This window comes from Flavobacterium sp., assembly GCF_965657075.1.
Classification (GTDB): domain Bacteria; phylum Bacteroidota; class Bacteroidia; order Flavobacteriales; family Flavobacteriaceae; genus Flavobacterium.
Genome location: NZ_CBFHMV010000020.1, coordinates 1 through 44,425, shown reverse-complemented (window position 1 = coordinate 44,425; position 44,425 = coordinate 1). Strand labels below are relative to the sequence as shown.

The window sequence follows — 44,425 nt, the reverse complement described above, 5'->3', positions numbered from 1 at the left end:
ATCGTAACAGAATTAATTCTGTTACGATTTAACTATATTTGAATTATTAACGAGTCAACCTTTTTTAGGACAACTCAAAACTTTAATTATATTTGCTATATGAATGATAATTTAGATCCAACAAACAATAAGTATAATCCTGAGGAAATTGATCTTGATAAAAAATTGAGACCTCTTTCATTCAGTGATTTTACCGGTCAAGAACAAGTTCTAGAGAATCTTCAAATATTTGTAAAAGCCGCAAATTTAAGAGGGGAAGCTTTAGATCATACTTTATTTCATGGACCACCTGGTTTAGGAAAAACAACTCTTGCAAATATTTTAGCTAACGAACTTGAAGTTGGAATAAAAATTACATCTGGACCAGTTTTAGATAAACCAGGGGATTTAGCGGGTTTACTAACTAATCTTGAAGAAAGAGACGTACTATTTATTGATGAGATTCATCGTTTGAGTCCTATTGTTGAAGAATACTTGTATTCTGCTATGGAAGACTTTAAAATTGATATTATGATTGAATCTGGCCCCAATGCTAGAACTGTTCAGTTAAATCTTAATCCGTTTACTTTAGTTGGTGCTACAACTCGTTCTGGACTATTAACAGCTCCAATGCGTGCTCGTTTTGGTATTCAAAGTCGTTTACAATATTATAATACGGAACTTTTAACGACAATTGTTCAACGAAGTTCTGCTATCCTAAATATGCCAATCACTATGGAAGCAGCAATTGAGATTGCAGGTAGAAGTAGAGGAACACCACGTATTGCTAATGCTTTACTTCGTAGAGTAAGAGATTTTGCACAAATTAAAGGTAACGGAAGTATTGATATTGAAATTGCTCGTTTCGCTTTAAAAGCATTGCATGTTGATGCTCATGGTTTGGATGAAATGGATAATAAAATATTAATAACTATTATTGAAAAATTCAAAGGAGGACCAGTAGGTTTATCCACTCTAGCGACCGCAGTGTCAGAAAGTAGTGAAACCATAGAGGAAGTTTATGAACCTTTCTTGATTCAAGAAGGATTTATAATGCGAACTCCTAGAGGAAGAGAAGTAACGGACAAAGCCTATAAGCACTTAGGTAAAATTAGAAATAACATTCAAGGAGGTTTGTTTTAATGTACAAACAAACAACAAAATATACTATGAGTTTATCAAACAAAATTCCTGAAGTTTCTTTTTTTAGGTTTCTTAATCATGCCAACAACATCTTAAAAAACCCGCTTCCTTTTCACGCGAAAAACTTCAAGAATTTAGGAGATATCTTCAGATTAAATATTGGTTTTGGAAAGTCTGTTTTGTTTTGCAGAGATGCTGGTTTGTTGCAACATGCTCTTAAGAAAAATCAAAAAAACTATACTAAATCCTATATTCAAACCAAAGATTTAGCAAAGTATATCGGTAAAGGATTGCTTACTGCCGAAGGTGAACATTGGCAAAGACAACGCAAATTAATCCAACCTGCATTTCATAAAAGTCAACTTTTACTTTTATTAGAAACTATTCATAAAACAATCTTAGAGGAATTAAAGAATATCAAAACGGGTAAGCCAATTGAAGTTTTTCCAGTTTTTAACGATTTAGCTTTTCAAACCGTTGTCATGTCTATCTTCAATATTGACATCTCAGAATCCGATATAAATTCATTACAACATGCTACTGAAGCAACGCAGCAAATGTTAGTGCAAGAGTTGAGACAACCTTTTTTAGTTTGGTGGTTCAATCTATCTGGGAAAACAAAACGTCATCTAGATTTAACTCAAAATTCAAGAGCAATTCTTAAAAGACTGGTTGAGGAGAGAAGGCAAAGCAATAAAAAACATGATGATTTATTAGACATGTTGTTAAATGCAAAATATGAAGATGGCTCTAACATGGATGAGAATCAGTTGGTTGATGAAATTCTGATTTTATTCGCTGCTGGACATGAAACTACTTCAAATGCTTTGACTTTTACTTGTGAATTATTAGCCAGAAATCCTGAAGCTCAAGTGAAAATTTTGGAAGAAATTAAAAGAGTCAAATCTGAATCCGATGATATTATGCATTGGATAAAAAACGCTAATTATACCCAATTAGTAATTGAAGAATCTATGCGATTATATCCACCAGCTTATTTTATTGATAGAGTAAATAAAGAAGAAGATAATTTTAACGGTCTACTTTTGCCTAAAGGTTCTAATTTGTTGTTTTCTGTTTATGAAATTCATCGTCATCCAGATTTGTGGAAAAATCCTGAAGCATTTATGCCTGAACGTTTCTTAGATGAAAGTATAAAATTTTCAAAGATTTATTATCCTTTCGGTGCAGGTCCAAGAATGTGTATCGGAAATAATTTTGCCATGTATGAAATGATTTTAGCCATTGTATCTTTAGTAGAACAATTTGAAATCATTGAAAAGAAAACTCCAATTCAAATAAAACCTTTAATCACTTTAAAACCCTTTGAAGCTATTTTAGAATTTAAAAGTAGATGATAAACCCTAAAGAGAAATATACTAAGCTCATAAAAGATGAAGCCAAACGTCTTGGGTTTTTGTCTTGTGGTATTTCTAAAGCAGGTTTTTTAGAAGAAGAAGCTCCAAGGTTAGAAAGTTGGCTAAATAAAAACCGTCACGGTCAAATGTCCTACATGGAAAACCATTTCGACAAAAGATTAAATCCAACTTTACTAGTTGATGATGCTAAAAGCGTGGTTTCTTTATTGTTGAATTATTATCCTTCGGAATTTCAAAATACAAACTCCTATAAAATCTCAAAATATGCTTACGGTGAAGATTATCATTTTGTAATTAAAGATAAATTAAAAGAACTTTTACATTTTATTCAAGCTGAAATTGGCGAAGTAACTGGAAGAGCATTTGTGGATTCTGCACCTGTTTTAGATAAAGCTTGGGCTGCCAAAAGCGGATTAGGTTGGATAGGAAAAAACACCAATTTAATCACTCAAAAAGTAGGTTCTTTTTATTTTATTGCAGAATTAATTATCGATTTAGAATTAGAATACGATTATGCTACGACAGACCATTGTGGTTCATGCACAGCTTGTATAGATGCTTGTCCAACAGAAGCCATTGTCGCTCCATATGAAGTCGATGGTAGTAAGTGTATTTCCTATTTTACCATCGAATTAAAAGATAATTTGCCTCCAGAAATGAAGGGAAAATTTGATGATTGGATGTTTGGGTGTGATGTTTGTCAAGATGTCTGTCCTTGGAATCGATTTTCTAAAGCTCATAATGAACCACTTTTTCAAGCAAATTCAAATATTTTAAATTTTTCAAAATCGGATTGGGAAGAAATTACTTTGGATACTTTTCAAAAAGTGTTTAAGAATTCTGCAATAAAACGTACTAAATATGAAGGTTTACTTCGTAATATTGATTTTCTAAAGAAATAATTTGAATAACCTTTTTTAATTAAAAAGTTTCCTATCAAAAAACTTTAGCGTAGTTTTGAGATTGTTAAAGAAGAAAATAAAATTTAAAATAAGAAATATATGGCATCTGGATTTTTTGCAATATTAGACGATATCGCTGCATTGATGGACGATGTAGCCATGACAAGTAAATTGGCAACTAAAAAGACAGCGGGAATTTTAGGAGATGATTTGGCAGTAAATGCTGAAAAAGCTACAGGATTTTTAGCTTCAAGAGAAATTCCGGTTTTGTGGGCGATTACAAAAGGATCTTTTATAAATAAATTGATTATTCTGCCAGTAGTTTTTGTTTTGAATTGGTTATATCCACCAGCCATTAAAGCTGCATTAATCATTGGTGGAGTTTATTTGGCTTATGAGGGTGTAGAGAAAATTATAGAGTATCTTTTTCATCGTGCTAAAAAAAGTGAAGAAGTAATAACAGAAAGTAAATTAGAGAAAAATGACGAACACTCTGAAAAAGCAAAAGTAAGTTCGGCTATTAAAACCGATTTTATTCTTTCGCTTGAAATTGTCATCATCGCTTTAGGAACAGCAATGGAAAAAGAACATCCGCTAATCACCCAAACTTTAAGTGTAACTTTTGTAGCTATTATTGCAACTGTTGGGGTATACGGAATCGTAGCCTTAATTGTAAGAATGGACGACGCAGGATTTTATTTAGTAAAAAAAGGCAATAACAAAGGTTTTTTGTTCAATGTTGGAGGAGTTTTAATAAAAGCCTTACCCTTAGTTATTAAATTTTTGGCTATCGTGGGAACTATTGCTTTAATTCTTGTTTCAGGCGGCATTTTTCTTCATAATATTGAGTATATACATCATTTAGTACCGCATAATATCCCTTCCATTATTGCTGAATTTGTTGTTGGATTAGTATTCGGATTAGTTGCGGTTTTACTTATGGCTGGTTTTAAGAAAGTGTTGGTTTTGGTAAAGAAATAGAAAATAAAAGGCGAAAGATTAAGTTTTTTAAAATAAAAAAGTTAATTATTTTGAGTCGAATCACGTTCTATAACGCTGGTTTTTAAAAGTACTGTCCTTGGTACAAAAGCAGTTTTATTTTTTTTGTGAACCATTTCTTCTAACAATAAATTAAACGATTGTTCACCCATTTCTAAACTAGGTTGATCGACTGTACTCAATTTTGGAGTAATCACTTGAGACATAAACCAATTGCTAAATCCAATAATTTTTATTTGTTGTGGTACTTTTATCTGAATTTCATTAAAGTAAGCCAAAACACCAACCGCAACCAAGTCAGTAATTACAAATATACCATCAACTTCTGGATGTTGCTCAATAATTTCTTTTGCAAATTGCTTGCCTTCTTCAAAGGTTACATTAGTACAAGTATAAACTAATTTGGAGTCAAAAGGAATATTGTTTTTCTCTAAAGCTTTTTTATAACCTAAAAATCTGTCAATGGCATTTTGAGGATTTATAGGACCTCTTATATGTGCAATTTTTTTACAACCTTTCGAAATCAAATGCTCCACAGCATCAAAAGCAGCTTTTTGATCGTCGATTAACACCTTTGAACAATTCACTAATTTGGAAATTTTATCAAACAAAACTAGCGGAATTCCATTATTGATGATTGATTTTATATGACTATCAAAGTTAGATTGATTTGAAAGTGACATAATAATGCCGTCCACTCTTTTGTTTATCAATAAATCTACTTGTTTTTTTTCCAATTCTAGGGATTCGTTGGATTGAAGCGTGATGACTAAATAGCCGTTTTTTTCTGCTTCAGCTATGATTCCATTAATCACATTTGAAAAAAAATGGTGAACCACTTCAGGTATAATAAGTCCAATGGTCTTAGATTCTTTAGTTCTTAAGTTTACAGCAAAACTATTAGGTGTATATTGCAACTCTTTAGCTAAGTCAATAACCGCTTTTCTTGTTTTTTCACTAACATCGGAATAGCCTTTTAAAGCTTTAGAAACTGTAGTTATAGAAATTTTTAATTGTTCCGCTATAACTTTTAATGTTGCTTGTTGATTAACCATAGATGCAAATATCTAAAAAATTTAATTAATATCGTAATCGAAAACGTTTTCGGCTAAATCGAAAACGTTTTCGGTGTGTTTTTCGTAATAATATAATGCAATAAAAATTAGTTTTGAAATTATTATTACAATTTATTACTAATTAATCAATAATCAAATGAAAACAAATTTACAATTTAAAAAATGGATTACGGTGGTTTTGCTGTTTGCATCTGTTTTTATTTTTGCTCAAAGCACTGTTTCTGGAAAAGTTACAGATGAATCTGGACAACCTGCTTTAGGTATTAATGTTTTTCTACAAAACACCAAAAAAGGTATGGCAACGGATTTTGATGGTAATTTCACTATCAAAAATGTTGAAGATGGTAAATATACTATCGTTTTATCGGCTTTAGGTTACAAAACTATTAAACAAGAAATTACTGTAAAAGGAAACACAGTTTTCAACTTTACAGTTGTTGAAGATTTTGCAGAATTGGAGGAAATTGTAGTAACGGGAGTTATGAATCCAAAATCAAAATTAGAATCAAGTGTTTCTGTAAGTTCTGTAAACACAAAACAAATTGCTGAAGCTGCACCCAGAGCAACTGCAGAAGTTTTTAGGTCTATTCCTGGAATCAAATCAGAATCAACTGGTGGTGAAGGTAATGCAAACATTACAGTTCGTGGTATTCCGGTAGCTTCTGGTGGTGGAAAATTTTTACAATTACATGAAGATGGTTTGCCAGTAATGCAGTTTGGAGATGTAGCTTTTGGAAATTCTGATATTTTCTTAAGATACGATCAAACAGTTTCAAGAGTAGAAGCAATTAGAGGTGGATCTGCTTCTACGTTAGCTAGTAATTCACCTGGAGGAATCATCAATTTTATCAGTAAAAACGGTAAAACTGAAGGAGGTTCTATTACACAGCAAGTAGGTGTTGATTACGATGATAGCAGAACTGATTTTGAATATGGAACTCCTTTAAGTGAATCATTAAGTTTGCATGTAGGTGGTTTTTATCGTCAAGGGGAAGGTCCAAGAAATACAGGTTATACTTCAAATCTAGGAGGTCAATTCAAAGCTAATTTGACTAAAGAATTTGAAAAAGGTCAAGTACGTTTATACTTCAAATATTTAAATGATAAAGCGGTAGGTTACTTACCAATGCCAGTTAATGTTTCTGGAACAAATGCTAACCCAAATTGGTCTTCTTTATCTAATTTTGATATTTTAAAAGATTCTCAACACAGTGCATTATTTTTAGATAATTTAGGAGTTGGTGCTGATGGTCAACCAAGAAGAAGTTCTATGGCAGACGGAATGAGACCAATTGCGACATCGTTTGGTGGAGAAATATCTTTTGACTTAGGTAACGATTGGAAAGTGGAAAGTCGTTTCAGACAAAATTATCATAATGGTAGATTTGTTTCTCCTTTTCCAGCTGAAATTCAACAAGCTAGTGCTTACGCAACTGAATTTGGTGTGCCAAGTTTAACTTACGCTAATGGAGTTAATGCAGGACAAAACTTTAATAACAATTCGTTAGTAATGAGAATTCATACTTTTGATGTAGATATAAATAACTTCAATAATTTTACTAATGATTTAAAATTAAGTAAAAAATTAGGAGATTTAAATTTATCTGCTGGTTATTACAGAGCGTTACAAAATATTTCAATGTCATGGTTGTGGAATTCTTATTTAATGGAATTAGAAGGTAATAATGCTGCCTTATTAAATGCTGGTGCTGCTTCAACAAATGGTTTATATGCTTATGGTGTGCCATTTTGGGGTAACTGTTGTACAAGAAATTATGATGCTGTTTACGACATTAAAGCTCCATATGTAGGTGCGGAATATAAAGTAAATGACAAAATTAATATTGATTTAAGTGTTAGATTTGATTCAGGAACGGCTCGTGGTACATACGCAGGTGCTACTCAAGCAACCAACTTAGATGTTAATAATAACGGAACTATTGAAGGTAATGAAGCAAACGTTTCTGTAGTTGATAATGCAAACAGATTACCAATTAATTATGACTTTAATTATGTTTCTTATTCACTTGGAGCTAATTATTTATTAAACGAAAATCAATCGCTATTTGCTCGTCATAGTAAAGGTGGTAGAGCTAATGCAGATAGACTTTTATTTGGACCATCTGTATTGCCTTCAGGCCAAGCTTTAAATGGTTTAAGTGCTGATGAAGTAACTCAAACAGAAGTTGGATTCAAACACAGAAAAGGAAGTTTATCTTTATATGCAACAGGTTTCTTTGCTAAAACATCTGAGCAAAACTGGGATTTTGGAGGAAGTTCTCCAAGACAAATTAGAAGAGAGTATGATGCTTCAGGAGTTGAATTAGAAGCATATTACGGTAAAAAGAAATTTGATATTGGTGGAAGTGTAACTTGGACTGATGCAAAAATTGCTAAAGATTTCTTCAATCCTAATTTTGAAGGTAATACTCCAAGAAGACAAGCAGATTTTATTTATAACGCAAACGCATCATACAAATTTGGAAAATCAAACAATCATGCATTTGGTGTAAGTGTAATTGGAACTACAAAATCATTTGCTCAAGATAATAATGATTTAATTATGCCAGGATATGCTTATTTTAATCCTTATTTAAGATTTGAATTAATCAAAGGATTATCGGCTTCATTAAATGTAAATAACGTTTTTAACACCATTGGAATTACAGAAGCTGAAGAAGGAAGTATTACAGAAAACACAAATAATGTAGTTAGAGCAAGATCAATCAACGGAAGAACAACTTCTTTAACTATTGCATACAAATTTTAATTTAAGAGTAAGAGTTTCATATTTAATTTAAAGTTAGCTGTTCCTGCGTTATAAAGTATAGCGCAGGAACTATTTTTAAAAAAATAAAAAGAATGAAAAAAGGTATTCAATTAATTGTATTTATTTTATTTTTAGCAAGTTGTAATCTTGTTTGGGCTCAAAGTTCTGAAACTAATTCTGAAAAAAAAGCACTTATAATTTATGGAAGTGATGATTGTCATCATTGTATTGACACGAAAGCTTTTCTAAAGAAAAATAATATTGAATTTGTTTTTTATGATATTGATAAAAATCCTGAAGCACTTCAAGAAATGTTAGTTAAAGTGAGAAGTAAAAATATTAGTACATCTAACTTAGGAATTCCAGTAGTTGATAAAGATGGAGAACTATTTTCAAATAATGGAAATTTCGATGAGTTTCTACTAAAATTAAAATAAAACAATGTTTCAAAAAATAAAATTAAACTTTTGGCAAATCCTAAACATGAATGTTGGTTTCTTCGGAATTCAATACAGTTTTGGATTGCAACAAAGTGCAGTAAATCCTATTTACGATTTTTTAGGCGCAGCTCCAGATGAGATTCCATTGTTAAACCTTGCTGGTCCAGTAACAGGATTGTTAGTTCAACCTATTATTGGAGCATTAAGCGATAAAACTTGGCATCCTAAATTTGGAAGACGTAAACCTTATTTCTTATTAGGAGCAATACTTTGTAGTTTAGCTTTATTGGCTTTTCCATTTAGTAGCTCTTTATGGATGGCTGCAGGTTTGTTATGGATTTTAGATGCTGGAAATAACATGGCAATGGAACCTTACCGAGCTTTTGTAGCTGATAAATTAATTGAAGAGCAACAACCATTGGGTTTTCAAATGCAAAGTTTTTTTACAGGTTTTGGGCAAACATTAGCCAATCTTTCGTTATTTATTTTTCCCCTAATTATTGTGGGTAAAACAGGTTCTTTGCCTACTTGGGTTTATGCTTCGTTTTTTTTAGGAGCAGTTTGTTCTATTGGTTCGATTTTGTGGAGCATGAAAACTACTTCCGAAATTCCTCCAACGGATGAAGAGTTAGCCGTCATGAAAAGCAAAAAAGGAGGTTTTGCAGAACCTATTATCGAAATTTTTTCAGCTATTAAAGACATGCCAAAAGTAATGTGGCAATTAGCTCTGGTCTATATGTTTCAATGGTATGCTTTGTTTTGTTATTGGCAAAATTCTTCAAAAAGTATTGCTTTGTCGGTTTGGAATGCTACACCAAAATCAAATCCTGAGGCTTATGAAAAAGCCGTTAGTTGGACAGGTCTGGTAAACGGTTGGTATAATATTGTGACTTTTTTAATCGCTTTTGCATTGGTTGGTTTTGCTAAAAAATATTCAGCCAAATACGTTCATGCTGTTTGTTTACTTCTAGCAGCCATCGGGTTTTTAGTTTTTCCTCATATTGAAAATAAAAATTTATTGTTTTTTGCCATAACTGGTTTCGGAATTGGTTGGGCAAGTATGATGGGAATTCCGTATTTAATGGTTGTGGCAGATATTCCTAGAGAACGTTATGGTGTGTATATGGGAATTATAAACATGATGATTGTTATTCCAATGATTATTCAAAACTTGTCTTTTGGTTATATTTTAAAACATTTTTTAAACAATGATCCAAGAAATGCTATCACTTTTGCAGGAATTTTATTAGTAATAGCAACTTTATTTACCTTAACTATCAAAACAAAAAAAATAATCAAGTCTGAAGTATAAAATGGATACGCTTTCTTACAATAAAAGTTTAGAATTATTACACAAGGTATCTTCTGCAAGCGGATTTGTAGCAAGTGCAGAAGACACGTCTAATTATAAAAGAGTTTGGGCTAGAGATGGTGTTATTTGCGGCTTAGCTGCATTGGCATCTGGAGATGAGAAACTGATTGAAACGTTCCGAATTACACTGGAAACTTTAGCCAACAACCAACATGAAATAGGTACAATTCCTTCTAATGTGATGATTAATGAAAACACCACCGATGTAAGTTATGGTGGTTTGGCAGGAAGAGTGGATGCGGTAACTTGGTTCATAATCGGAATTTGTCAATATGCATTTCATACCAATGACAATACATTTATAACTAAATATGAAGTTGAAATTGAAAAAGCTTTGCATTTGTTAGAAGCTTGGGAATTCAATAATAGGCATTTAATTTATGTCCCTTTGTCAGGAAATTGGGCAGATGAATACATTACTGATGGTTATGTTTTATACGATCAGTTGTTGCGAATTTGGGCTCTAAAAAACTATAATAATTTCAAGAAAAGTGAAAAATTAGCGCTCAAGATTAAGCATATTGTGGAACAAGTTGAAAGTAATTTTTTACCAAATTCAAATCAAGAAAAGTTCCACGAAAGAGCTTATAATGAAACCGATTTTAAAGCATATTTACCATGTTCTTTTTCGCCTTCAGGTTATAAAAATCAATTTGATGCATTTGCCAATTCATTGTTATTGTTATTAAATATTGGTCCAAGTAAAGTTCATGAAGAAATAATTAATTTTTCTTTTGATTTAGCAAAAAGCACAAAATTAGGTTTGGTTCCAGCATTTTGGCCTCCAATTTTTGAGTCAGATCAACATTGGAATTTATTAAAGGATAATTGTAAATACGAATTCAGAAATTTTCCATACGAATTTCATAATGGTGGAAGTTGGTCTATGGTGAATGGTTTTTTTGCCTTAGGATTATTAGCTCATTCTGAAAAAGAAAAAACCAATATAATTCTAAATAACATCAATAAGGCCAATGCTATTGAAGAGTATTCGTTTTATGAAAATTTCAATACAGACACCACTACTCCAAATGGCGTTTCTAATTGTGCCTGGAGTGCAGCAGCAGCAGTTTTAGTGCATCAAGCAATAAATAATAATTTTAAAATAGTCCTTTAAAAGTGAAAACTATAGATATAATATGCGTTGGAGAAGTGCTTATCGATTTTATCGGTCACGAAATCAATGCCTCAATTAATAAAACCAAAGATTATCATCGTTTTTTAGGTGGATCACCAACAAATGTTGCGGTTAATGCGTCACGAATTGGTTTAAATCCTCTATTAGTGGCTTCTTGTGGTAATGATGGTTTAGGAGATTATATAGTAAGAAAATTGAGGTCTAACAAAATAGATGTTTCTAGTTTGAAAAGAATAGAAGCAGAACCAACATCTATTATTTTAGTTTCTAAATCAACGGAAACTCCTGATTTCATTTCCTATAGAAATGCCGATTTTAATATTACTATTGAGCAGTTGTCTGATGCTGTAATGGAAAAAGGTAAAATATTTCATACTACTTGCTTTGCTTTAAGTAAAAATCCATCCAGAGCAACTATACTAAATAGAGCCAAAAAAGCAAAAGAACTTGGTTTGAAATTAAGTATTGATATAAATTATTCAGATAAAATTTGGCCTAATAGAGAAGAAGCGATTACTGTTTTAAAAGAATATCTTTCCAATAATCCGTTAGTTAAATTGAGTGAAGATGATTGTTTCAGACTTTTTAATGAAGTAAAATCAGAAGCTTTTATTTTTGATTATTTTCATACTTTAGGAGCCTCAACAATTTGTTTAACAAAAGGTAAAGATGGAGTAGTAGTTTCCGATTTAAAATCAGGCTTATTTTATCAAAAAGCTATAGAAATAAAAGAGGTTAAAGATACTACTGGTGCAGGAGATGCGTTTTGGACAGGCTTTTTGTATTCTCAAATTAACGAAAAGTCATTGGAAGATTGCATCACTATAGCTCAAAAATTAGCTTCTATCAAATTGCAAAATGTGGGTAAACTTCCTGATAACATAAATATTGAAGAAGTTATACTTTCCTAAAAATAGCTGATAATTTAACTAAAAGAATAACCTTAAAATTTTTTTCTTTCAATCCTTATTTTAACTTTGTAGGTTCATATATAATATGTCCAATGCACAAAGATACAAAAAGAAGAGAAGCCCTATTATATCACGCTAAACCAACACCTGGAAAGATTCAGGTAGTGCCTACAAAAAAGTACGCTACACAGCGTGATTTATCCTTAGCCTATTCACCAGGAGTTGCTGAGCCATGTTTAGAAATTGCTAAAGATGTAAACAATGTTTATAAATATACTGCTAAAGGAAATTTAGTAGCTGTAATAACAAACGGTACAGCCGTTTTAGGACTTGGTGATATTGGTCCAGAAGCCTCCAAACCTGTAATGGAAGGAAAAGCATTATTGTTTAAAATATTTTCAGATATCGATGTGTTTGATATCGAAATTGGAACCAATGATGTTGAAAAATTTATTGAAACGGTAAAAAATATTGCACCCACTTTTGGAGGAATTAACCTGGAAGACATCAAAGCACCAGAATCATTTGAAATAGAAAGACGTTTGGTGGAAGAATTAAACATTCCTGTAATGCATGATGATCAACACGGAACAGCAATTATTTCTTCAGCAGCATTATTAAATGCTTTAGAATTAGCAGGAAAAGAAACTGATAAAGTTAAAATTGTAGTCTCTGGTGCTGGTTCTGCTGCATTAGCATGTGCTAATTTGTATGTGTTGTTAGGAGTTAAAGAGTCAAATATTTATATGTTTGATAAAGACGGAATGTTAACAAATTCAAGAAGCGATATTTCTGAATTACAAAAAAGATATGCAAAATCATGCGAACCGACTTCTTTAAAAGAAGCTATCAAAGGAGCAGATGTATTTCTTGGTTTATCTGTTGGAAATATTTTGACATCAGAAATGCTACTAACGATGAACGATAATCCTATCGTTTTTGCAATGGCAAATCCAATCCCAGAAATTGATTATAATGTTGCTATCAATACTCGTGAAGACATTATTATGGCAACTGGTCGCTCCGATCATCCTAATCAAGTTAATAATGTGTTAGGTTTCCCCTATATATTTAGAGGTGCTTTAGATGTTAGAGCAACAAAAATTAATGAAGCTATGAAAATGGCAGCTGTAAAAGCACTTGCTGAATTAGCAAAAACACCTGTTCCAGAGCAAGTAAATATTGCTTATGGTGAAACAAAATTAAATTTTGGAAGAGATTACATTATTCCAAAACCATTTGATCCAAGATTAATTTCAATTGTAGCTCCAGCAGTTGCAAAAGCAGCAATGGAATCTGGTGTGGCTCAAATTGAAATTACCGATTGGAACAAATACGAAGAAGAATTATTGGAACGATTAGGTTCTGATAATAAAATGATTCGTCTTCTTGTAAATAGAGCAAAATCAAATCCAAAACGTGTCATTTTTGCTGAAGCAGATCACTTAGACGTGCTTAAAGCTGCTCAAATTGTACTTGAAGAAGGAATCGGAATTCCAATTCTTTTAGGAAATAAAGAAATTATAACCGAATTAATGGAAGAAATTGGATTTGATGAAGAAGTTACCATTATTGATCCAAAAACAAAAGAAGAAGAACCAAGCAGAAAAAAATATGCCGCTTCTTTTTGGGAAACAAAAAAACGCAGAGGAATTACCTTGTTGGATGCTGAAAAATGGATGAGAGAGCGCAACTGTTTTGCAGCCATGATGGTAAATCAAGGTGATGCAGATGCATTAGTTACAGGATATTCTCGAAGTTATCCAACAGTTGTAAAACCAATTATGGAACTTATAGAAAAAGGTCCAGGTGTTACCCGAATAGCTGCGACAAATTTAATGATGACATCCCGTGGTCCAATTTTTTTATCTGATACTGCAATTAACGTGAATCCTTCCGCAGAAGATTTAGCCAAAATTGCACTTATGACGGCAAAAACCGTTAGAATGTTTGGAATGGAACCTGTAATAGCTATGGTTTCGTTCTCAAATTTCGGGTCTTCGCAAAGTGAAAATTCAAAAAAAATTAGGGAAGCTGTAGCTTATCTTCATAAATATTATCCGGATTTAATTGTTGATGGTGAAATACAAACCGATTTCGCCTTGAATTCTGAAATGCTAAAAAGTAAATTTCCTTTCTCAAAATTGGTTGATAAAAAAGTCAATACGCTAATTTATCCTAATTTAGATTCAGCAAATATTACTTATAAAATGCTTAAAGAATTGAATAAATCAGATTCTATTGGACCTATTATGATGGGATTAGATAAGCCTGCTCATATTTTTCAATTAGGAGCAAGTGTCGAAGAAATGGTTAATATGGCAGCCGTAGCGGTTGTTGATGCGCAAGAAAAAAGCAAGAAATTTAACAAAGTAAAAGCTAAATAATTTTTTTATAGTTTTACAAAATTTGAATCAATAATGATAACACATATACAAGGAAAGTTAGTAGAAAAAAACCCAACAGAAGTTGTAATTGATTGCAATGGAGTTGGATATAGTATTAATATTTCTTTACACACTTTTTCGTTATTGCCAGAATCAGAAAATTTAAGACTATTTACGCATCTTCAAATAAAAGAAGATTCACATACTTTGTATGGATTTGTTGAAAAACAAGAGCGCGAATTATTCAGATTGTTAATTTCGGTTTCTGGAATTGGAGCGAACATTGCTCGTACGATGCTTTCCTCACTTTCACCAACACATATCATTCAGGCCATTGCATCAAATGATGTTGGAACAGTACAATCTATTAAAGGAATTGGGGTCAAAACAGCCCAAAGAGTAATTTTAGATTTAAAGGATAAAGTATTAAAAGTTTACAGCTTAGATGAAGTTTCTACATCTAATTACAATACAAACAAAGAAGAAGCGTTATCTGCTTTAGAGGTTTTAGGATTTGCTAGAAAAGCATCAGAAAAAGTTATTGATAAAATAGTTAATGAGAATCCAAATGCCACCGTTGAAAATATTATCAAACAAGCATTAAAAAATTTATAATAACTTGAAAAAGAATAATTTAGTTTCAAAATATTTAGTCAGATTGACGTTGCTACTTTTTTTAAGTACCACTTTAAATTCTTACTCTCAAACACCAAAAGATTCCACATCAGTTGGTAAAATAAGTATTCCAAATCCTGTAAGTATTGTAGATGCATATAAATATGATCCTGTAACTGATCGTTATATTTTTTCATCAACATTTTCAGGTTTTGATATTTCTTATCCAATCATATTAACTACAAAACAATATGAAGAATTGGTGCTTAGAGAATCAATGAAACAATATTATAAAGATAAATTAAGTGCTTTAAATGATGATAAAGAAGGTTCTGCAGCAGCCCAAAGAAATTTATTGCCAAGATATTATGTGAATTCTAAGTTGTTTGAAAGTATTTTTGGAAGCAATTCTATTGACATAAAGCCAACAGGTTCTGTAGAAATGGATTTAGGATTAAGATACACCAAACAAGATAATCCAGCACTTTCACCAAGAAATAGAGTCAATACAACTTTCGATTTTAATCAGAGAATTAGTTTAGGTTTACAAGGTAAAGTTGGAACTCGCTTAAATGTAAACGTTAATTATGATACTCAATCTACGTTTGCTTTTCAAAATTTAATCAAATTAGAATATAAACCAACGGAAGATGATATTGTACAAAGTATCGAAGTAGGAAATGTAAGTTTACCCATCAATAGTACTTTAATTAGAGGTGCTCAAAGTTTATTTGGAGTTAAAGCTAAGTTTCAATTTGGAAAAACGTCATTAACAACTGTATTTTCGGAACAAAAATCGCAAACTAGAACCGTAAATGCCGAAGGTGGAGCAACCATTCAAGAATTTGCTTTATTTGCTCAAGAATATGATAATGACAGACACTATTTCTTGTCTCAATATTTTAGAAATAACTACAATAAAGCTCTAGCAAATTATCCTTTCATAGATAGTAGAGCACAAATTACTCGAATTGAAGTTTGGGTAACCAACAGACAAAATAGAGTAAATGCTCAAGATAATAATTTAAGAAATGTTGTTGCTATTCAAGATTTAGGTGAAGCTCAACTTACAGGAATACCAGATGCTGAAATAGTAGGAACTGATCCAGCAGGACTTTTCAATGTAGTTCCAGATTCACCAGCGGATAACGGCAACAATAAGTTTAATCCATTAGACATCAATGGTCCAACAAGTTTTTTAAATAATAGTATTAGAGATATTGCAACAGCTGGTGCTGGATTTAATAATCCAAACATGACTGAAGGTGTTGATTATGTAAAGCTTGAAAATGCTAGAAAATTAAGTGCAAATGAGTTTACTTATCATCCTCAATTAGGATATATATCATTAAATCAAAGATTGGCCAATGATGAAGTTTTAGCCGTTTCCTATCAATATACCGTTGGTGGAGATGTGTATCAAGTTGGGGAATTTGGAACAGATGGTATCGATGCAACGGTAGTGGATAACACAGGAACAATTGCAACGCCTACAACACAAAGTTTGGTTCTTAAAATGCTTAAAGGTACTTTGGTAAATGTGAATGAACCTGTTTGGGATTTAATGATGAAAAACATTTATTCAATTCCTGGAGGAAGTCAATTAGAACAAGCTGATTTTAGATTCAATATCTTATATACAGATCCATCTCCTCTAAATTATATAACCGATGCCAATACTACTTCGCCATTACCAAATGGTGTTGCAGAAACCCCTTTAATCAAAGTTTTTAATTTAGATAAATTAAATTATACTAACGATCCGCAACAAGGAGGTGATGGATTTTTTGATTTTGTTCCAGGAGTAACTATCGATCCACAATTTGGTCGAATTATCTTTACAAATGTAGAGCCTTTCGGAAAATTACTGTTTGACAAATTAACAGTAAACAATGCTACTGAGAACTATGATACGCCACCAACAGGAGGGACAAATGGTTCCTATAATGATAATCAAGCTAAATATGTTTTTAGAAACTTATACAAGCAAACCCAAGCAGCAGCACTTCAAGAAAGTGAAAAAAATAAATTTCAATTAAAAGGAAGATACAAAACCACTAATGGTGACGGAATTCCTATTGGAGCATTCAACGTTCCTCAAGGTTCTGTGGTTGTAAGTGCAGGAGGAAGAGTTTTGGTTGAAGGTGTTGATTATACCGTAAATTATCAAATAGGTAGAGTTTACATTACAGATAATTCACTTTTAGCATCCAATACACCAATTTCTGTTTCCTTAGAAAACAATTCTGTTTTTGGACAACAAACCAGAAGGTTTTGGGGGTTCAATGTAGAGCATAAATTCAATGAAAAATTTACAGTTGGTGGAACGTTCTTAAAAATGACAGAAAGACCATTTACTACAAAAACAGATTATAATCAAGAGTCAGTTAATAATAGTATTTATGGTCTTAATGCAAATTTTGCTACAGAAGTTCCTTTCTTAACCAGATTAGCTAATAAATTACCAAATATTGATACTGATGTGCCTTCTAATTTATCATTTAGAGGTGAATTTGCTTATTTGCAACCAGGTGCACCAAAAGCAAGTGAGTTTAACGGCGAAGCTACAGTGTATATTGACGATTTTGAAGGAACTCAAACGTCAATTGATTTACGTTCTGCAAATGCTTGGAGTCTTGCTAGTACTCCTGATGGGTTTGGTGCAGATCAAAACGGAATCGAATATGGCTTTAAAAGAGCTAAGCTTGCGTGGTATTCTGTGGATCCTGTTTTTTATACACAAACACCTGCAGGAGTTTCGGCTAATGATTTATCTTCAAACCGAACAAGAAGGGTTTTTATTGACGAATTGTATCCAGTTACCGATGTTCCACAAGGGCAAACTCAAGTAATTACTACTTTGGATATGTCTTATTATCCTAAAGAACGTGGTCCTTATAATTATAATTCTCAAGCCACAAATAATACATTTCCAGAAGGAACTCAACAAGATAATTTTGGTGGTATTATGAGAAGTATCAATACTACAAATTTTGAGCAATCAAATGTAGAATACCTTCAATTTTGGGTAATGGACCCTTATTATGGTGTAAATGGCGATAATGTTCCTCCATCAAATAATGGAAAATTAGTCATTAATTTAGGAGAAATTTCGGAAGATGTTCTTAAAGATGGAAGAAAAAATTACGAAAATGGATTGCCAGATACCAATGGTCAAACTGCAACAATTCCATCGATTTGGGGTAAAGTTCCCGCTTCGCAATCTTTAATTTATGCTTTTGATTCTGACAACGCCAATAGAGCCATACAAGATGTTGGTTTTGATGGATTGTCTGATAGTGAAGAAGCTATTTTACCTGGAATTAATCCTGCATTTGCATCACTTTCTGATCCTGCTGGAGATAATTATCAATTCTATTTAGGAGCTGACGGTAATGTTTTGGAACGTTACAAAAATTACAATGGAACTCAAGGAAACTCACCAATAACAATTACAGATAATGTTAGAGGTAGTACAACTTTTCCAGATGTAGAAGATATCAATAGAGATAATACCATGAATACTATTGATGCGTATTACAAATATGAAGTAACCATAGCTCCAAATCCAATTCCTGGAGAAAATTTTGTGGTTGATACAAGGATTGCGCCAACATCTGATTTACCTAATGGAGGTCAAATTAGTGCAAGATGGATCTTATATAAAATTCCTATATTAGAATTAGCTACACCTGCAAATGCTGTTGGTTCTATTCAAGATTTACGTTCAGTTCGTTTCATGAGAATGTTTATGACTGGTTTTAGTGACGAAGTAACATTGCGCTTTGGTGCCTTAGATTTAGTAAGAGGTGAATGGAGACGATTTACAAGCACATTGGATTTTGATGATCAAGTCGTAAGTGATGATGATACTGGTTTTGATGTTGTGGCTGTAAATGTTCAAGAAAACGGAAATAAATCACCAATACCTTATGTAGTTCCGCCAGGTGTTATTAGAGAACAATTAAACCAAAACAATACCATCATCAACCAAAATGAGCAATCTCTTTCTTTGAGAGTTTACAAAAGAACAGCTCAAACTGGATTTGGAGGATTAGAACCTAAAGATTCTAGAGCAGTTTTCAAGAATGTTAACGTAGATATGCGTCAGTTTAAAAGATTGAGAATGTTTTTACATGCTGAAGCTTTGCCAGACATTGAAAGTCCTGCTTTACAAGATGATGAAATAGTGGCTTTTTTAAGATTTGGTAATGACTTTACTCAAAATTTTTATCAGGTAGAAATCCCTTTGAAGGTTACTGCACAAAACGCGACTTCTCCAGATGATATTTGGTTGGCAGATAATGAAATTAATTTGCCTTTAGATTTATTAACTAAGTTGAAAATTTTATCACTTGGTGGTGATCCTTTAATTCAATACGATGCTAACGGAATTGGTTATGTCAACGAACAAGACTTAAATTCTCCAAACAGTCGATTGAGAATTGGTATAAAAGGAAATCCTAATTTTGGTTTAGTTAGAACTTTAATGATTGGTGTCAAAAACAGAAATGCGGATGTCAATGGCGATCCAATTAGAGGTGAAGTTTGGTTCAATGAACTTCGTATGTCTGAAATGGATAATAAAGGAGGTTATGCAGCTGTAGCTAATCTAGATACTAACATGGCCGATTTTGCAACTCTTTCTGCAACAGGTAGATTGTCAACTATTGGGTTTGGTTCTTTAGAGCAAGGTCCAAATGAAAGAAGTCGTGAAGATGTGAAACAATACGATATTGTAACAAATTTTAATTTAGGGCAACTTTTACCAAAAAAATGGGGAATTAATCTACCTTTTAATTATGCTGTAGGTGAAGAAACAATTACGCCTAAATACGACCCATTTTATCAAGATTTAATTTTAGATGATTTAATTGATATCACTACAGATCCAGAAGAAAGAGCCAATTATAAAGAAAGAGCAATTGATTATACAAAACGTCAAAGTATCAATTTTATTGGTGTTAAGAAAGAAAAAGCAGCCGATAAAAAGCAACATGTTTATGATGTAGAAAACTTAACCTTATCTTACTCTTACAACGAAACAAATCACCACGATTATGAAATTCAAAATCTTCGTGACCAACAAGTAAAAACTACTGTAGATTATGCATATGCTTTCAAACCTTTTAATGTAGAGCCTTTTAAAAAGACAAAATTCATGTCTAAAAGTCGTTATTTTGATCTTCTTAGAGATTTTAATTTCAATCTTTTGCCATCAAGTATTTCTTTCAGTTCCAATATTATAAGACAGTTCAACAGACAACAGTTTAGACAAGTTGAGGTTCAAGGGCTTCAGTTAGATCCTCTATCAAGAAGAAATTATTTTTTCAATTATCAATATGGAGCTAATTATAAGTTGACTAAAAGTTTGTCTTTCAATTACAATGCCTCTTCCAACAATTTAGTTCAAAATTATTTGGATGAAAATAATATTCCAATTGAATCTTTTTCTGTTTGGGATAATTTTTGGGATGCAGGTATAACAAATCAACACAATCAACAATTAGTTTTAAATTACGATTTGCCAATTAATAAAATCCCTTTACTATGTTTTGTAAAATCAGCCTATTCTTATACTTCTAATTACAATTGGAATCGTAATCCTTATGCAAACATTCAAATTGACAATAACAATGTACAATTAGGGAATACCATCCAAAATGCCAATTCACACAAGTTAAATACAGATTTAAGTATGGATTTATTCTATAAGTATTTAGGAATTGGTGTAAAGAAAAACAAAAAAGCTAAGCCAGCAGCTCCACCAAAACCAGGAGAAAAAATTACGGCAAAACCTGTAGCAAATACCAACAGTCAAAACAAGTTGGCTAAAGTTTTTATTGATTTATTAACTAGTGTCAAAAAAATACAAATTAATTATAACCAAACAAGTGGAACGGTTTTACCAGGATATTTGCCAGGAGTTGGTTTTTGGGGAACGACAAGACCTTCAGTTGGCTTTGTTTTAGGAAGTCAATCCGATATTCGATATGAAGCAGCTAAAAACGGTTGGTTGACTGGCTTTGAAGGATTTAATCAAAATTTTACCCAAGTAGTCGATAAACAATTGACATTTACTGCTCAAATGGAATTATTTAAAGATTTCAAAATTGATGTAAGTGCTGACAGAAAATTAGCCCAGAATTATTCGGAACAATTTGATGTTTCTGTAGACGGAACATACAATCCAAGATCACCTTATAATTTTGGAAATTATAATATTTCTACAATTCTTATAAAAACAGCTTTCAGTCAAAGTGATGAAAATTTTTCACAAGCTTTTCAGGAGTTTAGAGACAATAGATTAATAATTGCCAACAGACTAGCTCAAGATTATTATGGAGCTGCTGGTATTCCTGGAGTTGATGCTGATGGTTATCCAATAGGATTTGGTAAAAACAGTCAGCAAGTTTTATTGCCTTCATTCTTAGCTGCTTATTCGGGACAAAATGCCAACAAAGCTTCAACAAATGATTTTAAATCTATTCCATTACCAAACTGGGTGATTAAGTACACTGGTTTTATGAATAACAAATGGTTTAAAGATAAATTCAAAAGATTTTCCGTACAACACGGTTACAGGTCTAGTTACGGTATCAATGCATTTAGATCCAACTTAAATCCATTGCCAACCGATCAGAACGGTAATTTCTATGCAAAAAGAATTATATCTAATGTGAATTTAGCAGAACAGTTCAATCCATTAGTAAAAGTTGAATTTGAAACTAAAAATGCTTTTCGTTTTACAGCTGAAATGAAAAAGGATAGAACTTTAAACTTAAGTTTCGACAATAATTTATTAACTGAAGTAAAAGGTAACGATTATACTTTAGGTTTGGGATATAGAATCAAAAATGTTACGTTCAATTCAGCTCTTGCAGGAAATACTACAGGAGTTTTAAAAAGTGATATTAACATAAAAGCCGACTTTACCATTCGTAAAAACAACACTATTGTTCGTTATTTAGATTATGATAACAATCAATTAGCTGGAGGTCAAAATCTTATGTCAATTAAACTTACAGCTGATTACGCATTAAGTAAAAACTTTACAACTATATTCTATTACGATCATCAATTTTCGCAAGCAGTTATATCTACAGCATTTCCTTTAACAACAATTCGTTCTGGATTTACTTTAAGATATAATTTTGGAAATTAATTAAAAAAAACAACCATTATTATACAGAAAAATTTATTTTTGCTTAAAATTATAAAATATGAATTTCCCAGAAAATTTAAAATATACTAAAGACCACGAGTGGGTTAGTTTAGACGGAGAAGTAGCAACAGTTGGAATTACTGAGTTTGCTCAAAAAGAGTTAGGTGATATTGTTTATGTTGAAGTAGAAACTTTAGATCAAACTTTAGAAGTTGACGAGGTTTTTGGAACAGTTGAAGCAGTGAAAACAGTTTCTGATTTATTTTTACCAATGTCAGGTGAAATTATAGAATTTAATGATTCTCTAGAATCTGAGCCAGAAAAGGTGAATAATGATCCTTATAACGAAGGCTGGATGATTAAGATTAAAGTATCTGATGTTTCTCAATTTGACGATTTGTTAGATAGTGAAGCTTACAAAACACTCATTGGTGCATAAAAAATTTAAAATATTAGGCATTTTATGGTTGGTTTTAATTACTGTAGCATGCTTAATAGAATTAGAAATTAACAATGTAAGCACGCCAAGTTTTACAGATAAAATAGTTCATTTCAGTTTTTATTTTATTGCAAATTATTTGTTTTTAAAAGCTGAAATTTCAAAAAACTATATAATTTCTTTATTTTTAATTGTTTATGGCATTATTATTGAAGTGTTTCAAGAGAAATTCACTCAATCAAGACATTTTGATTATTACGATATTATAGCTAATTCAACAGGAGTACTAGTAGCTCTAATGTTAAATTTATATTTACACAAAAGAAAAAGCAACGTATAAAATCAAAATTTAAAAAATATTATTTATATTCGTAACGTAAAAAATTATAATTATGCAACTTAAAAAGAATCCTGAAGTAGATGCTAAAAGAAATAGCTTTTTGTATTTTCAAATTGGTTTAGCGTTAATTACAGTGTTGACGTATATTGGAATGGAAATTAAAACCCCAGATCCAGTAGTTATTGTTGAAAAACCTCTAATTGTTGATAATTTCACTGACGAAGAGCCAGTGCCTTTAACTATACAAGTCCAAGCAGCTCCACCACCACCACCACCAGCTCCAGAAGTTATTGTGGTTGTGGATGATAAAGTTGTGATCGAAGAAAAGAAAATTGAAGTAACTGAAACCAACGAAAAAGAAAATGTTGTAGTTGTAACTTCAAGTGCAATAAAAACAGGACCAGTAGGTGACCCTGATGATGAAGATTTAGTAATCCCATTTGAAATTCTTGAAGATGTGCCTTTGTTTCCAAGTTGTGAAAAAGTTGCAAAAGCAAAACAAAAAGAGTGTTTTGTTGACGAAATGAATAAACACGTTAGAAAACATTTTGACTATCCTGAAAGAGCAAAAGAAGACAACATTCAAGGTAAAGTAAGTGTTTTAATGACTATTGATAAATTTGGTGTTGCTACTTACAGAGTTAGAGGTCCAAAAGGAACTGCTTTACTAGAAAAAGAAGCGGAAAGAATCATGAGTAAATTACCAAAATTTACACCAGGAAAGCAAAGAGGTAGACCAACAGCTGTTACTTATGCCATTCCAATCATGTTTAAATTAGACAATAGATAATAAAATCATATATTACATAAAATCCCAATCTAATCGATTGGGATTTTTTTTGGCATAACATTTGTAATATTCCACTTAACTAACTTTAAATATGAATTATTATGAAGCCAAATGTTAAAATGAAGGATAAATCTCAAAATAGTTTTATCTTTTTCCAAATCGGACTTATTGCTACTTTAATGGTTGTATTTTTTGTTTTAGAAATGAATTTTGAAACAAAAAGTTTGGTAATTAATAAACCAAAAATCATTGATATTAGTGAAGTTTATCAACCTACACCTAAAGTTATTACTGAAGATGTAGTTAAACAAAAAGAAAAACCTGTAGCAAAGGTTGTAAAACCAATTGTTGTTCCAAAAGTGGTTATTAATAATGTAGTTGCTTCTGAAGAAGAAATAAAAGAAGATATTACTAAAGATGCAACATCAGAAACTATAGTAAACGAACCAGTAGTTACTGATGCAAACGAAACTAGTACTTCTGAAACAGTTATTACTAATCCAAGTGTGATCAATCATCCTTTTGCTGTGGAGTCTCTACCAATGTTTCCTAATTGTATTAATACCAATAAAGAGGCGCAAAAAGAGTGTTTTGAAAAAGAATTGACTAAACGTGTTTATAAAAATTTAGTTTATCCAAGAGTAGATATGGAAAATAAGAGAGAAGGAAAAGTCTATTTTGAAATTATTGTAGACGAAAATGGATATTTCAGTGTCTTGAACAAAATAAAATTAGAAAAGTCTAGTCCTGAAATGAGAAATGCTGTTGAAGCTTCAATAAAAAAATTACCAAAAATTATTCCAGCCAAAATTGGAGGAAAAGGTGTTAAAATACGTTACAGTATTCCAATCGTCTTTAGTATTCAAAAATAACTAATTTAAAATCCCTTTATTCAAAGGGATTTTTTTATTTTTATACCCAATTAAAGATTAGTTTAATGAAAATTCATCAGTATTTAGATTCTACTTATTTAAAAACTTCATCCGATGCCAACTTGAGTGAAAATGAAAATTTAGATAAAAATAAATTCTATATACAAGAAGCTATAGAGAATGAGTTTAAGCTAATTATGATTCGCCCTACTATGGTTTCATTAGCGCATGAAATGATTCAAAAATCAAATTCTAAAGTTCTAATAGGAACTGTTATAGATTTTCCTTTAGGTGGTAAATCTACTGAAGATAAAATCATTGAAGCTCAAACTGCTATTAAAAATAATGTGGACGAATTAGACTTTGTTTTAGACTATGAACTTTTTAAAAAAGGCGCTACTGATTATCTTAAAAATCAGATTTATGAATGTACTAAATTGGGTTTAGACCATAATAAAACCGTTAAATGGATTATAGAAGTAGCTGCTTTAAATGATTCTCAAATTATTCAAATTTGTACTTTGGTTAAAAATTGCATTATTTCTCATTTTAAAGAAACCGATTACGATAAAGTATTTGTAAAATCTTCTACTGGATTTTATAAAACTCAAAATAACGAACCTAATGGCGCAACAATGCATACCATAAAAATTATGTTAGAAAATGCATTTCCGTTGCCTGTAAAAGCAGCAGGTGGTGTAAGAAATTATGATGAAGCTCTTGCAATGATTAAACTAGGTGTGAAAAGAATTGGAACATCCTCTGCAAAAGCAATTGTAGAAGGCAATCAAGCCGTAAGCACTTATTAAACTACTATTATTTTATTTTTAAATAAATTACGTCAAATGAAAAAAGTTTCGGTTTTATTTTTATTGATTTTCATACAACTTTCATGGGCTCAAAGCCAAGATAAAGAACAGTTTCCAAAGTTTAAAAATTGTAATGAATTTCAATCAGAAGAACTTAAAAAGTGTTTTTATGCTACTTTAAAAGAACATTTTAATGCCAATTTTCAAGTAGCTGAACCAGATGTGAACTATAAAGGAACAATTTTTACGCTATTTGAGGTAGACACTTTAGGTAAATTTAATGTGCTTTATATTGAATCCAATTCGGAAAATTTAAAAAAAGAAACTAAAAGAGTTTTTTCGTTGTTATAAAACGTTGAGCCTTCTACTTATTTAGGAAATAAAACATTTGCTAAATATTCAATTTCAATACCAATTCCTTTAGATACCATAAGTGTTGTGACTAATAAACAAGAATTGAAAATGATTGCTTCGGAACAAAATACAAAAGATGTTTCGGAACAAAATAAAGAGGAAGAACTTAAAGAGTATGATGATTTAGTTGTTACGGAATATAAAAATGCTCTATTTAAAGGCAAGAATAATATTCCATTTTCACATCTAAACTATGCTTATTTTGATCAGCAAATGAATCAATTAGGAACCAATAATCATACAGCTTCCAAACCTTATTCTTATGCTGAAGTTGCAAAGTATTATGATTTTGAGAAAGAAAGTAATGCTTTATTATTGCAAAAAACCTCTTGGTTGGGAAGAAAATTATGGAATGAAAATTTAGTCGCCATACAAGGTGATTCTTATTGGTTTACAATCAATCCAATTTTAAATGTAAATTTAGGAAAAGATACTAATAGTGAAGAAAAATATACTTACGTAAATACTAGAGGTGTTAACGTTCAAGGTCAGATTGGACAACAAATTAATTTTAACACTTCAATTTACGAGTCACAAGGATTGTTTGCTGATTATTACAATCAATATGCTAGAAGTATAAAACCTTCAGGTGGAAATCCAGCCATTATTCCTGGCATAGGAATTGCCAAAGAATTTAAAGAAAATGCTTTTGATTTTCCTTTAGCTGAAGCAAATATAAAATACACACCAAGCGAACATTTTGATTTGCAATTAGGATATAGTCGCAATTTTATTGGTGATGGATATCGTTCTGTTTTGCAAGGTGATGGTGCTAGTCCTTATCCTTTTTTTAAAATCAATACTACATTTTGGAAAATTAAATACACCAATACTTACATGTGGCTAAAAGATGTTCGTCCAGATGCTACGGTTGATAATACTTACGCTACAAAGTTTATGGCCAATCATTATTTGAGTTGGAATGTGAGCAAAAAATTGAATTTAGGTTTTTTTGAAAGTGTGGTTTGGGGAAATACCAATGATAGAGGTTTTGATGCTAATTTTATCAATCCAATTATTTTTTATCGAGCGGTTGAGTTCTCGTCATCGTCAAAAACAGGAAATGCTTTGCTAGGTTTAACCTCAAAATATAAGTGGAATAATTCCATTCACTTTTATGCTCAATTCTTAATTGATGAGTTCGCAATTGGTGATGTTAGAGCAGGAAATAATAGCTGGAGAAATAAATTCGCTTATCAAATAGGGGCAAAGTATTTTAATGCTTTCAAAATTGATAACTTGACTTTACAAGCAGAATATAATCACGTTCGTCCATATGTTTATGCTCATAGTAATGTTTTGACAAATTATGGACATAATAATTTGAGTATGGGTCACAATTGGGGTGCCAATTTTAGAGAACTAATTGGAATTGCTACTTATAGAAAAAACAGATATTATTTACAAGCAAAATTAATAATTGCTCAAAGAGGTTTTGATTTTAATAATGGACTTGACACAAGTAATTATGGAGGAAATATTTACTTGGATTATGACGATGATAGGCCTTTTGATGAAGGAGTTGGCGTCGCACAAGGAAATAAAACTACTATTTTACTAGGAGATTTTCAAGCGGGTTATATCTTAAATCCTTCTTCTAACATGAAATTATTTGCGAATCTTTTATACAGAGATTTTAATCCAAAAACAGAAGATGTGGTTAACAAAAAAAACACCACAACTTGGTTTACCATCGGAGTTAAAACCGATTTGTTTAATTGGTATTTTGATTATTAAAAAAAACATTAGTTAATTATTTTCTAGAGTCTGTTTTTATTAATCTTATTACTATCTTTGCACTCAAATTTTAAAACTATAAAATTTAATTTTGAGTACTACAAATCAAATAGTTGAAAAGCCTACAACATTTAAAGTTTTTGCCGAAATTACTAAAGCAAGACTAACTGTAAGTGTAATGTTTTCTACATTAGCAGGTTATGCTTTAGGTGTAGATGTTTGGAATGTAGATACTTTTAAAACTTTAGGTTTGTTGTCTATTGGCGGTTACTGTATGGTAGGAGCATCTAATGTTTTTAATCAAATAGTTGAGAAAGATATCGACAAATTAATGGATAGAACTAAAAATCGTCCGTTACCAACAGGAATAATTTCAAAACAAAATGCTTTTATATTGGCATTAGTTTTAACTATTTTAGGTTTAGCAATTTTATTTTCAGTCAATCCAAAAACGGCTTTGTTTGGTGCTGTATCTATATTTATGTATGTAAGTTTATATACTCCATTAAAAACCATTACTCCTTTATCTGTTTTTGTTGGTGCATTTCCAGGAGCAATTCCGTACATGTTAGGTTGGGTTGCAGCTACAGGGACTTTTGGTATAGAAGCAGGAACCTTATTCATTATTCAGTTTTTTTGGCAATTTCCACATTTTTGGGCTATTGGTTGGTTTTTGTTTGATGATTATAAAAAAGCAGGAATATTTATGCTTCCAACAGGAAAAAGAGATAAAAAAACAGCACTCCAAATTATTTTATATACCATTTGGACAATAATAGCTTCTTTAATTCCAGTTTTAGGATTTACAGGTAAATTTCAAATATCAATTTATACAGCAGTTGTTGTTTTTATTTTAGGAATTTGGATGTTATTTTATGCATTTAAATTGTATACAGAAATGAATGCTGTTGCAGCAAGAAAATTGATGTTAGTAAGTGTTTCATACATAACATTAATACAAATAATATACGTAATCGATAAGTTTATATAATATGATGACTTTAGAAGAACAAGAAGCAAGAAAAGGTAGAACATATAAAATGTTATTACTTTTTGGAATGATTAGTATTTTTATGATTTTCGCTGGTTTGTCTAGTGCTTATGTAGTTAGTAAATCTAGGCCAGATTGGTTGAAAGATTTTCAATTACCTAGTGCATTTATCATCAGTACAATTGTAATTTTAGCAAGTAGTTTTACCATTCATTCTGCACTAAAAGCAATGCGAAATAACAATAGAAATTTAACCTCAATATTGTTGGTTACAACACTAGTTTTAGGTTTAGCTTTTATTGTTTTGCAATTTAAAGGCTTTGGGCAAGTTGTGGATATGGGGCTTTTTTTTACAGGAAGTGAAAGTAGCATTACAACTTCGTTTTTGTACATCGCTGTAATTGTTCACGTAATTCATTTAATTGGTGGTATTATTTCGCTTTTAGTAGTAATTTATAATCATTTTAAACAAAAATACAATTCGTCGCAAACCCTTGGTATTGAGCTATGTGGGATGTATTGGCATTTTATGGATTTTATTTGGGTTTATCTATTTTTATTTTTCTATTTTTACAAGTAGAAAAAAAATAATAAATTTGACGACTTTTTAATATATTAAATTTTATGGAAGCAACAGTTACTTCACATGAACATGCACTAGATGGTGGACCAGGACCAATGGGAGCAACCTATGGTAAATTGATGATGTGGTTTTTCATCCTTTCAGATGCATTGACTTTTTCTGGATTTTTAGCAGCTTATGGTTTTTCTAGATTTAAATTTATGGAAACATGGCCAATCGCTGACGAAGTTTTTACTCACTTTCCTTTTATGCATGGAGTAGAAGCTCCTATGTATTATGTAGCATTAATGACTTTTATTCTTATTTTCTCATCTGTAACAATGGTTTTAGCAGTTGATGCTGGTCATCAAATGAAAAAACAAAAAGTAGCTTTTTACATGTTGTTAACTATTGTTGGAGGTTTTATTTTCTTAGGCTCACAAGCTTGGGAATGGAAAAATTTCATTAAAGGTGAATTTGGAGCAGTTGAAACAAAAGGAGGTTCTATTCTTCAGTTTGTGAAACAAGGTAAAGAAAAAGATACTTACGAAAGAGTTGCTTTAGCTGAATTTGCAGCTCATATTCCTGTAGAAAGAGAACAATTAACTAGAAGTAAGGGCGTTTGGTTTATGGAAGAACCAACAATACCAACTTACACGGTAGAACAAATTGTTGAAGGTTTAAAAAACCACCCTGAAATTTTAGTAAGAACTGAAAAAATAGTAGACAAGAAAAAAGTTGTTTTGTCAAGAGCAGATTCTGAAAAAATGATTGGTCAAGCAAAATACGTTGTTGAAGGAGCTAACTTAATAAGAAACGAATACGGTCAAAAAATGTTTGCCAATTTCTTTTTCTTTATCACTGGTTTTCACGGTTTCCACGTATTTACAGGTGTTCTTATTAATGTCATAATTTTCTTTAATGTTCTTTTAGGAACTTACGAAAAAAGAAAAAGTTATGAAATGGTTGAAAAAGTTGGATTATACTGGCACTTTGTAGATTTAGTTTGGGTATTTGTTTTCACATTCTTCTACTTAGTTTAATAAATTATATAAAATGGCACACGCACACGAATCAAACACAAAAAGAATTTGGACAGTTTTCGGAATTCTTTCGCTTATAACAATTGTTGAAGTTGGTTTTGGTATTGTAAAACCAGATTCACTTTTTAGAAACGACTTCTTAGGAATGAGTTTGTTAAATTGGTTATTTATTATTCTTACTGTAGTTAAAGCATACTATATCACTTGGGCTTTCATGCACATGGAAGGTGAAAAGAAAAGTTTACAATGGTCAGTTGTTGCTCCATTCGTATTCCTAGTTCTTTACTTAAGTTTCATTCTTTTAGTAGAAGGAAATTATGTTTATGATGTATTTAAAGACGGTACAATAAAATGGAATTTTTAACATTTTAATATAAAAATTTAATCCCGATAAACATCGGGATTTTTTTATCTTTGTACTTTACTTAACAACCTCTAATTATGGGAAAAAAGATAGTTCTTGTTATTCTTTTTATACTGCCTTTGCTGGTGTACATGTTTTTTGCTACAGGTGTCAATCAATTTGTTAATTTACCAACTTTGACTAAGAATATTTCTGAATTACCTGATTGGAAATCGTTAGACAATTCTAAAGTTCAACTCAAAGAAAAAATAACTATTCTTGGTTTTTTAGGTGATAATATTGCAACCGAAAAAGGAAATTTATTCAATCTAAATCAGAAAATTTACAATAAGAATAAAGAATTTAAAGATTTTCAAATTGTAATGATTGTTCCTACTGGAAATGAAACAACTATTCAATCAATAATTAATGAGTTAGGTACAATTTCAGATTTATCAGGTTGGAAATTTGTTTTTACTTCTCACGATTCTATAAGCGATTTTCATAAAAAATTAAAAATTAAGGAAGTCTTAAATCCAAAAACAGGAAGTACTAACGTTTATATCATTGATAAAGATATCAATCTTAGAGGAAGAAAAGGAAAAGATTTAAAAGGAAATAAAGAATACAAAGAAGGTTATAATACCATTTCAGCTGCTGATTTACACAACAACATGAGTGATGATGTAAAAGTCATTTTAGCGGAGTATAGATTGGCATTAAAGCGCAATAATAAAAGAAAAATTTAATATACACATGAAAAACAAATCATACATAGGAATTTCTTTTATAGTTTTAATTTTTGGCATTTGGGTTGCCAATGAGTTAAGAGTAAGATTTGGGAAATCGGATTTGGTTGAAATGGGAAATGTTCCAAGTTTTTCTCTTACGGATCAAAACAGCAAAGTAATTACTGATAAAGATTATTTAGGAAAGGTTTATGTGGTTGAATTCTTCTTTTCAACTTGCCCTACAATTTGTCCCATCATGAATCAAAACATGTTAACAATACAAGATGAGTTTTATGGAAATCCAGATTTTGGTATCGCTTCAATAACCATCGACCCAGAACATGATACGCCAGAAACTTTAAAAGCACATGCCAAAAATTTAGGCGTAAAGCATTACAATTGGCATTTTTTAACAGGTAAAAAAGAGTATATTTACGACTTAGCAAAAAAAGGGTTTAATATTTATGCGGATCAAAACGATGCTGTTGAGGGTGGTTTTGAGCATTCGGGGTTGTTTGCCCTAATAGATAAAGAAGGAAAAATACGATGTAGAAAAGATTCTTTTGATAATCCAATTTTATACTATGATGGTTTAGAAGAAGCAGGTATAAAAGCAATTAAAGAAGATATTAAAAAATTATTAGAAGAATAAATTAAATAAGAAAAACAAAAAGTTTTAATAAAAAGTGTACTAATGAACGATACTAATTCTATAGAAACAAAATACAACAAGTTAATCATTGCTTTGTCAATAATTATTCCTTTGGCTGTTGCTTTACTTTTTGGTGTAAATTTAAAAAGATTAGGTTTTGATGTTGAACCATTTTCGTTTTTACCTCCTATTTACGCTACTATTAATGGTTTAACCGCAGTTATTTTAGTTGCTGCTGTAATGGCCATTAAAAACGGAAACAGATTATTACATGAACGATTAATGAAATTAGCTATTTTATTTTCGGTGTTCTTTTTGTTAATGTATGTGGCTTATCACATGTCATCTGATTCAACGGAATATCGTGGCGATTTTGGTTTCATATATTATCCTATTTTAATTTCTCATATTATTTTATCAATAGTAATTATTCCTATGGTATTATTTACCTATGTTAGAGCTTTAGCACAACGTTTTGATAAGCATAAAAAATTAGCTAAAATCACTTTTCCAATTTGGTTGTATGTTGCTGTAACTGGAGTTGTAGTTTATTTAATGATTTCTCCTTACTATGCATAAAAAACACCTTAGAGAAGTTTCTAAATTCCAAATGCTAAAGATTTTTTTTGGTTTTTATTTTTTATTTTTTGGAATTTTCACAAATGCTCAATGTGCCATGTGTAGGGCTTCGTTAGAGAGTTCAGATAATGTAAAACAAGCAGAAGCTGTTAACGATGGTATTATTTTCTTAATGGTGATTCCATACATTTTAGTTGCAATTGTTTCTTTTGGGGTTTACAGAATTATGAAATCCAAAAAAAATACGCTTTCTTAAAATCATTCCAGACCATCAATTTTAATATCCATTTTTCCAGTAGTTGTAATAAAAGCTATTATGGCTTTGTTTGATAGTTCAATTCTTTCAAATACAAAGTTGTCAAATGAGCCATTAACAAATACTCCTTTTGTAGGAGAATAGTTCTCTAAATAGGGTTGCATGTTTTTCTTTCCTTCATCCAAATTTTCTTTTATTGAGTACTTGCAGTTTTCTCTTATTTTCTTTAAAATAGTTCCTTGCGCTAACCAATTAGCCGATTTTAATAAGACATTTTTAGTATTTAGAACATAGTCCAATTCATCAAAATATATTTCAAAGGTTTCAGCATTATATTTCGGAATTCCAGATAAATAAATGGTGCCATTAATACTACCTGTTATGTCTAAGGCGATAATTAATTTTTTGTCTTTTTCCCAAATTTCAACTCCTTGAACAACAATTTTTCTATTTCCTGAACCAAATTCTTGACCTTTAAAATTTTTTGTAATTACCTTTGAAGCACTAGCAAAAGTGGAAACTGCTGCCACAGAAACGGTAACTCGATCAGGCATTTTATTAACTGGTTTTAGAACAATTGCTTTGGCATCAAAATTATTTTTAGGTTCTTGTCCAACCATAGTTTGCATATCGCATTTTAAACCCATGTCCATTGTGATTTTATTGTTTTTTAAAACAGCATCTGTTACATACAATTCAATTGGAATCAATTTAAACCAAGCTTCATAGGCATCACTTGTTAAAAAAGGAGTGCTTAAAGTACCCAATACATCTAAAACTTGAGGTTTAAAATCACAGGTAGCATTTATAGCATCATCAACTGTTTTGGCAATCTTTGTTTTAAATAGCGAAAGTGTTGGATTTATGATATAGGTAATCGGAACATTTTTTCCTGCAATTAAAACTGTTGGACTCTCATTCCATTTTATAGTTTCTAATTTTGAAGTTGTAGTCAGTTTCCAATTGGTTAAATGAGCTTTACTAGTTAAAGTAATGATTCCATTCATGTTAACTTCTCTAGTGTCATTTAAACCAAGAAATTCAGTTCCGTATTTAAATTTTGCCCAAATTTTTAAAGGAATTATTGAAGTAATAATGCCGTTTTTTTCAGAAATTGTAATGTCGTTGGTTTTCCAAATTTTCATTTCTGTTTTATCATCTTCTATGGTGTTGTCTTCAAAAATTAATCCTTTAATGTTTTTATTGACTTGCTTTTCTATTTCTTTAACAGAAATTTCGACTGGCATAGAAATGAATGAAGTTTTATTTTTATATACTAAAGGTACATTGTCGGATGGGAGTGGTTTTAGAGCTTCAATTTTACTAGTAGTTGCACAAGAAACAAGAAATTTCGAACACAAAAAAATCAGCAGTATTCCTAGAAGGTATTTCATAAACAAGATAATTTGCTTTGTAAAATTAAAATTTTATTTGATAGTTGTAACAAATTTACTTTTTTTTGGTCTTATAGAAGAAATCAGTTAGAAAATTTCGAAACATGACAATCAAAAAAACAATTCTATTTTTCTTATTTATTAGCATTCAGGTAACAGCTCAAGATAAAAAATGGACACTCAAAGAGTGTGTTGAATACGCTTTAGAAAATAATATCTCCATCAAATCATCTGAATTAGATTTGCAAAACGCAACAGTAAATAAAAAAGATGCCATTGGAGCTTTTCTGCCAAATATTAACGCTTCAGCTTCTCATTCTTGGAATATTGGTTTAAATCAAAATATTACTACGGGTTTGCTTCAAAACCAAACTACTCAATTTACTTCTGCGGGTTTAAATGTTGGAGTTGATATTTATAACGGTTTAAGAAATCAATTGCAATTAAGAAAATCTAATTTGTCTATCATAGCTACGCAATATCAATTGACTAAAATGAAAGATGATATGAGTTTAAATGTTGCTAATGCTTTTCTTCAAATTTTATTCAACAAGGAAAATTTAAAAGTCCAAAAGCAACAAAAAGAATTTAATCTAACTCAATTAAGCAGAACAGAAGATTTAGTCGAAGCAGGTGTTGTTCCTAGAGGCGATTTATTAGATATTAAAGCAACAGTTGCAAGTGATTATCAAAGAGTTATTGCGGCAGAAAATGCACTTTTAATTTCCAAATTAAGTTTAGCTCAACTTTTACGTTTAGACGATTTTAAAAATTTTGATATAGATGAAAGTCAAATTCCAGGTTTAAGTGAAAGTATTTTATTAGAAACTTCAGAATCCATAGCAGAAAAAGCAAAAGAAACTAGAATAGAACTTAAAATTGCTCAATCCAGTGTGGAATTAGCAGAAAAGGATATTTCAATTGCAAAAGCAGCTTATCAACCCACTTTGTCAGGATTTTATAGTTTTAATACAAGAGCAGCTTACAGCGATAGAATTGTAGGTTTTCAACCTAATGCAGCAAATCCTACTTCAGTTATTGGTTTTGTTGATGGAACCAATCAACAAGTTTTACAACCTAATTTTTCTCCAATACTTGGTGGTCCACAAAATTTAATGGATCAATTCAGTAACAATAAAGGACAAAATTTTGGGGTACAATTAAGTGTGCCAATTTTCAATGGTTTTGCGGTACGAAATAACGTTGAAAGAAGTAAAATTGCTTTAGATAGAGCCAAAATAAATTTAGAACAACAAGAGCTCGATATGGAACGAAATGTTTATACGGCTTACACTGATGCTAATGCAGCAAAAGAAAGTTTTGAAGCAGCTAAAACTACTTTAGAAGCAAGAACGTTGTCTCATAACTATGCAAAAGAACGTTATGAAGTTGGTTTGATGAATGTTTTTGATTTCAATCAAGCACAAACGTTACTAGTAAATGCACAATCAGAAGTTTTAAGAACTAAATACGATTACTTGTTTAGAATCAAAATATTAGAATTTTATTTCGGAATACCATTAATTGAAAAATAATAAATCATGTCAAAGAAAACCATAATCATCTTATCTGTTGTATTAGTTGCTGTTATTGCAGGATTAATTGCTTATAAAAAGTCAAAAGGAAATGATGATGTAAAAACTGTAGAAATAGCTCAAGCCAAACAAATGACTATCGTAGAAACGGTTTCTGCTACAGGAAAAATTCAGCCAGAAATTGAAGTTAAAATATCTTCGGAAGTTTCAGGAGAAGTTATTGCTTTACCTATCAAAGAAGGTCAACAAGTTAAAAAAGGGGATTTATTAGTTAAGATTAATCCAGATATTTATGTTTCTGGTGTAAATAGGACTGCTGCATCAGTATCAACAACAAGAGCTGGTTTAAGTCAAGCCGAAGCTCAGGTAAAAGAAGCGAAAGCCAATTATGACAGAAATAAAACGCTTTTTGATAAAGGAGTGATTTCTAAATCAGAATGGGACAGAATTGTTTCTGCGTACGAAGTTGCTGTTGCTGGAAAACAATCTGCTTACTACAATGTGCAAAGCGCTTCGGCTACATTAACTGAAGCCAGAGATAACTTAGGCAGAACTACCATTTATGCACCTGCAGATGGAACCGTATCTCTTTTGTCAATTGAACTTGGTGAAAGGGTTTTAGGAACGCAACAAATGGCTGGTACAGAAATTCTTCGTATTGCCAATTTAAACAATATGGAAGTTGAAGTAGATGTTAATGAAAATGATATAGTAAAAGTTAGTATTGGTGATGAAGCAAATATTGAAGTTGATGCTTACTTAAAAAGAAAATTTAAAGGGGTTGTAACTAGTATCTCAAATTCAGCAAGTAGTGCTTTAACAGCCGATCAAGTAACCAACTTTAAGGTGAAAATAAGAATTTTAAAAGAATCCTATCAAGATTTATTAGAAGGAAAACCTGAAAATTTTTCACCATTTAGACCAGGAATGACTGCTACAGTTGATATCATTACAAAAACAAATGCAGATGTTATTGCGGTGCCAATCAGTGCTGTTGTAATTAAAGATGATACAACTTCAGTTAAAAAAGATTTTGTTAAAGCTTTAGAAAAAGAAGATCAAGAGAAAAAAGGAACTGCTCCTAAAAATGATGTTAAATACGAATGTGTGTTTGTAAAAGTAGGAGATAAGGCAAAATTGAGAGTTATAAAAACCGGAATCCAAGATGATTCTAATATCGAAATTATTTCAGGATTAAAAGCTGGAGAAGAAATAATAGTTGGCCCATACAGTTTGGTTTCAAAAGACTTAATGACTAATGATAAAGTCAAAATAGAAGGTGTAGAACCTAAGAAATAAATCATAAAAAGGCACTTAATTTTGGTGCCTTTTTTTTGAAATAATTTAGTTTTCAAAACTATTGATTTGTATTTTTGTGCAAATATTCACTACCAATGGCTTTAATTTTAAATATAGAAACGGCAACTAAAAATTGTTCGGTAAGTTTAGCATTAAACGGAATTACTTTAAGTTTTAGAGAACTTGCAGAGCAAAATTTTTCACATGCTGAAAAACTGCATGTTTTTATTGAAGAATTATTAGCTGAAAACAACCAAACTTTTACTGATTTGAATGCTGTTGCAGTTAGTCAAGGACCAGGTTCCTACACAGGTTTGCGAATTGGAGTTTCTTCAGCAAAAGGTTTTTGTTATGCTTTAAATATTCCTTTAATAGCTTTGGATACTTTAGAAGTCCTTTCTCGAAAAATTAGCGTTGATAAAGGCATAATTATTCCAATGATTGATGCTAGAAGAATGGAAGTTTACAGTGCTTTTTTTGACAAAAATTATACATTGACTAGAAATGTTGAAGCCGAAATCATTGAAGCTAATTCCTATGCTGAAATTAATGAAACCATTCATTTGGTTGGTGATGGTATTGCTAAGTTTAAAGAAGTATTAGTTGATGAAAAATTTGTTTTTCATGAGGATGAAGTATATCCTTCTTCTAAAGAAATGAGCTTTTTGTCATTTGAAAAGTACAAAAAAAACGACTTTGTTGATGTCGCTTATTTTGAACCTTATTATTTGAAAGATTTTATTTTGAATAAATAATCATTTATTTAGCTAATTTCTGAATTTCAACTTGATGTGGATATGGAATTTCAATACCTGCTTCGTCAAATGCTAATTTACAAGTTTCTAAAATTTCTGCATGAACGGTCCAATAATCTTCAGCTTTTGTCCATGGTCTGATGGCAAAATCAACAGAACTATTGTTCAAACTTTTAACAAATACAGATGGAGCAGGTTCTTTTAATATCAAAGGATGTTTTTCTAAGATATTAAAAACAACTTCTTTAACTTGTTTAAAATTTGAGTCATAATCTACACCAATAACCAAATCAACTCTCAAAGTTCCATTTATTGTAAAGTTAATAATTTTATCATTCGATAAGGAAGCATTGGGTATAATTGCAGTTTTGTTTTCTGGCAAAGTTATTATTGTAGAAAACATTTTAATTTCTTTTACTGTTCCAATAATTCCTTGTGCTTCAATAACATCACCAACTTTAAAAGGTTTTAGTAAAATTATTAAAACACCACCAGCAAAATTAGATAATGATCCTTGTAATGCTAAACCTACAGCTAAACCAGCAGCACCAAGTATGGCAACAAATGAACTGGTTCCAATACCTAATTGAGTGATTACTGTAACAAGTACTAAAATTCTTAAAGCCCAAAAGATAAGATTACCTACAAATAGTACTAAAGTAGGTTCTATTTCTCTTTTTCTCATTACTTTTTTCACAAGTTTTGTAATGATACTTGTAGCCCATAAACCCACAAATAAAATTATAAGTGCTGAAAATAATTTTGGAGAATATTCTAAAACATAATTTTTAATGTAGTCGATGTAAGTTGTAATTTCTTTTTCTGGCATAATTGTTTTGTTTTTACAAATGTATTAAGACGATAACTTTAATTCAAGTTAATGCCTAACATTAGTTTTTGTTTAACATTTTAAGTAAAAAAAGCTCTCGAATTAACGAAAGCTTAAGTTTTTTTGATTTTAAATAGAATTATTCTATTTCAAAGGTGATTTTCAAATTCACTCTAAACTCTGCAACTTCATTGTCTTTAATAGAAGCGCTTTGATCTTGTACGTAAACAGAACGGATGTTCTTTAATGATTTTGCTGCATGTGTAACTGCTTTTTTTGTAGCGTCTTCCCAACTTTTTTCTGAGCTTGATAATACTTCAATAACTTTTAATACTGCCATTTTGTTTTGTTTTTAAATTAAAAATTTACATTTTAAAACCTAAATTTACTAAAAAGGTTTTATTTTTACAAAAAAACAATTTCAATAAATTTAAAATTGATAACATTAAGTTAACATACGTGTTGATTACAAGTTGGAATTTTGTGCAATTAAATTATTTGATTAAATGGAACAGATTTATATTGTAATGTTGGTGTCTCTTGCTTTGTTAGCTTCAATCGATTTGATGGTTGGTGTGGCAAATGATGCTGTAAATTTTTTAAATTCAGGAATTGGTTCAAAAGCAGTTTCATTTAAAACGTTAATGATTGTTGCCAGTTTGGGTATTACATTAGGTTCCTTGTTTTCAAGTGGAATGATGGAAATTGCCAAAAGCGGTATTTTTACGCCATCCATGTTTACTTTTAATGATGTAATGATCATCTTTTTAGCTGTAATGATTACGGATGTTTTGTTGCTAGATATCTTTAATAGTTTGGGTTTACCTACATCAACTACGGTTTCAATTGTTTTTTCATTGCTTGGTGGAGCCGTTTGTTTAGGGTCTTTCAAGTTGTTAACTGATCCAAATGTTACAGGAAGTATTTTGCAATTCATTAATCAAAAAAAAGCAACTCAAATTGTTACTAGTATATTGCTTTCAGTAGTTTTGTCTTTTACCATTGGAGGTTTTGTTCAATACATTTCAAGAATAATTTTTACGTTTCAATATGAGAAAAAAGTAAAATATTTTGGTGCCATTTTTGGAGGAATTGGAATTACTGCAATTGCTTTCTTTATTCTTTTTAAAGGACTTAAAAGTTCTTCTTTCATGACAAAAGATTTAAAAGAATTAATGAATCACAACCAAATGCTTATTATTGCTATTAATTTTGTTTTTTGGACCATTTTATCGCAGGTATTGATAACATTAAAAGTAAATATTTTCAGAGTCATAATCATTATTGGAACTTTTGCTTTAGCCTTGGCTTTTGCAGGAAATGATTTAGTTAATTTTATTGGTGTTCCCATCGCAGGATTAGAGGCTTATCAACTTTACGTAGACAATGGTTTTAACCCCAATATGTTAATGGGCGAATTAGCTTCTTCTGAATTAAAAGCTAATTTTTGGTTGTTGCTTTTAGGAGGTATTATTATGGTTTATACCATTTGGACTTCTAAAAAAGCTAAAGATGTAATTGCAACTGGTGTTGATTTATCAAGACAAAGTGAAGGTGCTGAAAAGTTTGATGCTAATAATCTTTCAAGATCCATTGTAAGATTTGGAGTCTATTTAGGTCAAGGTTTAAATGTTGTTTTACCCAAAAAATTGCAAATTAAAATTGATCAAAGATTTGAAAAGGTAGCTGTTTTGAACAAAGAAGAAGAACCAGCATTTGATATGGTTAGAGCTTCTGTAAATTTAATGGTTGCTAGTATTTTAATTGCTATTGGTACGTCTTGGCAGTTGCCATTATCAACTACTTATGTTACTTTTATGGTGGCTATGGGTACCTCTTTTGCTGATAGAGCTTGGGACAGAGAAAGTGCTGTTTTTAGAGTTGCTGGTGTTTTTAACGTTATTGGAGGCTGGTTCGTAACTGCTTTTGCTGCTTTTTTAACTGCAGGTTTTATAACGATTGTACTTCACTATGGAAAAGTCTTTGCCTTTTTTGCTCTTATGATTATTGTGGCTATTTTACTTTATAAAAGTTCTAGAAAACATAAAAATAAAGTTATTGAAGAGGATGAGGAAGCTCTATTTAATAAGGTTGATATAGGTACTATTCAAGAAATTGTTAAAGAAAGTTCTTCGCAAATCAGTAAAGTAATTAAAAAAACAAATGCTTTATACTCTGATGTTATTGATAATTTAGGTTTACAAGATTTAAATAAACTTAAAGCCAATAAAAAGAAGTACAAAAAACTCGAAAAGGATGTTGATGAATTAAAAAATAACGTTTACTATTTTATTAAAAGTTTAGACGAAACTTCATTAGAGGCTAGTAGGTTTTATGTACTAATTTTAGGTTATTTACAAGATATGGTTCAGTCTATTGGTTATATCACTAACAATAGTTTTTCACATGTAAATAACAATCATAAAAACCTGAAATTCAATCAAATTAGAGATTTAAAATCTATTGACAGTCAATTAAAAGATTTATTTAATCGTTTGGAAATTAGTTTCAGTACAGATGATTTTTCTAAATTAGATTCAATTATTTTAGAAAAAAATTCTTTAATAGATTCAATATCCGTTTTAATTGAAAAACAAATTGAAAGAATTAGAACTACTGAAAATAGCCCAAAAAACAGTAAATTATATTTCGGTTTACTGCTTGAAACAAATGACTTAATTAAAGCTACAATGAATTTGTTAGAATTATTTAAAGAATTTAATGAGCATGCAAGTACAAAAAAATAAGTATAAAAAAAGAGAACTAGTTTTAATTAGTTCTCTTTTTTCTTAAATTTTTATTTGATTTAACCATTAATAGCTTCCACAATAATAGCGTTGTCTTTTAGCATATCTTTTAGCATGTTTTCAATCCCGTTTTTCAATGTAAAAGTTGAAGAAGGACAACCGCTACAAGCACCTTGTAAAATTACTTTTACACGTTTTTCTTCAGCATCAAAAGAATCAAAAGTAATATTTCCACCATCACTTTGAACAGCCGGTTTTACATATTCTTCTAAAATATTAATTATTTGTTGTGAAGTAACATCTAGTTTTTCAAAATAATCATCTTGTTTCTTGATGTGATTTTCTGTTTTTGTTATTAAAGTTTCATTAATAACTTCTTTGTTTAATTCGATGTATTCTTTTATGAATGATCTTATTTCAGCAGAAACAGCATCCCATTCAATACTGTTGTATTTTGTGATTGAAATATAATTTTCATCAATAAATACTTCTTTTACAAATGAAAAATTAAATAATTCTTTAGCCAAAGGAGAAGCATCCGTTTCATCAATATTTTTTGCTTCAAAAGGAGTTTTAGTTAACAATTTATTGCAAACAAACTTTAAAACAGCAGGATTAGGAGTAGTTTCCCCATAAACTGTAGTAGCTGATTTTTTTTGAATTTGATCTTCTAATACTATTTTTCCTCCTTTTTCAATGAAGGCACTAATTTGATTAGCTACTTCATCTTGAACATCTTCCCATTCCACAATTGAATATTTTTCAATGGCTATAAAATATCCTGAAATAAAAACCGTTTTAACAAAAGGTAAGAAGAAAAGTTGTTTGGCTAATGGTGAAGTTGACGTTTCGTCAATGTTTTTATATTCTAGGTTTTGATTCCTAGTTATGATATCGTTTAATTCAAATTTAACAATCGAAGGATTGTTTGTTGATTTTATTGTTATTTTATCCATTATAAGCTTTTTTTTGCAAATTTAACAAACATATTTGTATTGTTTATTTATATTTGAATTTTTAAATTAAAGTTTTGTTAAGAAAATAAAATGTCTCATGAAGAAAATTACATATATATTATTTCTTTTTTCTAATTTGATTGTATTCTCACAAGGAATTACAGTTTCTGGAGCAGGAAGTAATGCAGGAGTTCAAAATATTGTAGAAAACATATTAATCAATTCTCCTTGTGCAGAAGTCTCTAATTTTACAACGCAAGGAACATGTGGGGTTGGTAGTTTTACATATGCTGGTTCTGGTGATTTTTTCTCAGGAGGTATGATTATTAGAAACGGCAACGTAACCACTTCTTCCGGTAATTACACAGGAAATGATATGTCTTCGGTTTGTTCAGGTTCAGGTGATCCACAATTATTAGCAATTAGTCAAGCCAATGGTAATACAGGAACAATAAATGATGTGTCATTTGTTAAATTTGATTTTACTCCATTAACAGATAATTTTAGTTTCAATTTCATTTTTGCTTCTAATGAATATGGTACTTATCAATGTAATTTTTCTGATGTATTTGCTTTTATATTAACGGATTTAACGACAGGTGTAACAACGAATTTGGCTCTAATTCCAGGAACAACAACTCCTGTTTCTGTAACTAACATTAGAGATAATACTTTTAATGGAGGTTGCCCTTCTGTAAATCCAGAATATTTTGATGTTTATAACGTGACAGCTCCAGCTGCCTCTACAGTTATGAACATGATAGGTTATACTGTTCCAATGACTGCATCTGCAACGGTAATTCCAAATAATCCATACAGTATAAAGTTAGCTATTGGAGATTATGATGATACTGCATTTGACTCGGCAGTTTTTATTCAAGCAGGAAGTTTTAATGTTGGAACAGCCAATCTTTCTTACCCTGTTCTTCAAGGTATCGAAACTGGTGACATGACTATTGCTAATGGTTTAGCTATGTGTCCAGAAGAGATTAGAGTCTTAGATACTGGATTAGATCCCGCAACCTATGCATTTGTATGGACTAAAGACGGTGTTGTTATACCAGGGGCAACTGATGCAACTTATTCAGTTACCGAATCCGGAAATTATTGTGTAGCTGCAAGTGCAGGTACTGGCCCAACTGCTTGTGTTCAAGAAGATTGTGTTTTGGTCGAGTTTTTACCTGATTTTACTATAAATCCTAGTCCAAATGATTTATATAGTTTCGGAAATACGTTTAATTTAGATAACAATACTTCAACTATTTTGAATGGTTTAAGTTCTTTTGATTATGATTTAGTTTATTTTAGTTCTTTAGCTGATGCAACAGATCCTGATGGAATAGGGATTTCAAACATACAAACTACAAATCAACCTGTAACTACATTTTATGCTACTGTAAGAAGTATTTATGAATGTCAAAAAATAGCACAATTTAATGCTGTAGTTGTAAGTATCAATCAACCAGATGATATTTTTCTTTGTGATGCAACTAATCCTTTAGCTTCAGAACCTTTCGATTTAACTGCTCAAGATGCTCAAATTTTAGGTGCATTAGATCCTAATGCTTACACGGTTACTTATCATACAACATCAAATGGAGCTATTTCAGAAACCGATTTAGCAACACCTTCTACTGCTTTTGTTGGAGTTGATGGTCAAACAATTTATGTGAGAGTAGAAAACAATTTAGATGCGTCTGATTTTGCCCTAACTGATTTTGACTTGCATTTGTTGCCTTTGCCTACAGCTTCAATAGGAACTACAACAATTTGTGAAGGCGAGACAGGAACAGTAACTTTTTCTGGTACTCCAGATGCTACTATAAATTATACTGTGGATGGTGCTTCAGCACAAATTTTACTAAATTCATCCGGAACAGCAACATTAACCACTTTACCACTAACATCTGATTCTGTTTATAATTTAGTATCAGTTACTTCACCTGCTCCAAATATGTGTACCGCATTTGTAAATGGAACTGCTACAGTTGTTGTTAGACCCCTTCCAACGGTTTCAATATCTACATCAACTCCTGAGGTTTGTTTTGGTGATGTTGCCACTTTAGATTTTGTGGG

The 44,425-nt window shown here is 30.9% G+C and carries 37 protein-coding genes; 32 read left to right on the top strand and 5 right to left on the bottom strand.

Features of this window, described 5'->3' with window-relative positions; translation table 11 throughout:
* The first annotated feature begins 99 nt into the window (after positions 1–99).
* From ruvB to ACTF56_RS10640, 4 genes are all read left to right on the top strand, one after another.
* Positions 100–1,122: a Holliday junction branch migration DNA helicase RuvB gene (gene ruvB, locus ACTF56_RS10655; RefSeq protein WP_438966893.1), complete on the top strand. Its 1,023-nt coding sequence runs from the start codon at positions 100–102 to the stop codon at positions 1,120–1,122.
* Positions 1,123–1,148: 26 nt separating this feature from the next.
* Positions 1,149–2,480 (top strand): cytochrome P450, encoded by a 1,332-nt coding sequence (locus ACTF56_RS10650; protein ID WP_438966892.1) that lies wholly within the window; start codon positions 1,149–1,151, stop codon positions 2,478–2,480.
* Positions 2,477–3,403 carry a tRNA epoxyqueuosine(34) reductase QueG gene (queG, locus tag ACTF56_RS10645; protein WP_438966891.1) on the top strand — a complete coding sequence of 309 codons (927 nt, stop codon included), beginning with the start codon at positions 2,477–2,479 and terminating at the stop codon, positions 3,401–3,403. The genes ACTF56_RS10650 and queG overlap by 4 nt, the downstream gene beginning before the upstream one ends.
* A 99-nt stretch (positions 3,404–3,502) precedes the next feature.
* A complete protein-coding gene (locus ACTF56_RS10640) occupies positions 3,503–4,384 on the top strand; it encodes a DUF808 domain-containing protein (RefSeq protein WP_438966890.1) in 882 nt (293 codons plus the stop codon).
* A 41-nt stretch (positions 4,385–4,425) separates the two neighbouring features.
* On the opposite strand, the gene ACTF56_RS10635 is transcribed toward ACTF56_RS10640, so the two are convergent.
* Positions 4,426–5,457, bottom strand: coding sequence for a LacI family DNA-binding transcriptional regulator (locus tag ACTF56_RS10635; protein ID WP_438966889.1), 1,032 nt, complete (start codon positions 5,455–5,457; stop codon positions 4,426–4,428).
* Positions 5,458–5,614: 157 nt separating this feature from the next.
* Here ACTF56_RS10635 and ACTF56_RS10630 point away from each other — a divergent pair, with 157 nt between their 5' ends.
* The 23 genes from ACTF56_RS10630 to ACTF56_RS10520 all read left to right on the top strand — a co-directional run bounded on the left by ACTF56_RS10630 (position 5,615) and on the right by ACTF56_RS10520 (position 32,834).
* The gene (locus ACTF56_RS10630) at positions 5,615–8,248 is read left to right on the top strand and encodes a TonB-dependent receptor domain-containing protein (protein WP_438966888.1); all 2,634 of its coding nucleotides are present in this window, start codon (positions 5,615–5,617) and stop codon (positions 8,246–8,248) included.
* 92 nt (positions 8,249–8,340) lie between these two features.
* Positions 8,341–8,685, top strand: a complete 345-nt coding sequence (locus ACTF56_RS10625; RefSeq protein WP_438966887.1) for a glutaredoxin family protein — start codon at positions 8,341–8,343, stop codon at positions 8,683–8,685.
* Positions 8,686–8,689: 4 nt separating this feature from the next.
* A complete protein-coding gene (locus ACTF56_RS10620) occupies positions 8,690–10,000 on the top strand; it encodes an MFS transporter (protein WP_438966886.1) in 1,311 nt (436 codons plus the stop codon).
* Position 10,001: 1 nt separating this feature from the next.
* Positions 10,002–11,177 carry a glycoside hydrolase 100 family protein gene (locus ACTF56_RS10615; protein ID WP_438966885.1) on the top strand — a complete coding sequence of 392 codons (1,176 nt, stop codon included), beginning with the start codon at positions 10,002–10,004 and terminating at the stop codon, positions 11,175–11,177.
* A 2-nt stretch (positions 11,178–11,179) separates the two neighbouring features.
* A complete protein-coding gene (locus ACTF56_RS10610; RefSeq protein ID WP_438966884.1) occupies positions 11,180–12,109 on the top strand; it encodes a carbohydrate kinase family protein in 930 nt (309 codons plus the stop codon).
* A gap of 92 nt (positions 12,110–12,201) precedes the next feature.
* Positions 12,202–14,496, top strand: a complete 2,295-nt coding sequence (locus tag ACTF56_RS10605; RefSeq protein ID WP_438966883.1) for an NADP-dependent malic enzyme — start codon at positions 12,202–12,204, stop codon at positions 14,494–14,496.
* A gap of 33 nt (positions 14,497–14,529) precedes the next feature.
* Positions 14,530–15,111: a Holliday junction branch migration protein RuvA gene (ruvA, locus tag ACTF56_RS10600; RefSeq protein ID WP_438966882.1), complete on the top strand. Its 582-nt coding sequence runs from the start codon at positions 14,530–14,532 to the stop codon at positions 15,109–15,111.
* Between the two features lie 4 nt (positions 15,112–15,115).
* Entirely contained in the window at positions 15,116–22,276 is a 7,161-nt protein-coding gene (sprA, locus tag ACTF56_RS10595) for a cell surface protein SprA (protein WP_438966881.1), read from the top strand.
* A gap of 58 nt (positions 22,277–22,334) precedes the next feature.
* Positions 22,335–22,715, top strand: coding sequence for a glycine cleavage system protein GcvH (gcvH, locus tag ACTF56_RS10590; protein WP_438966880.1), 381 nt, complete (start codon positions 22,335–22,337; stop codon positions 22,713–22,715).
* Entirely contained in the window at positions 22,708–23,055 is a 348-nt protein-coding gene (locus ACTF56_RS10585; RefSeq protein WP_438966879.1) for a VanZ family protein, read from the top strand. The genes gcvH and ACTF56_RS10585 overlap by 8 nt, the downstream gene beginning before the upstream one ends.
* Positions 23,056–23,107: 52 nt before the next feature.
* Positions 23,108–23,845 carry an energy transducer TonB gene (locus ACTF56_RS10580; RefSeq protein WP_438966878.1) on the top strand — a complete coding sequence of 246 codons (738 nt, stop codon included), beginning with the start codon at positions 23,108–23,110 and terminating at the stop codon, positions 23,843–23,845.
* A gap of 101 nt (positions 23,846–23,946) precedes the next feature.
* Positions 23,947–24,717, top strand: a complete 771-nt coding sequence (locus ACTF56_RS10575) for an energy transducer TonB (RefSeq protein WP_438966877.1) — start codon at positions 23,947–23,949, stop codon at positions 24,715–24,717.
* A 65-nt stretch (positions 24,718–24,782) separates the two neighbouring features.
* Positions 24,783–25,526, top strand: coding sequence for a deoxyribose-phosphate aldolase (gene deoC / locus ACTF56_RS10570; protein WP_438966876.1), 744 nt, complete (start codon positions 24,783–24,785; stop codon positions 25,524–25,526).
* A 36-nt stretch (positions 25,527–25,562) separates the two neighbouring features.
* Complete coding sequence (locus ACTF56_RS10565) at positions 25,563–25,877, top strand: hypothetical protein (protein WP_438966875.1); 315 nt, start codon at positions 25,563–25,565, stop codon at positions 25,875–25,877.
* Between the two features lie 111 nt (positions 25,878–25,988).
* On the top strand, positions 25,989–27,677 hold the full coding sequence (locus tag ACTF56_RS10560) for a gliding motility protein RemB (RefSeq protein WP_438966874.1): 1,689 nt from the start codon (positions 25,989–25,991) through the stop codon (positions 27,675–27,677).
* A gap of 91 nt (positions 27,678–27,768) precedes the next feature.
* Complete coding sequence (gene cyoE / locus ACTF56_RS10555) at positions 27,769–28,668, top strand: heme o synthase (RefSeq protein ID WP_438966873.1); 900 nt, start codon at positions 27,769–27,771, stop codon at positions 28,666–28,668.
* 1 nt (position 28,669) lies between these two features.
* Positions 28,670–29,248: a cytochrome c oxidase subunit 3 gene (locus ACTF56_RS10550; RefSeq protein WP_438966872.1), complete on the top strand. Its 579-nt coding sequence runs from the start codon at positions 28,670–28,672 to the stop codon at positions 29,246–29,248.
* A gap of 44 nt (positions 29,249–29,292) precedes the next feature.
* Positions 29,293–30,273 carry a cytochrome c oxidase subunit 3 gene (locus ACTF56_RS10545; protein WP_438966871.1) on the top strand — a complete coding sequence of 327 codons (981 nt, stop codon included), beginning with the start codon at positions 29,293–29,295 and terminating at the stop codon, positions 30,271–30,273.
* Positions 30,274–30,286: 13 nt separating this feature from the next.
* On the top strand, positions 30,287–30,637 hold the full coding sequence (locus tag ACTF56_RS10540; protein WP_438966870.1) for a cytochrome C oxidase subunit IV family protein: 351 nt from the start codon (positions 30,287–30,289) through the stop codon (positions 30,635–30,637).
* A 77-nt stretch (positions 30,638–30,714) separates the two neighbouring features.
* Positions 30,715–31,365 carry a hypothetical protein gene (locus tag ACTF56_RS10535; protein WP_438966869.1) on the top strand — a complete coding sequence of 217 codons (651 nt, stop codon included), beginning with the start codon at positions 30,715–30,717 and terminating at the stop codon, positions 31,363–31,365.
* 7 nt (positions 31,366–31,372) lie between these two features.
* Entirely contained in the window at positions 31,373–31,999 is a 627-nt protein-coding gene (locus ACTF56_RS10530) for an SCO family protein (protein ID WP_438966868.1), read from the top strand.
* 42 nt (positions 32,000–32,041) lie between these two features.
* Positions 32,042–32,578: a DUF420 domain-containing protein gene (locus tag ACTF56_RS10525; protein ID WP_438966867.1), complete on the top strand. Its 537-nt coding sequence runs from the start codon at positions 32,042–32,044 to the stop codon at positions 32,576–32,578.
* A complete protein-coding gene (locus tag ACTF56_RS10520; protein ID WP_438966866.1) occupies positions 32,571–32,834 on the top strand; it encodes a hypothetical protein in 264 nt (87 codons plus the stop codon). Before ACTF56_RS10525 ends, ACTF56_RS10520 begins: the two co-directional genes overlap by 8 nt.
* Before the next feature lie 2 nt (positions 32,835–32,836).
* Here ACTF56_RS10520 and ACTF56_RS10515 read toward each other — a convergent pair whose 3' ends face one another.
* On the bottom strand, positions 32,837–34,228 hold the full coding sequence (locus tag ACTF56_RS10515) for a DUF4403 family protein (protein ID WP_438966865.1): 1,392 nt from the start codon (positions 34,226–34,228) through the stop codon (positions 32,837–32,839).
* Positions 34,229–34,332: 104 nt separating this feature from the next.
* On the opposite strand from ACTF56_RS10515, the gene ACTF56_RS10510 reads away from it, so the two are divergent.
* The 3 genes from ACTF56_RS10510 (at position 34,333) to tsaB (ending at position 37,817) form a co-directional block, all read left to right on the top strand.
* Positions 34,333–35,763 carry a TolC family protein gene (locus ACTF56_RS10510; protein ID WP_438966864.1) on the top strand — a complete coding sequence of 477 codons (1,431 nt, stop codon included), beginning with the start codon at positions 34,333–34,335 and terminating at the stop codon, positions 35,761–35,763.
* Positions 35,764–35,769: 6 nt separating this feature from the next.
* The gene (locus tag ACTF56_RS10505) at positions 35,770–37,062 is read left to right on the top strand and encodes an efflux RND transporter periplasmic adaptor subunit (protein ID WP_438966863.1); all 1,293 of its coding nucleotides are present in this window, start codon (positions 35,770–35,772) and stop codon (positions 37,060–37,062) included.
* A gap of 95 nt (positions 37,063–37,157) precedes the next feature.
* A complete protein-coding gene (tsaB, locus tag ACTF56_RS10500) occupies positions 37,158–37,817 on the top strand; it encodes a tRNA (adenosine(37)-N6)-threonylcarbamoyltransferase complex dimerization subunit type 1 TsaB (protein WP_438966862.1) in 660 nt (219 codons plus the stop codon).
* Positions 37,818–37,821: 4 nt separating this feature from the next.
* Here tsaB and ACTF56_RS10495 read toward each other — a convergent pair whose 3' ends face one another.
* Together ACTF56_RS10495 and ACTF56_RS10490 are read right to left on the bottom strand one after the other, a co-directional pair.
* Positions 37,822–38,646, bottom strand: coding sequence for a mechanosensitive ion channel family protein (locus tag ACTF56_RS10495; protein ID WP_438966861.1), 825 nt, complete (start codon positions 38,644–38,646; stop codon positions 37,822–37,824).
* Positions 38,647–38,785: 139 nt separating this feature from the next.
* Complete coding sequence (locus ACTF56_RS10490) at positions 38,786–38,986, bottom strand: dodecin family protein (RefSeq protein ID WP_438966860.1); 201 nt, start codon at positions 38,984–38,986, stop codon at positions 38,786–38,788.
* A gap of 166 nt (positions 38,987–39,152) precedes the next feature.
* Between ACTF56_RS10490 and ACTF56_RS10485 the strand changes: the two genes are divergently transcribed.
* Positions 39,153–41,393 carry an inorganic phosphate transporter gene (locus tag ACTF56_RS10485; RefSeq protein ID WP_438966859.1) on the top strand — a complete coding sequence of 747 codons (2,241 nt, stop codon included), beginning with the start codon at positions 39,153–39,155 and terminating at the stop codon, positions 41,391–41,393.
* 59 nt (positions 41,394–41,452) lie between these two features.
* Here the strand turns inward: ACTF56_RS10485 and ACTF56_RS10480 are convergent, their stop codons facing one another.
* Positions 41,453–42,349: a NifU family protein gene (locus ACTF56_RS10480; protein WP_438966858.1), complete on the bottom strand. Its 897-nt coding sequence runs from the start codon at positions 42,347–42,349 to the stop codon at positions 41,453–41,455.
* A 97-nt stretch (positions 42,350–42,446) separates the two neighbouring features.
* Between ACTF56_RS10480 and ACTF56_RS10475 the strand changes: the two genes are divergently transcribed.
* A partial coding sequence (locus tag ACTF56_RS10475; protein WP_438966857.1) for a choice-of-anchor L domain-containing protein occupies positions 42,447–44,425 on the top strand: 1,979 nt, incomplete at its 3' end.

Coding starts and splice junctions, on each gene's coding strand:
- ACTF56_RS10550 (WP_438966872.1), top strand. CDS start 28,670: ATGATGACTTTAGAAGAACAAGAAGCAAGAAAAGGTAGAACATATAAA.
- ACTF56_RS10620 (WP_438966886.1), top strand. CDS start 8,690: ATGTTTCAAAAAATAAAATTAAACTTTTGGCAAATCCTAAACATGAAT.
- gcvH (WP_438966880.1), top strand. CDS start 22,335: ATGAATTTCCCAGAAAATTTAAAATATACTAAAGACCACGAGTGGGTT.
- ACTF56_RS10480 (WP_438966858.1), bottom strand. CDS start 42,349: ATGGATAAAATAACAATAAAATCAACAAACAATCCTTCGATTGTTAAA.
- ACTF56_RS10525 (WP_438966867.1), top strand. CDS start 32,042: ATGAACGATACTAATTCTATAGAAACAAAATACAACAAGTTAATCATT.
- ACTF56_RS10490 (WP_438966860.1), bottom strand. CDS start 38,986: ATGGCAGTATTAAAAGTTATTGAAGTATTATCAAGCTCAGAAAAAAGT.
- ACTF56_RS10615 (WP_438966885.1), top strand. CDS start 10,002: ATGGATACGCTTTCTTACAATAAAAGTTTAGAATTATTACACAAGGTA.
- ACTF56_RS10650 (WP_438966892.1), top strand. CDS start 1,149: ATGAGTTTATCAAACAAAATTCCTGAAGTTTCTTTTTTTAGGTTTCTT.
- queG (WP_438966891.1), top strand. CDS start 2,477: ATGATAAACCCTAAAGAGAAATATACTAAGCTCATAAAAGATGAAGCC.
- ACTF56_RS10635 (WP_438966889.1), bottom strand. CDS start 5,457: ATGGTTAATCAACAAGCAACATTAAAAGTTATAGCGGAACAATTAAAA.
- ACTF56_RS10495 (WP_438966861.1), bottom strand. CDS start 38,646: ATGCCAGAAAAAGAAATTACAACTTACATCGACTACATTAAAAATTAT.
- ACTF56_RS10505 (WP_438966863.1), top strand. CDS start 35,770: ATGTCAAAGAAAACCATAATCATCTTATCTGTTGTATTAGTTGCTGTT.
- ACTF56_RS10485 (WP_438966859.1), top strand. CDS start 39,153: ATGGAACAGATTTATATTGTAATGTTGGTGTCTCTTGCTTTGTTAGCT.
- ACTF56_RS10565 (WP_438966875.1), top strand. CDS start 25,563: ATGAAAAAAGTTTCGGTTTTATTTTTATTGATTTTCATACAACTTTCA.
- ACTF56_RS10520 (WP_438966866.1), top strand. CDS start 32,571: ATGCATAAAAAACACCTTAGAGAAGTTTCTAAATTCCAAATGCTAAAG.
- ACTF56_RS10545 (WP_438966871.1), top strand. CDS start 29,293: ATGGAAGCAACAGTTACTTCACATGAACATGCACTAGATGGTGGACCA.
- ACTF56_RS10510 (WP_438966864.1), top strand. CDS start 34,333: ATGACAATCAAAAAAACAATTCTATTTTTCTTATTTATTAGCATTCAG.
- ruvB (WP_438966893.1), top strand. CDS start 100: ATGAATGATAATTTAGATCCAACAAACAATAAGTATAATCCTGAGGAA.
- ACTF56_RS10630 (WP_438966888.1), top strand. CDS start 5,615: ATGAAAACAAATTTACAATTTAAAAAATGGATTACGGTGGTTTTGCTG.
- ACTF56_RS10605 (WP_438966883.1), top strand. CDS start 12,202: ATGCACAAAGATACAAAAAGAAGAGAAGCCCTATTATATCACGCTAAA.
- ACTF56_RS10575 (WP_438966877.1), top strand. CDS start 23,947: ATGAAGCCAAATGTTAAAATGAAGGATAAATCTCAAAATAGTTTTATC.
- ACTF56_RS10640 (WP_438966890.1), top strand. CDS start 3,503: ATGGCATCTGGATTTTTTGCAATATTAGACGATATCGCTGCATTGATG.
- ACTF56_RS10625 (WP_438966887.1), top strand. CDS start 8,341: ATGAAAAAAGGTATTCAATTAATTGTATTTATTTTATTTTTAGCAAGT.
- ruvA (WP_438966882.1), top strand. CDS start 14,530: ATGATAACACATATACAAGGAAAGTTAGTAGAAAAAAACCCAACAGAA.
- tsaB (WP_438966862.1), top strand. CDS start 37,158: ATGGCTTTAATTTTAAATATAGAAACGGCAACTAAAAATTGTTCGGTA.
- ACTF56_RS10560 (WP_438966874.1), top strand. CDS start 25,989: ATGATTGCTTCGGAACAAAATACAAAAGATGTTTCGGAACAAAATAAA.
- ACTF56_RS10580 (WP_438966878.1), top strand. CDS start 23,108: ATGCAACTTAAAAAGAATCCTGAAGTAGATGCTAAAAGAAATAGCTTT.
- deoC (WP_438966876.1), top strand. CDS start 24,783: ATGAAAATTCATCAGTATTTAGATTCTACTTATTTAAAAACTTCATCC.
- ACTF56_RS10535 (WP_438966869.1), top strand. CDS start 30,715: ATGGGAAAAAAGATAGTTCTTGTTATTCTTTTTATACTGCCTTTGCTG.
- ACTF56_RS10515 (WP_438966865.1), bottom strand. CDS start 34,228: ATGAAATACCTTCTAGGAATACTGCTGATTTTTTTGTGTTCGAAATTT.
- ACTF56_RS10540 (WP_438966870.1), top strand. CDS start 30,287: ATGGCACACGCACACGAATCAAACACAAAAAGAATTTGGACAGTTTTC.
- ACTF56_RS10530 (WP_438966868.1), top strand. CDS start 31,373: ATGAAAAACAAATCATACATAGGAATTTCTTTTATAGTTTTAATTTTT.